General features: G+C 48.9%; 61 protein-coding genes, 3 tRNA genes and 1 pseudogene (1 of these 65 running past the window's edge). 21 read left to right on the top strand and 44 right to left on the bottom strand.

Features of this window, described 5'->3' with window-relative positions:
- The 16 genes from rpsK to NH568_RS22230 form a co-directional block, all read right to left on the bottom strand.
- Positions 1-373: the 5' portion of a 30S ribosomal protein S11 gene (rpsK, locus tag NH568_RS22305; protein WP_010386935.1), read on the bottom strand. The gene continues 14 nt to the left of window position 1, outside the view; 373 of the gene's 387 nt are visible here — the first part of the coding sequence; the start codon lies at positions 371-373; the stop codon falls past the left edge of the window.
- Between the two features lie 13 nt (positions 374-386).
- Complete coding sequence (rpsM, locus tag NH568_RS22300; protein WP_010386936.1) at positions 387-743, bottom strand: 30S ribosomal protein S13; 357 nt, start codon at positions 741-743, stop codon at positions 387-389.
- Between the two features lie 129 nt (positions 744-872).
- A complete protein-coding gene (gene rpmJ, locus NH568_RS22295) occupies positions 873-986 on the bottom strand; it encodes a 50S ribosomal protein L36 (protein ID WP_002959476.1) in 114 nt (37 codons plus the stop codon).
- A 22-nt stretch (positions 987-1,008) separates the two neighbouring features.
- Positions 1,009-2,337, bottom strand: a complete 1,329-nt coding sequence (gene secY / locus NH568_RS22290; RefSeq protein WP_046006901.1) for a preprotein translocase subunit SecY — start codon at positions 2,335-2,337, stop codon at positions 1,009-1,011.
- A gap of 11 nt (positions 2,338-2,348) precedes the next feature.
- Positions 2,349-2,783 (bottom strand): 50S ribosomal protein L15, encoded by a 435-nt coding sequence (gene rplO / locus NH568_RS22285; RefSeq protein WP_054017612.1) that lies wholly within the window; start codon positions 2,781-2,783, stop codon positions 2,349-2,351.
- 4 nt (positions 2,784-2,787) lie between these two features.
- On the bottom strand, positions 2,788-2,967 hold the full coding sequence (gene rpmD, locus NH568_RS22280) for a 50S ribosomal protein L30 (protein WP_010378276.1): 180 nt from the start codon (positions 2,965-2,967) through the stop codon (positions 2,788-2,790).
- 6 nt (positions 2,968-2,973) lie between these two features.
- Positions 2,974-3,480 (bottom strand): 30S ribosomal protein S5, encoded by a 507-nt coding sequence (rpsE, locus tag NH568_RS22275; RefSeq protein ID WP_046006903.1) that lies wholly within the window; start codon positions 3,478-3,480, stop codon positions 2,974-2,976.
- 9 nt (positions 3,481-3,489) lie between these two features.
- Positions 3,490-3,840: a 50S ribosomal protein L18 gene (gene rplR, locus NH568_RS22270; RefSeq protein ID WP_054017614.1), complete on the bottom strand. Its 351-nt coding sequence runs from the start codon at positions 3,838-3,840 to the stop codon at positions 3,490-3,492.
- A gap of 9 nt (positions 3,841-3,849) precedes the next feature.
- A complete protein-coding gene (gene rplF, locus NH568_RS22265) occupies positions 3,850-4,380 on the bottom strand; it encodes a 50S ribosomal protein L6 (protein WP_253110413.1) in 531 nt (176 codons plus the stop codon).
- A gap of 13 nt (positions 4,381-4,393) precedes the next feature.
- Complete coding sequence (gene rpsH / locus NH568_RS22260) at positions 4,394-4,786, bottom strand: 30S ribosomal protein S8 (protein WP_046006906.1); 393 nt, start codon at positions 4,784-4,786, stop codon at positions 4,394-4,396.
- A 20-nt stretch (positions 4,787-4,806) separates the two neighbouring features.
- Positions 4,807-5,112 (bottom strand): 30S ribosomal protein S14, encoded by a 306-nt coding sequence (gene rpsN, locus NH568_RS22255; protein WP_010386944.1) that lies wholly within the window; start codon positions 5,110-5,112, stop codon positions 4,807-4,809.
- A 10-nt stretch (positions 5,113-5,122) separates the two neighbouring features.
- A complete protein-coding gene (gene rplE, locus NH568_RS22250; protein WP_010386945.1) occupies positions 5,123-5,662 on the bottom strand; it encodes a 50S ribosomal protein L5 in 540 nt (179 codons plus the stop codon).
- A 15-nt stretch (positions 5,663-5,677) separates the two neighbouring features.
- Positions 5,678-5,992: a 50S ribosomal protein L24 gene (gene rplX, locus NH568_RS22245; RefSeq protein ID WP_054017615.1), complete on the bottom strand. Its 315-nt coding sequence runs from the start codon at positions 5,990-5,992 to the stop codon at positions 5,678-5,680.
- A 10-nt stretch (positions 5,993-6,002) separates the two neighbouring features.
- Complete coding sequence (rplN, locus tag NH568_RS22240) at positions 6,003-6,371, bottom strand: 50S ribosomal protein L14 (protein WP_010386947.1); 369 nt, start codon at positions 6,369-6,371, stop codon at positions 6,003-6,005.
- Positions 6,372-6,680: 309 nt separating this feature from the next.
- Positions 6,681-7,514, bottom strand: a complete 834-nt coding sequence (locus NH568_RS22235; RefSeq protein ID WP_253110410.1) for a polysaccharide deacetylase family protein — start codon at positions 7,512-7,514, stop codon at positions 6,681-6,683.
- Positions 7,515-7,693: 179 nt separating this feature from the next.
- On the bottom strand, positions 7,694-9,643 hold the full coding sequence (locus tag NH568_RS22230; RefSeq protein ID WP_253110408.1) for an AsmA family protein: 1,950 nt from the start codon (positions 9,641-9,643) through the stop codon (positions 7,694-7,696).
- Positions 9,644-9,854: 211 nt separating this feature from the next.
- Here NH568_RS22230 and NH568_RS22225 point away from each other — a divergent pair, with 211 nt between their 5' ends.
- Positions 9,855-11,021 carry a hypothetical protein gene (locus NH568_RS22225; RefSeq protein ID WP_253110405.1) on the top strand — a complete coding sequence of 389 codons (1,167 nt, stop codon included), beginning with the start codon at positions 9,855-9,857 and terminating at the stop codon, positions 11,019-11,021.
- Positions 11,022-11,265: 244 nt separating this feature from the next.
- Entirely contained in the window at positions 11,266-11,952 is a 687-nt protein-coding gene (locus NH568_RS22220; RefSeq protein WP_290444420.1) for a TorF family putative porin, read from the top strand.
- 18 nt (positions 11,953-11,970) lie between these two features.
- Here the strand turns inward: NH568_RS22220 and NH568_RS22215 are convergent, their stop codons facing one another.
- The 3 genes from NH568_RS22215 to NH568_RS22205 form a co-directional block, all read right to left on the bottom strand.
- Positions 11,971-12,858, bottom strand: coding sequence for an aldo/keto reductase (locus tag NH568_RS22215; protein ID WP_253110402.1), 888 nt, complete (start codon positions 12,856-12,858; stop codon positions 11,971-11,973).
- Positions 12,855-14,042 carry a formate-dependent phosphoribosylglycinamide formyltransferase gene (purT, locus tag NH568_RS22210; protein ID WP_253110399.1) on the bottom strand — a complete coding sequence of 396 codons (1,188 nt, stop codon included), beginning with the start codon at positions 14,040-14,042 and terminating at the stop codon, positions 12,855-12,857. Before purT ends, NH568_RS22215 begins: the two co-directional genes overlap by 4 nt.
- 88 nt (positions 14,043-14,130) lie before the next feature.
- Entirely contained in the window at positions 14,131-14,793 is a 663-nt protein-coding gene (locus NH568_RS22205) for a fumarylacetoacetate hydrolase family protein (protein ID WP_253110396.1), read from the bottom strand.
- A 252-nt stretch (positions 14,794-15,045) separates the two neighbouring features.
- Between NH568_RS22205 and NH568_RS22200 the strand changes: the two genes are divergently transcribed.
- A complete protein-coding gene (locus NH568_RS22200) occupies positions 15,046-15,723 on the top strand; it encodes a nitroreductase family protein (protein ID WP_253110394.1) in 678 nt (225 codons plus the stop codon).
- Here NH568_RS22200 and NH568_RS22195 read toward each other — a convergent pair.
- The 3 genes from NH568_RS22195 to NH568_RS22185 are packed head-to-tail and all read right to left on the bottom strand — an operon-like array spanning position 15,686 to position 20,410.
- A complete protein-coding gene (locus NH568_RS22195) occupies positions 15,686-16,786 on the bottom strand; it encodes an efflux RND transporter periplasmic adaptor subunit (RefSeq protein WP_253110391.1) in 1,101 nt (366 codons plus the stop codon). The genes NH568_RS22200 and NH568_RS22195 overlap by 38 nt on opposite strands.
- A complete protein-coding gene (locus tag NH568_RS22190; RefSeq protein ID WP_253110389.1) occupies positions 16,779-20,105 on the bottom strand; it encodes an efflux RND transporter permease subunit in 3,327 nt (1,108 codons plus the stop codon). Before NH568_RS22190 ends, NH568_RS22195 begins: the two co-directional genes overlap by 8 nt.
- A complete protein-coding gene (locus NH568_RS22185; protein ID WP_253110386.1) occupies positions 20,102-20,410 on the bottom strand; it encodes a metalloregulator ArsR/SmtB family transcription factor in 309 nt (102 codons plus the stop codon). Before NH568_RS22185 ends, NH568_RS22190 begins: the two co-directional genes overlap by 4 nt.
- Positions 20,411-20,525: 115 nt before the next feature.
- On the opposite strand from NH568_RS22185, the gene NH568_RS22180 reads away from it, so the two are divergent.
- Both NH568_RS22180 and NH568_RS22175 read left to right on the top strand, forming a co-directional pair.
- Entirely contained in the window at positions 20,526-20,714 is a 189-nt protein-coding gene (locus tag NH568_RS22180) for a DUF2892 domain-containing protein (protein WP_054017626.1), read from the top strand.
- A 3-nt stretch (positions 20,715-20,717) separates the two neighbouring features.
- Positions 20,718-21,065 (top strand): rhodanese-like domain-containing protein, encoded by a 348-nt coding sequence (locus tag NH568_RS22175; protein ID WP_138549631.1) that lies wholly within the window; start codon positions 20,718-20,720, stop codon positions 21,063-21,065.
- On the opposite strand, the gene NH568_RS22170 is transcribed toward NH568_RS22175, so the two are convergent.
- Entirely contained in the window at positions 21,050-21,556 is a 507-nt protein-coding gene (locus NH568_RS22170; RefSeq protein WP_253110383.1) for a DUF6653 family protein, read from the bottom strand. The genes NH568_RS22175 and NH568_RS22170 overlap by 16 nt on opposite strands.
- A 193-nt stretch (positions 21,557-21,749) precedes the next feature.
- Here NH568_RS22170 and NH568_RS22165 point away from each other — a divergent pair, with 193 nt between their 5' ends.
- The gene (locus tag NH568_RS22165; RefSeq protein ID WP_253110382.1) at positions 21,750-24,335 is read left to right on the top strand and encodes a serine hydrolase; all 2,586 of its coding nucleotides are present in this window, start codon (positions 21,750-21,752) and stop codon (positions 24,333-24,335) included.
- On the opposite strand, the gene NH568_RS22160 is transcribed toward NH568_RS22165, so the two are convergent.
- The 5 genes from NH568_RS22160 to speA form a co-directional block, all read right to left on the bottom strand.
- Entirely contained in the window at positions 24,332-25,150 is an 819-nt protein-coding gene (locus NH568_RS22160; RefSeq protein ID WP_253110379.1) for a transporter substrate-binding domain-containing protein, read from the bottom strand. The genes NH568_RS22165 and NH568_RS22160 overlap by 4 nt on opposite strands.
- A 109-nt stretch (positions 25,151-25,259) precedes the next feature.
- Positions 25,260-26,465, bottom strand: a complete 1,206-nt coding sequence (locus NH568_RS22155) for a mechanosensitive ion channel family protein (protein ID WP_253110376.1) — start codon at positions 26,463-26,465, stop codon at positions 25,260-25,262.
- A complete protein-coding gene (locus NH568_RS22150; protein ID WP_253110373.1) occupies positions 26,462-27,382 on the bottom strand; it encodes an acetyltransferase in 921 nt (306 codons plus the stop codon). Before NH568_RS22150 ends, NH568_RS22155 begins: the two co-directional genes overlap by 4 nt.
- 23 nt (positions 27,383-27,405) lie before the next feature.
- Positions 27,406-28,329, bottom strand: a complete 924-nt coding sequence (locus NH568_RS22145) for an acyltransferase (protein WP_253110370.1) — start codon at positions 28,327-28,329, stop codon at positions 27,406-27,408.
- A gap of 154 nt (positions 28,330-28,483) precedes the next feature.
- Positions 28,484-30,364: a biosynthetic arginine decarboxylase gene (gene speA / locus NH568_RS22140; protein ID WP_253110368.1), complete on the bottom strand. Its 1,881-nt coding sequence runs from the start codon at positions 30,362-30,364 to the stop codon at positions 28,484-28,486.
- A gap of 241 nt (positions 30,365-30,605) precedes the next feature.
- Here speA and speE point away from each other — a divergent pair, with 241 nt between their 5' ends.
- The gene (gene speE, locus NH568_RS22135; protein WP_253110364.1) at positions 30,606-31,472 is read left to right on the top strand and encodes a polyamine aminopropyltransferase; all 867 of its coding nucleotides are present in this window, start codon (positions 30,606-30,608) and stop codon (positions 31,470-31,472) included.
- 76 nt (positions 31,473-31,548) lie between these two features.
- Here the strand turns inward: speE and hemE are convergent, their stop codons facing one another.
- Positions 31,549-32,616, bottom strand: a complete 1,068-nt coding sequence (gene hemE, locus NH568_RS22130) for a uroporphyrinogen decarboxylase (RefSeq protein ID WP_046006930.1) — start codon at positions 32,614-32,616, stop codon at positions 31,549-31,551.
- Between the two features lie 642 nt (positions 32,617-33,258).
- Here hemE and rsd point away from each other — a divergent pair.
- A complete protein-coding gene (gene rsd, locus NH568_RS22125) occupies positions 33,259-33,732 on the top strand; it encodes a sigma D regulator (protein WP_138546565.1) in 474 nt (157 codons plus the stop codon).
- 119 nt (positions 33,733-33,851) lie between these two features.
- Here rsd and fkpA read toward each other — a convergent pair whose 3' ends face one another.
- Entirely contained in the window at positions 33,852-34,622 is a 771-nt protein-coding gene (fkpA, locus tag NH568_RS22120) for an FKBP-type peptidyl-prolyl cis-trans isomerase (protein ID WP_253110361.1), read from the bottom strand.
- A gap of 269 nt (positions 34,623-34,891) precedes the next feature.
- Between fkpA and NH568_RS22115 the strand changes: the two genes are divergently transcribed.
- Both NH568_RS22115 and NH568_RS22110 read left to right on the top strand, forming a co-directional pair.
- Complete coding sequence (locus tag NH568_RS22115) at positions 34,892-35,884, top strand: hypothetical protein (RefSeq protein WP_253110358.1); 993 nt, start codon at positions 34,892-34,894, stop codon at positions 35,882-35,884.
- A 2-nt stretch (positions 35,885-35,886) separates the two neighbouring features.
- Positions 35,887-36,099: a SlyX family protein gene (locus NH568_RS22110; protein WP_253110355.1), complete on the top strand. Its 213-nt coding sequence runs from the start codon at positions 35,887-35,889 to the stop codon at positions 36,097-36,099.
- A 28-nt stretch (positions 36,100-36,127) separates the two neighbouring features.
- On the opposite strand, the gene NH568_RS22105 is transcribed toward NH568_RS22110, so the two are convergent.
- Entirely contained in the window at positions 36,128-36,328 is a 201-nt protein-coding gene (locus NH568_RS22105) for a YheV family putative zinc ribbon protein (protein WP_010386993.1), read from the bottom strand.
- Between the two features lie 160 nt (positions 36,329-36,488).
- Between NH568_RS22105 and NH568_RS22100 the strand changes: the two genes are divergently transcribed.
- The 7 genes from NH568_RS22100 to NH568_RS24125 all read left to right on the top strand — a co-directional run bounded on the left by NH568_RS22100 (position 36,489) and on the right by NH568_RS24125 (position 42,378).
- A complete protein-coding gene (locus tag NH568_RS22100) occupies positions 36,489-38,411 on the top strand; it encodes an ATP-binding cassette domain-containing protein (protein WP_253110352.1) in 1,923 nt (640 codons plus the stop codon).
- Positions 38,405-38,848 (top strand): TIGR02444 family protein, encoded by a 444-nt coding sequence (locus NH568_RS22095; protein ID WP_253110349.1) that lies wholly within the window; start codon positions 38,405-38,407, stop codon positions 38,846-38,848. The genes NH568_RS22100 and NH568_RS22095 overlap by 7 nt, the downstream gene beginning before the upstream one ends.
- 118 nt (positions 38,849-38,966) lie before the next feature.
- Positions 38,967-39,107 (top strand): DUF3149 domain-containing protein, encoded by a 141-nt coding sequence (locus NH568_RS22090; protein WP_010386996.1) that lies wholly within the window; start codon positions 38,967-38,969, stop codon positions 39,105-39,107.
- A 320-nt stretch (positions 39,108-39,427) separates the two neighbouring features.
- Positions 39,428-40,417, top strand: coding sequence for a hydrolase (locus NH568_RS22085; protein ID WP_253110419.1), 990 nt, complete (start codon positions 39,428-39,430; stop codon positions 40,415-40,417).
- An 8-nt stretch (positions 40,418-40,425) separates the two neighbouring features.
- Positions 40,426-40,671, top strand: a complete 246-nt coding sequence (locus tag NH568_RS22080; protein WP_253110346.1) for a YheU family protein — start codon at positions 40,426-40,428, stop codon at positions 40,669-40,671.
- 98 nt (positions 40,672-40,769) lie between these two features.
- Positions 40,770-41,954 (top strand): dipeptidase, encoded by a 1,185-nt coding sequence (locus tag NH568_RS22075; RefSeq protein WP_253110343.1) that lies wholly within the window; start codon positions 40,770-40,772, stop codon positions 41,952-41,954.
- A gap of 292 nt (positions 41,955-42,246) precedes the next feature.
- Positions 42,247-42,378: a hypothetical protein gene (locus tag NH568_RS24125; protein ID WP_290444418.1), complete on the top strand. Its 132-nt coding sequence runs from the start codon at positions 42,247-42,249 to the stop codon at positions 42,376-42,378.
- A 459-nt stretch (positions 42,379-42,837) separates the two neighbouring features.
- Here NH568_RS24125 and NH568_RS22070 read toward each other — a convergent pair.
- The 5 genes from NH568_RS22070 to nudE form a co-directional block, all read right to left on the bottom strand.
- A tRNA-Met gene (locus tag NH568_RS22070) sits at positions 42,838-42,914 on the bottom strand.
- Between the two features lie 168 nt (positions 42,915-43,082).
- Positions 43,083-43,159, bottom strand: a tRNA-Met gene (locus NH568_RS22065).
- 102 nt (positions 43,160-43,261) lie between these two features.
- Positions 43,262-43,338: transfer RNA gene (locus NH568_RS22060), tRNA-Met, on the bottom strand.
- A 350-nt stretch (positions 43,339-43,688) separates the two neighbouring features.
- Positions 43,689-44,486, bottom strand: coding sequence for a 3'(2'),5'-bisphosphate nucleotidase CysQ (cysQ, locus tag NH568_RS22055; RefSeq protein WP_253110339.1), 798 nt, complete (start codon positions 44,484-44,486; stop codon positions 43,689-43,691).
- Positions 44,486-45,049, bottom strand: a complete 564-nt coding sequence (gene nudE, locus NH568_RS22050) for an ADP compounds hydrolase NudE (RefSeq protein WP_054017716.1) — start codon at positions 45,047-45,049, stop codon at positions 44,486-44,488. The genes cysQ and nudE overlap by 1 nt, the downstream gene beginning before the upstream one ends.
- Before the next feature lie 61 nt (positions 45,050-45,110).
- On the opposite strand from nudE, the gene yrfG reads away from it, so the two are divergent.
- Entirely contained in the window at positions 45,111-45,767 is a 657-nt protein-coding gene (yrfG, locus tag NH568_RS22045; RefSeq protein WP_253110336.1) for a GMP/IMP nucleotidase, read from the top strand.
- On the opposite strand, the gene NH568_RS22040 is transcribed toward yrfG, so the two are convergent.
- On the bottom strand, positions 45,768-46,388 hold the full coding sequence (locus NH568_RS22040; RefSeq protein WP_253110323.1) for a dUTP diphosphatase: 621 nt from the start codon (positions 46,386-46,388) through the stop codon (positions 45,768-45,770).
- Between the two features lie 141 nt (positions 46,389-46,529).
- Between NH568_RS22040 and NH568_RS22035 the strand changes: the two genes are divergently transcribed.
- On the top strand, positions 46,530-47,171 hold the full coding sequence (locus NH568_RS22035) for a peroxiredoxin-like family protein (RefSeq protein ID WP_253110320.1): 642 nt from the start codon (positions 46,530-46,532) through the stop codon (positions 47,169-47,171).
- A 34-nt stretch (positions 47,172-47,205) separates the two neighbouring features.
- Here NH568_RS22035 and NH568_RS22030 read toward each other — a convergent pair whose 3' ends face one another.
- From NH568_RS22030 to NH568_RS22020, 3 genes are all read right to left on the bottom strand, one after another.
- Positions 47,206-49,542 carry a fatty acid cis/trans isomerase gene (locus tag NH568_RS22030; RefSeq protein WP_253110315.1) on the bottom strand — a complete coding sequence of 779 codons (2,337 nt, stop codon included), beginning with the start codon at positions 49,540-49,542 and terminating at the stop codon, positions 47,206-47,208.
- Positions 49,542-49,922 (bottom strand): hypothetical protein, encoded by a 381-nt coding sequence (locus tag NH568_RS22025; RefSeq protein WP_253110312.1) that lies wholly within the window; start codon positions 49,920-49,922, stop codon positions 49,542-49,544. The genes NH568_RS22030 and NH568_RS22025 overlap by 1 nt, the downstream gene beginning before the upstream one ends.
- Positions 49,923-49,992: 70 nt before the next feature.
- Positions 49,993-50,658, bottom strand: coding sequence for an SDR family oxidoreductase (locus NH568_RS22020; protein ID WP_253110309.1), 666 nt, complete (start codon positions 50,656-50,658; stop codon positions 49,993-49,995).
- A gap of 127 nt (positions 50,659-50,785) precedes the next feature.
- On the opposite strand from NH568_RS22020, the gene NH568_RS22015 reads away from it, so the two are divergent.
- A complete protein-coding gene (locus NH568_RS22015; RefSeq protein WP_253110290.1) occupies positions 50,786-51,511 on the top strand; it encodes a hypothetical protein in 726 nt (241 codons plus the stop codon).
- Between the two features lie 35 nt (positions 51,512-51,546).
- Here the strand turns inward: NH568_RS22015 and NH568_RS22010 are convergent, their stop codons facing one another.
- The 3 genes from NH568_RS22010 to NH568_RS22000 form a co-directional block, all read right to left on the bottom strand.
- Complete coding sequence (locus NH568_RS22010; protein ID WP_253110287.1) at positions 51,547-52,350, bottom strand: VOC family protein; 804 nt, start codon at positions 52,348-52,350, stop codon at positions 51,547-51,549.
- Positions 52,351-52,435: 85 nt separating this feature from the next.
- Positions 52,436-54,217 carry a DUF4105 domain-containing protein gene (locus NH568_RS22005; RefSeq protein ID WP_253110284.1) on the bottom strand — a complete coding sequence of 594 codons (1,782 nt, stop codon included), beginning with the start codon at positions 54,215-54,217 and terminating at the stop codon, positions 52,436-52,438.
- 14 nt (positions 54,218-54,231) lie between these two features.
- A complete protein-coding gene (locus NH568_RS22000) occupies positions 54,232-54,591 on the bottom strand; it encodes an adenosine deaminase (RefSeq protein ID WP_253110281.1) in 360 nt (119 codons plus the stop codon).
- Between the two features lie 356 nt (positions 54,592-54,947).
- Between NH568_RS22000 and NH568_RS21995 the strand changes: the two genes are divergently transcribed.
- Positions 54,948-55,118 (top strand): hypothetical protein, encoded by a 171-nt coding sequence (locus NH568_RS21995; protein ID WP_253110278.1) that lies wholly within the window; start codon positions 54,948-54,950, stop codon positions 55,116-55,118.
- Positions 55,119-55,741: 623 nt separating this feature from the next.
- Here the strand turns inward: NH568_RS21995 and NH568_RS21990 are convergent.
- A pseudogene (locus tag NH568_RS21990) lies at positions 55,742-55,835 on the bottom strand (elongation factor Tu); the annotation flags it as partial.

The raw sequence follows: 55,835 nt of genomic DNA, 5'->3' as shown, positions 1-55,835 counted from the left end.
TCTTCGGTGGACGACAACCATTATGTGGGATTGGCGTCACGTCAGTGATGTTTGTGATACGGAAACCAGCAGCATTCAATGCACGAACAGCAGACTCACGGCCTGGACCTGGACCTTTGATGAATACTTCTAGGTTCTTAAGACCGTACTCTTGAGCAGCAGTACCTGCACGCTCCGCAGCAACCTGTGCAGCGAAAGGAGTAGACTTACGAGAACCACGGAAACCTGAACCACCTGCAGTCGCCCAAGAAAGAGCATTGCCTTGACGGTCAGTGATGGTCACAATCGTGTTGTTGAAAGATGCATGAACGTGAGCCATGCCGTCAACAACCTGCTTTTTGACCTTTTTACGACGAATTGGTGCTTTTGCCATAACTTACCCCACCTTATTTCTTGATAGGCTTGCGAGGACCCTTACGAGTACGCGCGTTAGTCTTAGTACGCTGACCACGTAGTGGAAGCGAACGACGGTGACGTAAGCCACGGAAACAACCAAGGTCCATAAGACGCTTGATGTTTAGTGTAACTTCACGACGAAGATCACCTTCAACAGTGTACTTGCCAACTTCTTCACGAAGGATGTCAAGAGTTTCGTCGTTTAAATCGCCGATTTTAGTAGTTTCAGCGATACCTGTCGCAGCTAAGATAGCCTTAGCGCGAGTTTTACCTACACCATAGATGCTTGTTAAACCGATAACAGCATGCTTATGATCAGGAACGTTAATGCCTGCGATACGGGCCACTAACATATCTCCTATAAATAAACCTGATTATCATCTTGCTGGAAAGCCCGTATAGGATACCCAACCGACATTCAGGTTTTACCAATGAAACAGGCTAAGTAGATTACTTAGCCTGCACGACTAGATTTCTTAGCCTTGCCTTTGCTTGTGCTTAGGCTCACTGCAGATCACGCGTACCACACCGGCACGTTTGATAACTTTACAGTTACGGCAGATTTTCTTAACGGAAGCACGTACTTTCATTACTCAACTCCGTAAACAGACCTTAGCGGCCGTAGCCTTTAAGGTTCGCTTTTTTCAGCACAGAATCATACTGATGAGACATCAGATGGGTCTGTACTTGTGCCATAAAGTCCATGATAACCACAACGATAATCAAGATTGATGTACCGCCGAAGTAGAACGGCGTTTGCCACGCCATGGTCATAAACTCGGGCACCAGACAGATAAAGGTAATATACAACGCACCAGCCAAAGTCAGGCGTGTCATTACTTTATCAATGTATTTAGATGTCTGCTCACCTGGGCGAATGCCTGGAATAAATGCGCCAGATTTCTTCAGGTTGTCTGCTGTCTCACGCGGGTTAAATACCAACGCAGTGTAGAAGAAGCAGAAGAAGATAATCGCTGCTGCAAGTACCATCGCATACAGAGGCTGACCAGGAGTCAACACTGCAGAGACGGCTTGTAAGAAGTCAGCAACTGGACCTTCACCTTGACCGAACCAGCTTGCAATTGTACCAGGGAACAAAATGATGCTGCTAGCAAAGATTGGTGGAATAACACCCGCCATGTTTACTTTCAATGGTAAATGCGTGCTCTGCGCTGCGAAGACCTGACGGCCTTGCTGACGTTTTGCGTAGTTCACAACGATACGACGTTGACCACGCTCAAAGAACACTACCAAATAAGTTACAGCGAATACGATTACCGCAATCACAACCAAAGCTAATACGTTCAGATCACCTTGACGCGCCATTTCTGCTGTCGAACCGATTGCAGACGGCAGGTTAGCTACAATACCAACAAAAATCAGAACCGAGATACCGTTACCAATACCGCGCTCTGTGATTTGTTCGCCCAACCACATCAGGAACATAGTACCGGTTACTAAGCTCACCACAGCGGTGAAGTAGAAACCGAAACCAGGATTTACAACTAACCCATCCATCATATTAGGAAGGTTAGTGGCAATACCGATAGACTGGAATGTAGCAAGCACAAGCGTACCATAACGCGTGTACTGACTGATCTTCTTACGACCTTGCTCACCTTCTTTCTTAAGCTCTATCATCGCAGGATGTATGTGCGTTAATAGCTGCATAATAATTGAAGCTGAGATATAGGGCATAATACCCAGCGCGAGTACCGAGGCACGCTCAAGCGCACCACCGCTGAACATGTTGAACATTTCAACAATGGTGCCCTTTTGTTGCTCGAAGAATTCGGCAAGTACGGCGGCATCAATCCCAGGGATCGGCACGAACGAACCTAAACGGTAAATAATGATAGCACCCAATACAAACAGTAGTCGGCGCTTCAGTTCCGCTAGCCCACTCTGTGCGCTTTGCATATCTTGACCTGGTTTAGCCATAGTGTACTTCCTTAGTCTTCTACCTTGCCTCCGGCAGCTTCGATAGCTTCGCGAGCACCTTTAGACACTTTAATGCCCTTAACGGTAACTGCGCGTGAAACTTCGCCAGATTTAACAACTTTTACGAACTGGATGTTCTTTTTAACGATACCAGCTGCTTGTAACGCGTTTACGTCTACCACATCGCCTTCAACTTTAGCGATTTCGTATAGGTTAACTTCAGCAGATACTAGAGATTTGCGAGAAGTGAAACCGAACTTAGGCAGACGACGTTGCATAGGCATTTGACCGCCTTCGAAACCAACGCGTACTTTACCGCCTGAGCGTGATTTTTGACCTTTGTGACCACGACCACCAGTCTTACCAAGACCAGAACCGATACCACGGCCAACACGCTTACCAGCTGTCTTTGCACCAGCAGCAGGTGAAAGTGTATTCAAATGCATCGAATTAACCCTCTACCTTAACCATGTAAGAAACTTGGTTGATCATACCGCGAACTGCTGGCGTATCTTCTAGCTCAACAGTGTGGTTGATACGACGTAAACCAAGGCCACGTAATGTAGCTTTATGCTTCGGTAAACGACCGATTGAGCTACGTACTTGAGTTACTTTTACTGTGTTTGCCATGGTGTCTTACCCCAAAATTTCGTCAACGCTAAGACCACGTTTAGCAGCAATGCCTTCTGGAGAATTCATGTTCTCTAGAGCGGCAACTGTTGCACGAACGATGTTGATCGGGTTAGTAGAACCGTATGCTTTTGAAAGTACGTTCTGTACACCAGCAACTTCTAGTACTGCACGCATCGCACCACCGGCGATGATACCTGTACCTTCTGATGCAGGCTGCATGTATACTTTAGAACCAGCATGACGACCCTTGATAGGGTGCTGCAAAGTATGACCATTAAGGTCTACTGAGATCATGTTACGGCGTGCTTTTTCCATTGCTTTTTGAATAGCAGCTGGAACTTCACGTGCTTTACCGTAACCGAAACCTACTTTACCTGCGCCGTCACCAACTACAGTCAGTGCTGTGAAGCTAAAGATACGACCACCTTTAACTACTTTAGACACACGGTTTACCGCGATTAGCTTTTCAGCCAATTCAGGCTGTTGTGCTTTTGCTTCTACGTTAGCCATTGTCTACTCCTAGAATTGCAGACCGGCTTCACGCGCTGCATCAGCAAGCGCCTTCACACGGCCGTGATATTTAAAGCCACTGCGATCAAAAGCGATTTTTTCAACGCCTTTGTCAGCTACGCGCTCAGCGATTGCTTTACCAACTGCTTGAGCCGCTTCGATGTTGCCTGTGCCTTTAACTGTTTCAGCAATTGCTTTTTCAACAGTAGAAGCAGCAGCCAGTACATTACCCTCAACGTTAATTACTTGAGCGTAAATGTGACGTGGCGTGCGGTGGATAACAAGGCGAGTTGTGCCCTGTTCGATAATATTTCTACGAGTGCGCTTAGCACGACGTAGACGAGCTGTTTTCTTATCCATCGTCTTACCTTACTTCTTCTTAGCCTCTTTACGACGCACGTATTCGTCAGCATAACGTACACCTTTACCTTTATAAGGCTCTGGCTCACGGTATGAACGAATGTTCGCAGCAGTTTGACCAACCAGCTGCTTGTCTGCGCCCTTAACAACAATTTCAGTTTGGCTTGGAGCTTCGATAGTGATTCCCTCAGGGATCTCGAAGTTCACTGGGTGAGAGAAGCCAAGAGTTAAGTCTAATACTTTACCCTTAACTGCCGCACGGTAACCAACACCTACTAGTTGTAGTTTCTTCTCAAAACCTTCGTTAGCACCTTGGATCATGTTATTGATCAACGCACGTGCAGTACCCGCTTGAGCCCAAGCGTTAGCAACTTCACGTGGAGTTGTAGTGATAACGTTGTCGTTAAGTGAAACTTCAACCGCAGCATTGATAGTGCGCGTTAATTCACCGTTTTTGCCTTTAACTTTGATGTCCTGGCCGTTAACTGTAACTTCAACACCGGCAGGAACAGTAATAGGAGCCTTCGCTATACGAGACATAGTTCCCCTCCGATTAAGCTACAAAGCCAATGATTTCACCACCAACACCAGCGTTACGCGCAGCGCGGTCTGTCATCAGGCCTTTAGAAGTTGATACGATAGCGATACCTAGACCACCCATTACCTTAGGTAATTCGTCACGTTTCTTGTAGATACGTAGACCAGGGCGGCTAACACGCTGGATGTTTTCGATAACAGCTTTGCCTTCGAAGTACTTAAGTTCGATAGTCAATTCTGCTTTAACGTCACCAGATACTGCGAAGTCACCGATGTAACCTTCGTCTTTTAGTACCTTAGCAATAGCTACTTTCAGCTTTGAAGTTGGCATAGTTACAGATACCTTCTTCGCAGTCTGACCGTTACGGATGCGTGTAAACAAATCCGCAATTGGATCTTGCAAGCTCATGTCTTACTCCCGTGATTCTATTACCAACTAGCCTTTTTAAGGCCAGGAATTTCACCGCGCATAGCAGCTTCGCGTACTTTGATACGGCTCATGCCGAACTTGCGAAGGTAACCATGTGGGCGGCCCGTGATGTTACAACGATTACGTTGACGTGAAGGGCTAGAATCGCGTGGTAAAGACTGTAGCTTTAACACTGCATCCCAACGCTCATCATCAGATGCGTTAACATCGCTGATGATAGCTTTTAACGCAGCACGCTTTTCAGCATACTGAGCAACTAATTTAGCACGTTTTACGTCACGTGCTTTCATTGAATTCTTTGCCATAACCCTACCCTTACTTTTTGAATGGGAAGTTGAACGCTTCTAACAACGCACGGCCTTCATCATCTGTTTTCGCAGAAGTAGTGATTGTGATGTCCATACCGCGAACACGGTCGACTTTATCATAATCAATTTCTGGGAAGATGATTTGCTCACGTACGCCCATAGAATAGTTACCGCGACCGTCAAAAGACTTTGCGCTAACACCGCGGAAGTCACGAATACGTGGCATCGCGATAGAGACTAGACGCTCTAGGAAATCCCACATACGCTCGCCGCGTAGGGTTACTTTACAGCCAATTGGGTAACCTTCACGGATCTTAAAGCCAGCAACAGATTTGCGTGCTTTAGTAACCAGAGGCTTCTGACCAGAGATAGCTTCTAGGTCAGCTACTGCATTCTCTAGAATTTTCTTGTCAGCTAGGGCTTCGCCCACACCCATGTTTAGTGTGATCTTTTCGATCTGAGGGACTTGCATGACAGAGCTGTAACCGAACTTTTCAAAAAGTTCTTTTACTACTTTGTCTTTGTACACTTCATGCAGTTTCGCCATCGTCTACTCCAACTATTAGATAGTTTTACCAGTAGACTTGAAGAAACGGACTTTTTTACCGTCTTCAAATCTAAAACCTACACGATCTGCTTTGCCAGTTTCGGCATTGAAGATCGCGACATTAGATACGTCGATAGACGCTTCTTTCTCAACAATGCCGCCAGCTTGCTGTAGTTGTGGTACAGGCTTCTGGTGCTTTTTGATGATATTGATGCCTTCGACAAATACTCGACCAGTATCAGTTACAACTGAAAGCACTTTACCGCGCTTACCTTTGTCTTTACCGGCTAGTACGATTACTTCGTCATCACGACGGATTTTTGCTGCCATGATCGACTCCTTATAGTACTTCTGGTGCTAGTGAAACGATCTTCATGAACTTTTCGTTACGTAGTTCACGAGTCACAGGGCCGAAGATACGAGTTCCGATCGGCTGTAGGCTATCGTTAAGGATAACAGCAGCATTACTGTCGAAACGGATCAAAGAACCGTCTGGACGACGAACGCCTTTTTTGGTGCGCACAACTACTGCGTTTTTAACATCACCTTTCTTCACTTTACCGCGAGGAATTGCTTCTTTAACAGAAACTTTAATGATGTCGCCAACCGCTGCGTAGCGACGGTGCGAACCACCTAAGACTTTAATACACTGCACTTTGCGAGCGCCGCTGTTATCAGCAACGTCCAGCTGAGTTTGCATTTGGATCATCTTGATGAGCTCCGGTGTAATTACAACTCGCCTAGATTTTGTTTAAAACCTAAGCATTTAGATTAATTTCCACTCAAATTACGAACGTGTCGTGTTTCAAGGGCGGGCAATTGTAACAGCAAAGCAGCGCTAAAGATAGTTCAATTTTTAATTAATTTGACTACACCGCTGTGCCGAACTTGCTGTAAAACAGGGATATGGGGACAAACCGCCCGTTCACAAGTCATGCAGTCAAACTAATTATGCAGGTGGGATGAAGCAGCCTCGATTATAACCCACTCTCAGCGCACAAAAAACACTCAGGCGAAGTTAATTACGATGCATTTTTATGTAAGTCCCCACTTTATCAACGGTGTCGATCCAATAGCCATTTTCCGGCGTTTGAAGGTAATGAATTAATTGTGACAACACCTTACTATCCACACTATAAAGTCCGTTTTCACCAACTTCATGGCCTGCCAGGATGATCCATTTGTTGTCTTCGCGCAGTGCTTCGATCATTGTTTTCAACTCCTCAAAGCGCATACCATCCATGCGTATTCCTGTCAGTTGTGCGAAGTCAGTGTAGGTCGGATTGTTAGCAGTTTCATCCAGCCAGGTGCGCCCGGAACTGAAATGCTTGGCAATCAGAGGCACATAGCTTTTCACCAGAGCGCCGCGACCAACAAAGGTATTACCACAGGGGTAGGCAAAACTTTTTGGTTCTACACTGAGCCGGGCTTTCAAAAACTGGTTAGTTTTAAGAATGTCCTGTTCCAGCCAGGCAAGGTCAACCTGCTCCAGCCCTTTATCCTGTGCTCTCAACCAGGCAAAGTTGCCTGTACACAAATGAGAGTGGGTATGATTGCCGAGTTCATGCCCCGTAGCCACAACTTTACGCCAATCGTCTAGGCGCGCTTGTACAGGATCTGGCATCACATAAAAGGTGGCCTTCACGCCATACTTATCAAGAATTGGGACACCCACGTCTAGTTGACTTGCTCTGGCATCATCAAATGTCAGACTCACCGCATATTTTGCCCCCTCAGGATAGCTGAATACATCAGCATGCTGCTTGTCTGTTACCACCGGAGTGTCGGCCTCAGCAACAGACAGGCAGAGCGTGCAGCCTAAAAGAGTCAGTAGTCGTGTCATGCTTGTCATACATCCCTCCACAGGAAAAAGACCAGGTTTAGATTTTACTCAGACTTTTATTCTGACAAAGCTGAGTAAATTAGGTGACTGAAGGTTTTCTGAAGGAAGCTTATGGTGGGATTAAGGCTATGAATTTGTTGTATAACATACCGGGCAACTAAGCCCGGCATGAGAAGATTTGCTGTCTGCTAGCCGCCAAAAAAGCCTTTCAACTTGTCTTTGAGCTTGTCTTTTACCGCGTCTTTGGCTTTGTCTTTAGCCGCGCTACTCAGATCCAGCTTAGTTTCCACCTTGTGGAATGGACCCTTAATTCTGACGGGTACTTTAAAACCTGTGCTGTCGTCCTGGCTCTGCTGACCTTCAATGGTATCGACAATGCCGGTAACCACTCGATAGTTCACATAGGTTTTTGGCAAGTCAACTTCACCTTCTCCGGTAATACGGATCAAAGGACTTGCTAAAATCAGGTCGCGGTTACGGCCAACCCCATTGAGAAATTGAAAGCTGCCAGTCAGTGCCGAGAAGTCTGTTTTCTGGTTTGGGTCAAAGTCCGCATTGATGCCCTCAGAGACAGAAGAGAAGTTGCCTTTAAGCATCTCTTTGCCTTTGCGCACCATTTCGGCCAGGTTTGCGCCTTTCACACCCCCATCTTTAAACTCAAATGCCAGCTCCCCGGCCAGCGCCGAGACAAACTGTTTCTGGCTGACGCCCCGGGTTTCCAGGTCCCAATTCAGGCTACCCTTACCCAGCACCTTGTCAAAACCAATCGCATCGGTCAGAAGCGGCTCGGCATTGATATTATTAAGGGCAAAGTTGGTGGTGATTTGATACGGCTTAGTCGCAGCATTGACATGAACCACCCCTTTACCGTTACCTTCATAAGCTACAAACTTATCCATAGACAGCTTTGCTTTTCCCTTATTCAGTGCAACAGAAAACTGGTTAGCACCTAGCTTAATCTCTCTGGCGCGCAGACCGCTGGAGCGGATCACCACCTTGGCGTCCAGCATATTCAGTGCCGACAAATCAATTTCACTGTCGTCCCAGACAATGGGTTGTGGTTCACCCGGTGCACTATCTGGCTGTTCAGGAGCCTCAACCGGCTCTGGCAAATAAGGATTCAGATCCAGCATACCCAGGTCAACATCGGCCGTCACAGCCAGGCGCTCTCCTAGGTTAACCTCACTACGCCCCTCAATATCGAGCTTATCCAGCTTGGCTTTTAAAGACTGCAATGCGAATACATCATTGGCAAAACGCATTTCTCCGATCACTTCGAACTGATTAAAGGCCTCGGGTTTGGCGTTCAGTTCAACCTTTTGCCACTGCGCAATCTCTTTTACTGAATCGCCGGATAGCTTTAATGCGCCGCTAAAAACCTTGCCTTGCTGCACTATTTGCCCATCAAAGGTCATATTAACCAGGCGCGATTCCAGAGCCTGTGAAAAGCTGAAATCTTTGCTCTCTATCGCCTTTGCAGGGGTGTCAACAGTCATGTTAAGGGCAAACGTTTCTTCCTGAAAGGTCACCTTACCATCCAATTCCAGCGCCTGATAAAGAGAAGGTAAGGTGATAGTCAGAGCTAAATCAGACAACGTATGACGCGCGCCAGATGTTTCATCAGCATAGATCAGCTCACCACCATAAATAGCCACTTCGCCCAGAGCGATATCAAACCCTGCTGGTAATGTCACCGGGCCTGATGAAGCCGGTGTTTGCTCTGTTGGTTGTGCAGGTGTGGTGCCCTTGCCCAGCGCCAATACCCAATTGGCCTGTCCCGCGGCATTCTTTTCCAGCAAAATCTTTGGATTGCGGATCACGAACTGCTCTAGCTTAAACTCTCCGGAAAACAGCGAAACCCAGGGGATATGGACTGCCAGCTGCTCCATCGTCAGCATATCGGGTTGACTGCCCCCGGGCATGTTCTCAAAGCGTACATCGTTGAGGGTAATATTCAGCCGCGGTAAAATACTGAGCTCGCTGTCGCCTGCGATTGCCAGCTTACGGCCGGTATTCGCTTCGACCTGTTGCTCTAACTGCGCAATAATCGCGGAAGTCGGGATTAGCATCGGAGCGACAACAACGGCAACCAACAGCAATAACACCAGAGCGCCTATCAGTTTGAGCACGCGTTTCATATCTCTTCCTTTATAAATCATCAATGACTCATTCTATGATAGCGATTTGGTCGATAAATTCACCTTCACCCGGGAAGATTTTTCAATCTGGACTATCTCGCATTGCACTTGCGAGAGATCTCGGTATGATCCACGCCCTTGTCAGTTTTACCGACCTTTCGCTAAACTGAATAGTCTGTATTTAACCCTCTAGTTGGAGAACCGCTGCGACATGAAGAAGCTGCTCATTTCACCGTCGAACATGGCTTTGGGCGAACAAGAAAGTCAGATTTACCAGAACATCCTGAAACAGGCGACCGAGATCAGTCTCAACCTGATGGCCGTAAAGGTCGAAAATCATCCTGAAGACTTTCTGGGGTGGTGCTATGAACTGCTGGATGTAGCGAAGAACCGCATTAACTTTGAGCTGCTTGACGACCATCAACTGCCTATCGTGAAGAAGCTTCAGGATATGTTGATCAGTGCCATCAGCTTTTTGCAGCTAAAAACTCTGCGTATTGCGCCCTGGCCTGTGATCTGCGAATTCATTCGTCAACGTGAGACGGTGTTGGCACTGGACGAGCAGCTAAAACTGATCGATTACCTTGCACCACTACGTACAACCCCCTTACAAGGCATGATTAGCGAAGATCGCCTGGCATTCAGTGGCAAACACGCAGCCAGCCTGGATACCAGTGTGTATCAGTTTGATGTTGAGTGGTTTGCGTCAACGAAAAGTGCCAAAGGGTTCCATCAGTTACTGGCCGATTTGCCCGGCGAGTTTGATACTGCGCTGGCCCATATCCCACTGGAAGGCGAAGTGACGGAGCAGCATTACCAGGAGTTTGTACTGGCTTACCTGATGGCATTTGGTCACAGCGATGAAAAGCCGACTCTGGCACCGGCTACTCGCCTTTTGGCAATGCGCCGCCCGGATGTGTTCACGCCGCTGGTCAACAGTAAGCTGGATGCCCTGTGTCAGGCGTTGGGCATTGCGAAACTGACCAACCGGGATTTCGAACGTTACTGGCAGGATGTGGTTGTTTCCATCAATAGGATGCCCTGGTTTGCAACGGGTACTGCCGCAGACGACTCCGAAGCCCGCCTGCTTGCTATTAAGGCTTTACTGCCGTGCTTGTTCTATTATGCAGACGAAGATACGCCGCAGAGCTCAAACTATTACAAACTGCTGAATAAGCCTAAGCGGACAACAAGCAGTGGTGGGACCAAAACGACTCGTCGTACGAAAGAGTCAGCAGAAACGCTGGTTGACCGTGCTTTAAGTGATGATAGTATTCCGGAACATATCCGAGCCAAACGCGACTCCATTATTGCCGAAGTAGAAAAAGGCCGCAGCGTCGATGAAACCATCTCACTGATGCGTACCATTTTCGGATAATTGAACCATTCGCTCAGATAATCAGGCAGTAGACAAGCTGCCTGATTATTGTGCAACATCGAGCATATCTGCACCAGCTGCGTGCATACTCAGCCCCGCTCCGCTCTACAAAAACCCACTCCAAGCTCAAACTATATTTATAAAAATCAAAACTATAAAACCAATAAAGCATAATTTATTCAAGACTGGCTTAGCCATTGCACCCTCACGCACGACAACTACTTTGTGCTCCAGAGGACTCTACATGAATAAAAAACACTCATTGATCTGTGCAATTTCACTGCTGCTCACCCATTCAATGGCTTTCGCAGAATCTGCCGGTACAGTCAGCGCCAATGTGGCCGCCAGCTCAAACTATTTCTGGCGCGGCATTACCCAGTCAGATGATGGTGCCGCAGTCTCCGGCGGGCTGGATTACGACAGCGGCAAGGGATTCTACCTTGGCGCCTGGGCATCCAACGTAGATTTTGGCGATGCGGCCAGCACCAGCTACGAGTTAGATCTCTATGCGGGATTCAGTGGCGAGTTCAATCAAGTGAGCTATGACGTGGGCTATATTCACTATGCCTACCCGGACGCAGCAGGAGATATCGACTTTGGTGAACTCTATGCCTCTCTGGGCTGGGAATTTATCACCATCAAACTGAGTCACTTGACTACCGCCCAGGATGACTCCACCACAGAAGAAGACATGTTATATCTGGAACTGAACGCAGCATTTTCGGTATTTGCAGAGTCTGAACTGGGTCTGCATATTGGACGCTCCAGTGGTGATACCGTCATGGAATGGACGGGTGAGGATGATAGCTATATGGATTATGGCGTCAGTTTAAGCACCGGAGGGTTTACACTGGGATTAGTGAAAACAGACCTTGATGCCGATGATGACATCAAGGCTTATGTAAGTTATGCACTGGACTTTACGCTCTGAGTCCAGTCCCTCACAGGTTTAAGGCACGCTATGACCGGTCGATGCCTGCCAGATACGATACCACTGCTCACGGGATAAAGTCAGCGTACGTGCTGCCACGGCCGTACGTACCCGCTCAATGTTACCGGTGCCCAGCACCACGGACGGCTTACTTGGGTGCATTAACAACCAGGCATAAATCACTGCATCTATGTCACTGGCACCTACTTCTTCAGCCACTTCACTGAGACAAGCACGCAAACGCACCGCCTTGTCATCTTGTGATGCAAATAGACGTCCCCCGGCCAAAGGCGACCACAGCATAGGGGGAATACTCAACTGCTGACACTGATCTAAGGTACCGTCATCCAGTGCCTTCATCTCATAGGGCGAAAACTCGACCTGGTTAGTCACCAGCTTAAAGTCAAGACGAGACTGCAGCAGACTCAGTTGCGAAGGAGTGAAATTAGACACCCCAAAGTGCAGTACATCACCATTTTGCTTGAGTGTGTTAAAGGCTTCAGCGACTTCATCTGCATCCATCAGATAGTCAGGACGGTGGATCAACAGTGTATCGATGCGATCTGTGCCAAAGTGCTGTAAAGACTGCTGCACTGAGGCAATGATATGGGCTTTACTTGAGTCATAGTGATTGGCTTTGCCCGCAAGCCCCTTACTTGCCAAAGCCGGACGAATGCCGCATTTGGTGATAATACGGATCTGCTCACGGACCGACGGTTCCAATGCCAACGCACGACCGAAAGCCGCTTCGCATTCATACTGGCCATAGATATCGGCGTGATCGGTGTCACGTATACCCAGTTCTGTCAGTTGCTTTACAAAATCTAAAGTCTGAGCCGGGCTGTGCTGCCAGTCCAGTAAACGCCAGAACCCGGCGACCAGATCGCCGATTACCTTGTGTGTCATAAAATCGTGCCTATGGTTGAACTTACTCGTTTTGCTTTCTCTGTGGCCAGTTCACAGCTTTCATCACGCGCCAGTGCAACCCCCATACGGCGCCGGCCTGCCACTTCTGGTTTGCCAAACAAACGTAAATCGGTGTCGGCTTCAGTGAGGGCCTCGGCGACCTGAGTAAAACTCAGCTGCTGTGACGTGCCGTCGACCAGTATAACACTGGATGCCGACGGGCCGTGACACTGAATATTAGGAACAGGCAATCCCAGAATGGCCCGCACATGCAGGGCAAATTCACTCAGGTCCTGAGAGATCAGGGTCACCATACCGGTGTCATGAGGACGCGGAGAGACTTCACTGAAATACACCTCATCATCTTTGATAAAGAGTTCAACCCCGAACAAGCCTCGCCCACCCAGCGCTTCAGTGACCTGTTCAGCCATTGCTTTGGCACGCGCCAAAGCTAACTCCGACATCGCTTGTGGTTGCCAGCTTTGCTGATAGTCGCCGTCCTGTTGCACATGCCCAATTGGCTCACAAAAGCTGGTGCCGTTGATATGGCGGATGGTCAACAGGGTAATTTCATAATCGAAGTCGACAAAGCCTTCAACTATCACTCTGCCCTGACCTGCACGGCCACCCTGTTGCGCATACTCCCAGGCGGATTCAAGATCAGCCTCACTGCGCACCACACTTTGTCCCTTACCAGAAGAGCTCATGATAGGTTTGATTACACAGGGCATGCCTATCTCAGCGACCGCACTGATGAATTCCTGTTGTGTATCAACAAACCGGTAGGGCGACGTTGCCAAACCCAGCTCTTCCGCAGCCAGCCGGCGGATCCCCTCACGGTTCATAGTCAGCTGCGTGGCTTTCGCTGAGGGCACGACGGTATAGCCCCGCTGTTCCAGCGCCACTAAGGTATCGGTTGCAATGGCTTCAATCTCAGGCACAATATAGTCAGGCTGCTCTTGCTCAATGACAGCAGCCAGTTTGTCACCATCGAGCATCGACAGAGTGTAGCTGCGATCAGCAACTTGCATCGCTGGCGCATGGTCATAGCGATCCAGTACCACCACCTCTGCACCAAGTCGTTTAAATTCAATCACCACTTCTTTACCCAGCTCGCCACCACCACACAATAATACTTTGCATGACGTCGCACTAAATGGTGTCCCAAGAGGTTTTACTTTCATGACTTGATCCTTAATAACGTTCAACAGATTGGCACAAACAGTAGCACACTTTGCACTGACAACATCGCAAACCAGATAAACGAACCGCTTAGCTAATGTCCACCGTCGCAGAATAAGCAGGACCATCGAGCAGACTCAAAGTCAGCTCATCTTTGGATTGTAAAGCCCCTACTCCTTTGGGTGTGCCGGTCATAACGATATCACCTGGTACCAAGGTGAAATATTGAGCACAGGCCTTTAGCAGGGTATGCAGGTTAAAAATCATCAAGCTGCTGTCTCCACGCTGCTTTAACTGGCCATTTTGCCAAAATGCATAGTGCAACACGCTGCTTTCATCCAGTCCATCAACCGGTCTGAATGGTGTAAGGCTACAGCTGTTATCATACGCTTTCGCACATTCCCAGGGATGTCCCTGTTGCTTCAATTCAGACTGTAAATCCCTTAACGTTAAATCCAGCCCCGTGGCGATACCACTGATGTGCTCTAATGGCACACTTGTCGTGTGGTCTATCTTGCTGCCCACCAGGAGTACCAACTCCGCTTCGTAGTGATGCTCACCCAGTGCGCTATTAAGTCTCAGTGGTGATTGAAAATGGCAGAACGCCGACGCGGGTTTGATAAAAAGTAGTGGGCTATCCGGAATCGGGTTATTGAGTTCTTCGGCGTGTGCAACATAGTTACGACCCACACACACCGCTTTGCCAACGGGCAATGCAATCGACTCACCTGATTCCCATACATGCTGATACATAGTGACCTCCGTTCAGAATTGAGCGGCTATAGTAGCAGATCCCAATATAGTGACAGAGTGCTGGTCGCGAATGTTCAATATAACCAATAGGAATAACTGGCACATTTTTACTCTAGCCAGCAAAGGTAAAGTAAAATTGCCGTCGGACCATCGCCAGCTTTACATTGCAACAGCGCGCTTAATGTCGGTCGGTTGCAAGGGAAACGCAGTCAGGATATAACAAATTATAAACAAAAAAGATAAAGGTAAATCATGAAACAACATGCGAACGTGCCCCTCAACGACTTTATTGAATATCCACAGGATGAAATGCTCAGCCGTGCGACTGCATTTCTGGATGAAGCCAAGCGTCGTCATACCATCCGCAGTTTTAGCGACCGACCAGTACCCAAAGAGATTATTGAAGCCTGCATTAAAACCGCGGGCTCAGCGCCCAGCGGCGCCAACCACCAGCCATGGCATTTTGTTGCTATCCACAGCCAGGACGTGAAGAAACAGATCCGCGCCGCCGCTGAACAACAGGAGCAGGCTTTTTATGAGGGTCGTGCAGGTGAAGAGTGGCTCGATGCCTTAAAACCGCTGGGGACCGATGCAGACAAACCTTATCTGGAACATGCTCCCTGGTTAATCGCTATCTTCAGCCAGAAAAAAGGCGGTATCCACACGGAAGATAAAAATACCAACTACTACGTGCATGAGTCCGTTGGCATTGCCACCGGTTTTCTGATCCAGGCCTTACACCATGCGGGTCTGGCAACACTGACACACACCCCTAAGCCCATGAGCTTTCTGACTGAAATCTGCCAACGGGATAAGGAAAATGAACGTCCATATATGCTGTTAATTGCCGGTTATCCTGCTGAAGACGCCACTGTGCCGGAACATGCTCTGGTTAAAAAGCCGCTTGAGGAGATTGCGACTTTTCTGTAGCCACAGGTAATGCCGTCGGTGAACCCGTTACCAGGTGCTCACCGGCGAGCAAGCCACTGACCACTTCAACCTCATCGCCATATTCATTGCCCAGACGAATAAACCGGCTCTGAACCTGCCCGTTATACAACACCTCCACTTTGCTAAGCTGCCCATACTGCTGGACTAAAGATTTGGGGATCAACACAGCCGGGCGCGGGGCTACCGGAAGTTTCAGCATTGCATACATTCCCGGGATCACTCCCTGCATCCACTGCATATCCAGCTTAACCGTAAAACTTCTCGCCCCGCTATCAGCTACAGGCACCAGCTCACTGATGGTGGCGTACTGAGTTGCCTCTGCAGCCGGAATACTGATTTGGTGACGAGCGCCCACAGTCAGCTCCGTGAGCAAGCGCTCCCTGACCGACACTTCAACCTGCAGTTGTGTCGGGTTATAGATTGAGACTAACGGTGACCCGGGATTGAGCATGGCACCGGGTTCTTGCAACCGCGCCACCAGCGTACCCGAGATTGGTGCCCTGACCTGAGTATAACTCAATGCCACTTCTGCGCCTTTGTACTGTTGCTGCAGCACCGACTCCCTGGCTGTCAGCTCATTGACCTGAGTTTGCCACTCATCGACCTGGTTATGCGCAACCAAGCCGTTGCGCTGTAAAGTCTGGGCACGCGCCAGCTGTTTTTGTGCCTGCGTCAGTTGTGCTAAATTGGCCTGCTGCTGCGCCTTGACCGCTCGCAGCTGTGCACGCAGATCGGCATCATCCAGAGTCGCAATCAATTGCCCCGCCTGAATTGTGTCTCCGGAGCGCACGGTCAAACTCTTGAGCTGGGCCAGTACCCGACTTGCAACCACCGTATTGTGTTTTGCGATCACACTGCCCGGGATTTCCTCAACATCGTGAACCAGCCGCTGCTCAGCAACATGGGTAGCTAACTGAGATGCAGGTGTCAGCGGCTTTTCTCCCGGCAGTGTGGTGCTATTAAACAGTCCGGCCATCCAGGCTACTGCGAGTAACAATAGCAGTATGGCCGCAATCGGGCGCAACAGGCGAATCTTAAACATGAGTAGTCTCCAAACTGTCAGAAATCGAGGTCGGGGCCGCAGTATCATCCGATGTTCTAAACACCAAATAATAAACGACAGGCACAACCAACAAAGAGAATAAGGTCGATGCGACAATGCCAAACATAATTGCCAGTGCCAGACCGCTGAATACCGGATCCAGAATGATCACCAGATTACCCAATAAAGTCGTTCCCGCAGTCAGCAATACCGGTCGCATGCGTACACTGCCCGCGCGGATCAGCGCCGCCATGATTGGCATACCTGCTTGTCTTGCCTGAGTGATAAACTCCACCAGGATCAGAGAGTTTCTGACCACGATTCCAGCCAATGCAATCATGCCAATCATAGCGGTAGCTGTGAACAGCACGGGATCCGGCGCACCTGCAATAGTGCGCTCACCAAATTGATTCAGTGCCCAGAAGCCCGGCATAATCCCTATCATGGTCAATGGGATGGCTGACATAATGATCAGTGCCACTGCATTAGAAGCGGTCTGCCAACGAAGGATCACAAAAATAGCCGCGAGCGCAAAAGCAAAAGCAATCCCCATATCACGGAAAACCCGCACGGTGATCCGCCACTCTCCCTCCCCACTGAAGCGATAACTGGTCCCCTCTGGCAGCTGCCATGGTAGTACACCGCCATTACTGAGAAATGTTCTTTGCTGCCAGGGAATTGCCTGCGTGTCACTCTTTACGGACATGCCAGCTTGCTGCTCATCGGCCACCACATCGGCAATCACCTCGGCTGGTGTACGGCCGTTCAACTCAGCAAAAACATAAATCACAGGTGCCAGGTCTTTTCGATAAATCGCAGGTTCAACCGCCAGAGTGTGGACTTCCCCTAATTCAGACAAAGCCACCATAGGCCGAGCCGCACGACTCAGACCAAAGCCTTGCTGCTCCTGGGTCACATCACCGGAGCCACGGATTTGGGTTGCGAGTAAGGCGGACCAGCGCTGACGGTCCGCATAAGCCAGCTGCAAATTAATCGGTACTGGTTGAGCCTCTCCCGGCTGATACAACAATCCAGCCTGCATGCCTTTGCTGCTCAGTGCCAGCGTTTGATTAATTTCAACGCTGCTCACACCGGAGAGCGCTGCTTTTTGCTTGTCTGTGACAAACCGTTGTAGTGTGGCCGGCGCCGACAAAGACGTATCAACTTCCACAACATGTGCTTCCTGGCGCAAACGTGTCATCAATTGCAGCGCCGCTTCACGGTGCGTATCTTCTGAGACAAAAGGTTCAGCATACACTTCTGCTGTCAGGGTACTCATCACAGGCGGACCCGGCGGCACCTCAACCACTTTCACCACCGTGCCATCACGATTAAACTCAGCCAATGCGTCGCGCAGCCTCAGCACCACAGCATGGGACTGATGCACACGCTCGCTTTTGTCCAGCAATAACACCCTCAGCTCTGCCAGATTGTCACTATGGCGACGATAATACCCGCGTACCATACCATTGAAGTCCATACTCGAAGGCTGGCCCACATAGGCAGCAATGGCGTTCACCTCATTGATCTGCCAAACTCGTTGCTGCACCGCACGTGTCAGGCGCGCAGTGGCTTCCAGACCCCTTCCCTCTGGTAAGTCGATCAGCACCTGCACTTCGTTTTTGTTGTCGTAAGGTAATAGCTTAAGGGGCACAGCCCGAAACACTGGCAGACTGGCACTCAGTACAAATAACGCCAGTACTGCCCATAACATCCCTTTAGCTCTGCGCGGCGAACGTAACAGTGGTGTAAGTAAGGCCGCATACCAATGATTGTCCTGGCTCGGCACAGCCGATGACTTAGTTGTCAGTAAGCGGCTGGCAAGCCAGGGCGTGATAAAAAACGCCACAATCGTTGATATCATGACACTCAGTGGCACGTTAAACGCCATCGGTGCCATATACGGCCCCATCATGCCGGTAATATAGGCCAGTGGCAGAAATGCCATCATGATAGTCAGCGTCGACATCAATAAGGCTGTGCGGATCTCCGTCATTGCCGTCATAATTTGCTGCTTTCGAGACTTGCCCGGCAGCAAAAGGCGGCTGATATTATCAATACCAGTAATAGGATCATCCACCAGCAGACCCAGTGAGAGGATCAACGCAAACAGCGTCACCCGATTGATGGTATAACCAAACGCCCAGTCCAGAGCCAGGGTGATCCCATAACACACAGGGATCGCCAGACCCACCACAATTGCGGGTCGCCAGCCGAGAAAAACGCCGACAAAGATGACCACGGTCAGCACCGCAAAAACCAGACTGGCCATCAGGTCATTCACCTTTTCATCCGCTGTCTGTCCATAGTCGCGTAGTACCTTGACCGCTACCTCAGGTGGCAGCAACTGAGCCTGTAAACGGCGCATCAGCCGGTGAACCTGTTCAGCTACTGCTACCGCATTACTACCCTTTTGCTTGGCGACACTAATGGTGACAAGAGGCAATGACTGGTGCTCATCATTGAGCGCAAGCCACTGATAATGCTCAGGCTCGCCCGGACCGTCCTCAATACGAGCCACATCTTTCAGTTTAACAGCGCGCCCATTCACCACAGTGATCACTAATTCGCGTAAGGCGTCAGAGGTACGCAGTACATCGCCAGCTTCCAGGACAATCTTTTTATTTCCGGCAACACGTTTACCGACTTGCTGTAGTTGATTACTGCTTTGAATGGCGTGTAACACATCCAAAGGCGTACTCTGGTGCGCCGCCAGGGCGGTTGCATCCAGCCATACGTTTAACGTCCGTTGCCGCCCTGCAACCACTTTGACTTCGCTGGTATCGGGCAGCTGCTGTAACTGCGTTGATATTTCCTGTGCAAAACGGGTTAAGTCATAATCATCGTATTGCTCGGGTTTTTCACTGTACAAGCCCAACATCACAATCGGCACATCGTCCACCTCAACCGGCCGGATCTGCCAATCACTGACAACGGCTGCCATCTGATGCTCATTGGCATAAAGTTTTGTATAGGTATTCAGGATGGCCTGCTCTCGGCTTTCACCGACATGAAATCGTAATGTCACAACCGTATTGCCGCTGTTGGTCGTAGAATAAACATGCTCGACCCCGGGAATTTGCATTAACAGCTTCTCCAGCGGCGTGGTCACCAGGCGCACGACTTCAGGTGCTGCAATATTGGGCGCCGTCACGTGAATATCGAGCATCGGCACGACAATCTGAGGCTCTTCCTCCCGCGGCATGAATTGCAGCGCCAGTGCACCCAGTACTATGGCAAAAAAGAATAACAGGGCGGGCAAGTTACCTGACAAACTTTGCTTCAGTATGCGCTCCGTCAAGCTGGCCTTGGTGCTCATGACAGGTCCTTCTCTGCACAAAACAACTGGTAAAGCTGCGCCAGCAGCGCGAGAACTTTGTCATCCGCAATGCGATAATAGACGGTCGCTCCTTCTCGCCGCGATGCAACGACGCCGGCTTTTCTCATCGCAGCCAGGTGCTGAGACAAGGCGGACTGAGCCAGCGGGACCTGAGCATTTAGCTCACCCACACTGAGCTCTGTACTTTGCAAACTACATAAAATCATCAGGCGATTCCGATTGGCGAGCATTTTAAGTAAAGCCTCAGCCTGTGCAGCGCTGTCGGCCATAGCGTGTAGATCCATACTTCCTCCCACAATGAGTCTGGGATCAGTATAAAACAAAACATTAGAAGTTACTAATATTAGATCTTGCTAATATCCCATCTTGCAATATACTTGAATTCAGGAGGTAAAGAATATGAGACTTGAGGCCACCATCAGACTGATCGCCGGCAGTATGCTGATCCTGTCATTTTTACTGACCTGGTTTATGGACCCACGCTGGGTGTGGTTTAGTGTGTTTATTGCATTGAACCTGATCCAATCCGCCTTTACAGGCTGGTGCCCTATGATGACATTACTTAAAAAACTTGGAATGGAGAATTAATCTATGCTGACATCCCCGCAGGACATATTAAAAACCGTTCGGCCTAACCAACGCTGTATCACAGCCGAGCAGGCCAAAGCAGAAATGGCGACCAACCAGGGTCTGCTGATTGACGTACGTGAACCTCAGGAACATCAGGAAAAAGCCGCCTCAGGTGCGCTGAATATTCCCCGAGGCGTACTGGAATTTCAATTACCAGCGCTGGAAAAAGACCCCAGCAGGCCACTGTATCTGCACTGTGCTGCTGGCGGCCGGGCTGTGTTTGCCGCCGAACAGCTCACACGCATTGGCTATCAGAATGTCAGTGTGATCACTTGTAAAGCCGATGAGGTATGTCAGGTCTTCGCCTGACGTGCGGCGATATCGGCATCTGAGCGGGTGACGCTTTGATACAGCCAGACCATGCGGTCAAGAAACCAGGTTTTGCTCATAATCACACCCAAAGCCCCAACACTGGTGCTGATGGCTTCATGAAACCACAAGCCCACGGCACACACCAGTGTGCTCAGCGTCAGCAGCACCATAATCACTTTGATCACCTGATAATGCACTAAAGGTACCCGCTCGAGCTGATAGATCAGGATTTGCTCACCCAGGACAGCTTGTGACGCCCAGTTGTGCGTATCCCTGGGTTTGCTGAAACATCTGGGATTCAGCCAAATCCAAAGCAGCAATGCCACCAGTACAGGCCAAAAAGCGATGCCAAGCCAGTCTCGCCACCACAGACAGGCAATCATCAAAGGCAAACAGGAATAGCGACTCCAAACACTCCAGGGGTTAGCATGGCGTGCCCATACTTCTTCGCTCATGGCGAAATATTTGGCGGCAGTTCGTTGCATCATATCGACCTCTAAGATCAGTTTACTTATCAGCCAGTGTAGCCAGAGTCGGCGTTACCCTCTGTTTAAAAATGTCAACGACCGAGTACATTTTCTGACCCTTTGGCGCAACTCGCTAACAGCGTAAGCTCCCGCCTGACCTTACACTGAGCGCACAACAGCAGCGCATTTGGGTTATTCAGTTAAGGAAACAATCATGTTTAAAGGCTTTTCTCTTCTCACCTTAGGATTACTTATCTCTGCCATAATCAGTGGCTGTGGCGACACCAAAGATCATCGTGGCATAGTACAAAAGCACCCGGGAGCCTGGCAAAAAACCGCCTACGGCGAAGCGCTCGATATCACGGCACAGAGCCTAAGCCGCTATGAGTTTAATACCTATGCATGCATCAAAGTCGCGCAGTATTCACTGCCACTCAGTGATGAGTTTGAGGTAGCCCAAGTACGGTTACGCAACAAAGAACAGCTACAACTGACCTATACAGGTGAAGTCTACCCGCATATCTATGATCGTCAGGCATCGCTCCCCGAGGTTTGCCAGTCACCGTTATCCGTCAGTACGGACGCCAGCCCGGTACAAGTTTTTGAGTACTTCTGGCACGCATTTAACGATTATTATGCCTTCTTTGCCCTGCGCGATATGGACTGGCAGGCACAATACGCCCATTATCGTCCTCAGGTCCAGAACGAGATGTCTGACGACGCCCTGTTTGACGTACTGACGCAAATGATTGACCCCCTTGCCGATGGTCATGTCTCGGTTGCCAGAACGCCGGGACATCCGTATTTTGTGATGAAAGACGCCCCTATTTTGCGCGCAGCCCGCGGCACGGCCAGCTACTATCTGCGCTATGACATGCAACTAAGCGACGAGCAGGTCTTCTCTGAGCTGGTTCTGGACTCACTGAACGTCAGCCAACAATACCTGCTCGCTGACAGCATCGGGAGTTTTCCTGCCGAGCTGCAGGAAAAAACCTTACTCTGGGGCAGAACCAAGGACAATGTTGGCGTACTGGTGATCAACAATCTGTCGCAATACAGCAGTGACTCGGATGCTGATGAGACTGAGCATCTCGACGCTGCCACAGTACTGATAGACAACATTATGACCGAGCTGGCCGATACCGATGGGCTGATCCTCGACATTCGCAACAACATAGGTGGCGACGATGCCATTGCCCTGGCCATAGCCTCTCGGTTCAACTCATCTAGTCGCTTGGCATTTAACAAGCAAGCACTCAATCGCGCAGGCCAGGGCGTATTACTCAGTCAATCTCTGAACGCACACCCCAAAGCCTATACCCAACCTGTTTACTTACTCACCAGTCAGCTGACGATCAGTGCCGGGGAAGTTTTTGCAATGGCCATGATGCACCTGCCACACGTCACGTTACTCGGGGAAGAAACCTCGGGGGCGTTGTCGGATATGCGCTTTTTCACCTTGCCCAATGGATGGGAAATTTCACTTTCCAATGAAGTTTACCGGGATGCTCAGGGCATGTTATATGAACAAAAAGGGATCCAACCAGATATTTCCGTGCCTGCCTTTTCCATGCATGCACTGGAAAGTGGCCGCTTTGAAAGCTACGACCTGGCGTTGAATTTGCTCGGCAAAAACACCACTGCATCCTTGTCCGTCAATGAGTTTGAACGTCAGATAACCGCATTGCAGCAACAGGGAAATATACCGGCGGTCGCCGTCAATATTATTCATCATGGTCAGTCAGTCTACAAAAAAGGATTTGGTCAGGCAGATACTCAGGGCACAGCGGTTGATGCACACAGCCGTTTTTATCTGGGTTCTGTCAGTAAAACGCTATTGGGGGCCACCTTAGCGCATGCCGTTGAACAGCAGCAAGTACACCTCGATATCCCCATTGTGCACTATCTGAATTTCTCTATCGATTTTCCGACCCCTCTTGCTCAGGCCATTACCTTACGTCAGCTGATCACCCACACCAGCGGTATCATGGACTTTGAGGACGTATATCGTTGTAACTATTATATTCGAGAGGACGGAGGCAGCTTATATAATCGAGTCAGTCAAAATCCCGTTTGTGCTGAGCCAGTTGATACCCACCCTGGGAAGTTTTTCTCAGCCTACCTGACACAATCAGGTAGCAACTACCATACCCAGAACTTTGTCAGTCGCTTTGGTCTGACGAACAATCAAGCCGCTATCTACACGAACATAGGCTCTGCCCTGGCCGGCTATGTCACTGAACTTGCCAGTGGCAAAACACTGCCTGAATTAACCCAGCATTTTGTCTTTACACCGCTGGCTATGGCACGCAGTGAATGGGCTATTGCAGCCCCTCGCGATGCTGTAGTGCAGCGCTATATTCACCACCCGGAAAGTCAGCAGTTGGTCCCTTTACCTGCTTATGGCAACATCACCTACAGTGAAGGAAGCGCGATCTCTACTGCGCATGACCTGGGGAACTTTCTGATAGCTGCGATGCAGCAGGGTCAATTCAATGGCCAGCAGAGCCTGTCTGCCAACGCGGTTAGCGCAATGCTCAGCCCGCAAACACCTGTCCCAAGTATCACGGTTGAGCGAGGGTATTTCTGGGGAATCGATGGCGATAAGATCTATCATAGTGGCGATGATCCAGGCGTGCTCACTCAGATCTACGGTGATTTACGTCACCAAAGTGGTTTTGTATTGCTTACCAATGGGGATTCAGGCAACGAAGCCAGCGCACAGGCTTACGACGATATAGAGCAACTGGTTCTGCTATTTAGCAACAGCTTCAGCGCGCACACCAGAGCCACACCTTAGAATGTATTAGTGTGCATGCGCCCCGTCTCTTCTGATAACAGCTGAGGCGGGATAGCAGGTAACTGATACGGTGCGACCAGTTTATCCAGGATTTTGTTTTCCGCCATCTGACGCATGTGATTACTGAATTCACGACCAACATGGCTTTGTGCAAATTCACGGCTCATTGCCATATGACCATAAATCACCTGAGTATGACGGTAGGCCATCTTTCTCAGCTGATGGGCTGGCTGCGACAGCACATTCATTGCCAAATCGGCAGTGTCTTCCACGGCAATCACCAGATCAACCCGCCCTTTGAGCAGCAGATCAATGGCAACGCGCTCAGATGGTACTTCGACTTTATCAAGCCGTGTATCTTTATCAAAACGTGGGAAGAAGGCGGCCCCGCGCATTATTGCGATCCGTTTGCCAATCAGGTCTTCGTAACGCTCAACTTTTACCTGGCCATGCTGGTGCCCGTAAAAAACATAGGAGGAAGACAGCGCCATGTAGGGCGGTGTCACAAACGACATCTGGCTCTCACGAGCAGGTGTTCTGACCAGGCCACCCATTACATCAACCTCTCCCTGGGCCAGCATGCGAATACAACGGGAGAAAGGACAGGGCACGGCCTTGACGGTTATGTCTTCGTCACTGTGGTGCTTAATATAATTGAGGATGTCGAGGATCAGGCCTTTTGCATTCCCCTTTTCATCTAATGCGCTGTATGGCGGTGCGTGATCGACCGCTACCAGAATTTGCTCATGGTCAGCAAAGGCCTGTTTTGTTGAATACAAGCTCAATACCAGCATGATTGCTAAAAAAAACTTCATTGCACTACCTACCTCTTGGGCAACTCAGCAACCTAACTCGTCTCCATGTCACAAATATGTCATAAAAAGATAAAATCTTAATCGTAAAGATAACACAAGGTCTCGCGGCTTACTCTGGTTTTTTGTGATTTATTTCGTTTTGATGACTCGAAATAACCTGGTAAGGTCGCAACGAAAAATAGGGCATCACCGTCAGCACATGATCAAGCAAGTCGGCTTGCAAATGTTCATATGGTACCCAGCGTTTATCCTGACTAAAGCAGTATAACTCTACAGGCAAACCATACTGCGTGGGGGCCAACTCTCGCACCATACACAAACATTCCGGATTCACTTGTGGATGCGTTTTTAGATAAGCTTCGGCATAGCGGCGAAACAAAGACACATTACTCCAGCGCTGCTCAGTACTATGCTGCACAATCTCTGCCACCTCAGGCAACTCCTGGCCCAGCGCGCTCAGCTCATCCGGACTCAGTAAGTGGATAGAATCAAAATCAATATATATAGCTCGCTTTATCCGGCGTCCGTTGGACTCCTGCATGGCCCGCCAGTTTTTAAATGAGTCAGAAATGATTTTATAGGTAGGAATGGTGGTTACTGTGTTATCCCAGTTGCGCACGCGCACGGTATTGAGACCGACTTCGATCACCTCCCCGTCGGCACCAAATGCATCAACCTGGATCCAGTCTCCGGTTGCCAGCAGGCGGTTAGCCGCAATCTGAATACTGGCCACTAACCCCAAAATGGTATCTTTAAACACCAATAAGGTCACGGCGGCGATGGCACCAAACCCGGACAAGATATAGGTTGGCGACTTATCTATCGCCAGGCTGATCACTAAAATGGCACAGACAATAAAGATCAACAGTTTGCTGACCTGCACTAAGCTCTGAATAGGGACACTTTTGGCAAATGGCTGCTGGTTGTATATCGCGTTCACTATATTAACTAAGCTGCTCAGCAAGAAGCCTATACTGATCACCAGCAAAACCTGAGAGACCACGCCCAGCACGTTAAATAACCACAGCGGCGCAATAAACAGCGCTTCTTTGAACGCGATAAACATCAGCGTACACATCATCAACGAGAAACGTCCGCTGAATTTACTCAGATAGGGGGCAAGAAAACCGATTTTAGAGGTTGAGTACTCACTTAAAAAGTGCTGAATACGCGGCAGTAGCCACTGACGGATCAACCAAAAGACCAACAGCAAGATCACCAGCGCAAGCACATTGGTGCCCAATATCAGCAAACCTGAATAGGAGGTTGAGCCGACCCAGGGAGCCAGCACTTCACTGAGGTGCGTTACCTTCATGCTTGCTTCACCTCATCGACACACACCGTGCCCCGACCCTGTTGTTGCTCCCAATAAGCAGTCAGTTGCGCATCTTTGTCGAGCCACAGCTGATTCAGGTAAGCCTGAAATGCCACCCGATATTGCTTGTCTGTCTGGTAGTTGCCCAGTGGCACACTGGCCATCGATAATAGTCGGATACGCACATCGATACGCTGTAATTTGCCACACATAAAGCTGCGGCAGATATGCTGATCCGGGCTCTGATAAATCACCGTAGCATCAAGCATGCCGTCGAGTTGCTGTGCTAATACTTCTAACGCGAAAGCCACTCCACCCGCTTTGGGCTTGAGCAAATTGTGAAACTCTCCCCCCTGACGCTGGTGCTTTTGTGCGGTAAAACGAGTCCCTTCAACAAAATTAATCACCGTCGTAGGGTGCTGTCGAAAATGACGACAACTGTGCCGCGTACGCTCGACATCCATCCCTTTAAGCTTTGGGTTTTTAGCGATTTTCGCCTTGCTTGCACGCTTCATAAAGGGCATGCCCAGCGCCCACGCACCGGTGCCGATCAGCGGCACGTATTTGAGTTCATCTTTAAGAAAAAATTTAGGTGCCGGTAATCGCTCTAGTGCGCTAAGCACCACAATGTCTAACCAGCTGATATGATTGGCCACCAGCATATACCAGGCCTGCTCACTCATTTGTTCAGGCAAGTCCAGCACGACCTCTGCACAACCAAGCTGAAGGCCCAGACGATTGCCCCGGCACCAGCCTTTATATGCCCAGTGCAGTATGTCTGACACACCGCGCAGTGGCAAAATACACTTTACCAATCCCAATGCAAATACGACAACGCCCCACAGCAGGGTGTTGACCAGGAGTATCATAGTAGCCAGCGATCCTGCTAGCCAGGCTGGTAAAAACCTTTTCAACATACCACCTCCATCACCTCAACAACTCAGGACTGTTGCGACTTTTCATGCTGTTCGGCAGACACAATATCCCGGCTGTGATCCGCTGCCAACACCTCTAGTTGCTGATCTTTTTGCCCCCACAGACGGTTTAGCTCGCTTTGAAAGCGCACCCTGAATTCATTGTCATTACTGTAGTCGCCAATCAAATCCTGACTGACTGGCATCAACTCTATCTGCACGCTAACCTCGTCAACACGGCCAGCTACAAAGTCCATAAAACTGGGAATACCACCAGGATAGTGGATGGTCACATTCACCACCTGATTGATCTGCTCTCCCATTGCCTGCATCACAAATGCGATACCACCTGCTTTTGGTTTGAGCAGGTGCTTAAAAGGGCTATTCTGGCGCTGATGCTTTTGCTCTGTGAAACGCGTCCCTTCGACGAAGTTGACGATACTCACCGGCATAGTTTTGAACTTTTCACATGCCTTACGCGTGGTTTCAACGTCTTTACCACGGAGCTTAGGGTTTTTCTTCAGCTGACTTTTGCTGGTCCGTTTCATAAACGGAAAATCAAGCGCCCACCAGGCAAGCCCAAGTACAGGCACGTAAAGCAGCTCTTTTTTCAGAAAAAAGTTCAGAAAAGGAATTTTACGGTGCAATACCCGCTGTAAGATCAATATGTCTACCCAGCTCTGATGGTTGGCAATAACCAGGTACCAGTCCTTCGCTTTCACGGTCTCTGGCATTGACACATTGAGTTGAAATGGCGAAACAACCGATTGGTTGAGATTATTACCTGCAACCCACAAACTGGCACACCCTTTGGCAATGCGACTGGCGACTTTTTGCAAAGGCGCAATTGGTAAGAGTTTGATCACCCCCAATAAAAAAATAGGAATAAACCAGACCAATGTATTAATAGCGTATAACAGTAACCCCAGCACCTGACGGATTAACGACATGCAATGTTCCTTTACTACGACTGACGATGGTGTGAGTGATTGCACACTCAGACCATATATTTAGACAAACAAGCTGGCCCTATTACATCATACCGGGGCCTCGGCTGCCAAGGTTCGTGGGGCAGCCGGTACTTACTTACGAATGGACGGGAACTTAGTCTTCAAAATAGGTATAACCACTGAGTCCGGCATGTAGCTGCGCCAGATAGTCGGCTTTAGTCGCCTCATCAACCGCCAGTGCAGAGATTTGCGTGGTAAAATTCTCTGCCAGTGCGGCTTTGTCATAGTGTACAAATCTCAGTACATCTTCAACGCTGTCGCCTTTGATGGCATTGCTCAGCTCGTAGCCTGACTGAGTGAGTTCCACATGAACCGAATCGGTATCGCCAAACAGGTTGTGCAAATCGCCGAGGATTTCCTGATATGCCCCCACCATAAACATTGCAATATGGTACTGCTCACCCGGCTGATAAGGCGGAATAGGCAAGCTGGATTCAATCCCCGCCCCTTCTACGTACTCCCGGATCTGGCCGTCTGAATCACAAGTGATATCCTGAATCACCGCACGTTGTGTCAGAGGTTGGTCCAGCGCCGCTATAGGCATTACCGGGAACAGCTGCTGGATCCCCCAGACATCCGGTAACGACTGGAACAACGAGAAGTTCACAAACAGCTTATCCGCCAGCTTTTCATTGAGCTCGTCCAGCACTTCGCGGTGCGAGCGCGAATGAATATTCAGGCTTTCTTTGACTCTTTGTAAGATAGTGAAATACAGCTGCTCAATTTGTGCCCATTGCTGCATGCCAATCAGGCCATGAACATATTGATCATGACCATCACCAAACAGGTGCATGGCATCATGGTATGTTTCTATCGCCAGTCTGGGAGTCAGCCTTTGCAATGATAACCACAGCTCCTGCTGGATATGGTGTGCTGATTGCGTTGGCGCACTGGGGTTGGCCTGATAAGGCGCTTTTTCCACGTCAATCACATCGGTGATTAGCACTGCATGGTGTGCCGTCAGTGCCCGGCCGGATTCGGTAATGATATCCGGATGACGCAGCCCGTGCTGCTCCGCCACTTCAGCAAAAGCACCCACTACATTGCGGGCATATTCAGCCACGGTGTAGTTCATTGAGCAGGCACTGCGAGACCCGGACCCTTCGTAATCCACACCCAGACCGCCACCCACATCGACTGTTTTTAATGGCACACCCAGCTGAGACAGCTCGGCATAATGGCGGGCACACTCACGTAGTGCGCGCTGAATATCGCGGATATTGGCTATCTGCGAGCCAATATGAAAGTGCACCAGTTGCATTAAGTGCAGTTTGCCTTGCGCTTTGAGCTTGTCCACCGCACTGAGTACCTGACTGGCCGTCAGACCAAACTTCCCTTTTTCTCCGCCTGTGTTCTGCCATTTTCCTTTGCCAATGGAATTGAGACGAATACGAATGCCAATGGCCGGCTCAATGCCCAGAGTCGAGATCTCCTTGAGCAAAGTATCCAGCTCAGAGAGCTTTTCAATCACGATCTGCACTTTATGGCCCATCGCCTGGCCGATTATCGCCAGGCGCAGGAACTCGCTGTCTTTGTAACCATTGCAAACAATGGTGATAGGATCTTTGGCAATGCCCAGTATCGCCATGAGTTCGGGTTTAGACCCGGCTTCAAGACCAACCAGGCCGCTCGGATGTGCCAGTAACTTACTGACTACGGAGCGTTGCTGATTTACCTTGATAGGATAAACACAAGTGTATTGCCCCTGATAAGATTTGGCTGCAGTTGCCTGTGAAAAAGCCTGTGTCATGGTCTCGACGCGGCTATTGAGAATATCGGTAAATCGTACCAGCACGGGCAAAGTCAGGCCTTGCTCCTTGAAGCGCTCGGTTAACTCAACCAGTGAAATTGCCGGTTTTGCGCGATCGCCATCGGGATAGGCAACCAGCTCCCCCTGCTCATTGATGTCAAAATATCCTTCACTCCAGTGAGTGACGTTATAAGTAGCACGCGCGGTTTGCAAACCCCAGGTCATGGCAATCTCTATTAACTAGCTTTACAGACTGCGTATTTTAATACTTAAGGCCAAGATGTGACAATCTTTTGCCAGACCAAGCAACAAAACAGGCCCGTCATTTTGGCGAGCTTTCCGGGCCGAACGACTTTTTCGCCTTGCTTTGTTCCTAACCGAGTCGTCGTTTATGCGCTAAAATAGATTGAGCTGGGGCGAAAGCGCTGGCAAAATCTCTGAAAATTACATCTGCATGAAGGCAACAATGTCAAATTTAGAAGCAAACCGCTGGTTTACTGAGATCAGCGACCGTGATGGCAGCGCGTTCTCATTGCGCGTCAACCGTAAACTGGACGAGATCCAGTCGCCATTTCAGAATGTTGAAATGTACGAGACTACAGATTTTGGTAATCTGATGATCATCGACGGCTGTACTATGGTCAGTACCCGGGAAAACTTTTTCTATCATGAGATGATAAGCCACCCGGCTTTATTTTCTCATCCGGCACCCAAGAATGTAGTGATCATCGGTGGTGGTGACTGCGGTACGCTACGTGAAGTACTCAAGCACCCGGACGTAGAAACCGTGACTCAAATCGACATTGACGAAGTCGTTACGCAAATGTCATTAAAGTATTTTCCTGAACTGTGTGCCTCTAACGATGACCCACGTGCCACCGTGATGTTTGATGATGGCATCAAATATATGCACAACGCAGCGCCAGAATCCGTTGATGTGGTTATTGTCGATGGTACCGATCCGGTCGGACCTGGTGAAGGCCTGTTTAACCATGCATTTTATACCAGCTGCCTGAAAGCACTGCGCCCGGGCGGTATTTTGGTTCAGCAAAGCGAATCTCCACTGATGCATATGACCTTGCTAAAAGAAATGCGCCAGGCCATGCTGGATGTCGGCTTTGTTGATCTGCAAACGCTGCCATTCCCGCAACCTATCTACCCAAGTGGTCTGTGGTCAGCAACGCTGGCACGTAAAGGCGAGATGTTTAACGGCTTCCGCGAAAAGGACGCCGAACAAGCTGGCTTTGACACCGAATATTACAATACCGGAATACACAAAGGCGCCCTGGCAACCCCTGGATTTATGCGCCGTGCTTTTGAAAGCAAAGATTAATGCCTGCTCACTGGCAGCATTTGTCCAGACATAAAAAACCCGGCATCTGCCGGGTTGTTTGTTTTTTGCCTGTCAGTTATTCCTGATGGTACTGACGGCTGAATTCATGTACGGCGTTAATAAACACGCCTGCATTCTCAGGGTCCACATCTGGAGTAATACCATGACCCAGATTGAACACATGTCCTGATCCCTGGCCATAGCCAGACAGGATATGCTGTACTTCTTCACGAATACGCTCTGGTGTACCGTGCAACATAGACGGGTCCATGTTGCCTTGCAGTGCGACTTTGTCACCCACGCGGCGTCTGGCATCGGCGATGTCGATTGTCCAGTCCAGGCCAACCGCATCACAGCCCGTTGCCGCAATGGCTTCAATCCACTGGCCGCCATTTTTGGTGAACAAAGTGACCGGTACTTTACGACCATCGTTTTCACGGATCAGACCATCTACGATCTTATGCATGTATTGTAGCGAGAATTCTTTGTAGTCGCGTGGGCTTAGTACCCCACCCCATGAGTCAAAGATCATCAGAGACTGAGCACCAGCTTTGACCTGTGCATTCAGGTAGTCAATGACGGAATCCGCGACTTTATCGAGTAGCAGGTGCAAGGTCTTAGGCTCGGCAAACGCCATTTTCTTGATCTTGCCAAAGGTCTTGCTGCTGCCGCCCTCAATCATATAGGTCGCCAGTGTCCACGGCGAGCCTGAGAACCCGATTAACGGCACTTCGCCTTTGAGTTCACGACGGATAGTGCTCACGGCGTTCATCACGTAACCCAGTTCATCGGTTGGATCCAGCTTAGGCAGCTTTTGCACATCGCTCAGCGAGCTGATTGGACGTTCGAATTTAGGACCTTCCCCTGTTTCAAAGTACAGACCCAGTCCCATCGCATCCGGAATAGTCAGGATATCGCTGAATAAGATCGCCGCATCAAGCGGGTAACGACGCAATGGCTGCAGGGTAACTTCACACGCCAGTTCCGCGTTTTTACACAGACTCATAAAGTCTCCGGCTTGCGCACGGGTCGCTCGGTATTCAGGAAGATAGCGACCAGCCTGACGCATCATCCAAACGGGCGTAACATCTACGGGTTGCTTCATCAACGCACGCAGGTAACGATCATTTTTCAACTCGCTCATAGCGTAATTTCATTCCAATGCTGTAAAAATTGCTCAGATTGTATCATTAACTTGAATACGTCACTATTGAAACAGCATGCAAATTCCCGTCAGTATGATCTGGATTAACAGAACCAAGAGAAAGTGATTGCTTTTTATCCAATTAGAACAAAATTAAAACCCTTTTACTTCAACAAATTACAAACCAGACTTAAAACACTCGATTAAACTGTTTGCAACAAGGGTAAAAGCTTGCTATAAATTTGCTGCGCTAAGAAGAATAAAAACGCCTTTAAAACCAATAATAATAAAGCTCTATTGCTAAACTGCATTGATAGCCGCTCAGGAATACCGCCTGAGGCGGCTTTTTTGTTTAACTTTTTTAAACATATCGTCAGTCACCCTACCTAATACTTAACTGTTTGACCTGTAAACAAGAGTTATTACCGAACCTACATCAGAAACACTTCCTGTAAATTGCTCACTTGGTAAAAAAATAGGTTGACCTTTGCATCAGTTTTCCTTTTTATAGAGGTCAGATAAACAATTTCGGCATAACCGGTTTTCGGTGTTTACTATCAAGTTTTGACCCCATTTTGGGTCAATCTGTGCCGATGTTTTTGGCAAGCCACGGGCAGATAATGACCCGCTAAGGAGATAACTATGCTGTCACGCTTAGAACAAGCCCAACAAAGGTGGGGAGGTAGCCATAGCGTTATCGACAACTGGTTAGCTGAGCGACAGGAGCTTTTGCTGCTGTATTGTAAAGTCGCAGGACTGTCACCTTTCGAACAGGATGACCACGCCCTGCCTGACCAGCTACAGATCCAGACTTTTTGTCAGATCCTGATGGATTACCTGTCAGCCGGGCACTTCGAAATTTATGATAACCTGGTAGCAGCCTGCAAAGAGAAAGGCCCGCAAAGCCTGAAGCTGGCGCAGTCGCTGTACCCCAGGATCACAGATACCACCGATCTGGCACTGGACTTCAATGACAAGTATGCAGAAATGCAGCCAGACAATCTGATGTCAGACTTTGATAAGGATCTCTCAGAACTGGGAGAAGCTCTGGAATTGCGCTTTGCACTCGAAGATGAACTGATTGATAACCTGTATGCGAATCACAGCGAAGACTGATCACACTGAGTGATTCTGTAAAGTAGAAAAGCAGACAATAAAAAAGGACCGCGTTGGTCCTTTTTTATTGGGTCTTTATTAAAGCCCCATCGACTGATGAGGCTTAGGCTAAGACTAAATTACTCTGAGTCGTGTGCGTGACCGTGGTCTTTCTCTTCCTGGATTTCAAGTAGCTCTACTTCGAATACCAGTGTTGAGTTAGCAGGGATTTTACCCAGGTTACGTTCGCCGTAGCCCAGCTCTGAAGGGATAGTGAACTTATACTTAGAACCAACTGCCATTAGCTGCAGACCTTCAGTCCAGCCAGCGATAACCTGGTTCAGAGGGAAAGTTGCAGGCTGGTTGCGTGAGTAAGAGCTGTCAAATTCAGAACCGTCCAGCAAAGTACCTTTGTAGTGTACTTTAACGATGTCAGTGGCGACTGGTTTTTTACCTTCACCTTCGCTCAGTACTTCATACTGAAGACCTGACTCGGTTACAGTCACACCGTCTTTCTTAGCGTTTGCGGCCAGGTACTCAGCGCCTTCCGCTTTGTTCTTCTCAGCATCTGCTTGTGCTTTTGCAGTTTGCTTTTCACGTACAGATGAATCCAATGCAGTCAGCACTTCACGAATTTTCGCTTCGTCCAGCTTTGCATTGCCATCCAGCGCATCTTTGAAACCACGCATGATCAGAGCCCGGTCTAACTCAATACCCAGCTCTTTTTTGTCTGCCATGTCTTTTTGCAGGAAGTTACCAACCGATGCACCGATACCATAAGCCTGTTGCTGAACTTCTGTTTCCAGCTTCACTTCTTCAACTTTGGCAGTTTTTTCTTCTGCTTTTTGATTACAAGCGGTCAGTGCCAAAACCGCGGCAGCCACTAAAGATAACTTAATTGTGTGTTTCATGTTTTCTCTCCGACAAACCCAGGCTCAGAGTGCGACAATCACTATCCTGGTTGGGTGTCTTTGTTAAAATTATATTAATCTTAAAAAGGGTGGATGCCACATTAACATCCGAAGCGCATAAAGCCAAATTTCTCTAATTTGACATAAAATTCATTTCGTGATCGGCGACATTCATGTACCGATAGGCTAATATCAGTTGAGCGGCCTCTGCAAATTACCCACTAGTCTACTCGGTGCAAATCATGGAGTTAAGAGGAAATACCGAATTTATGCCCAAAATTTTACGGCACAATGCAAAAACTGCCTTATTACTCATCATTTCATCACTATCTGGCTGCTCAGGGGACAGCTCTGACGCCCTGTTAACCGTCGAGCATGCCGCCCGAGGCGCATTCGCCGCCGCTATTTCACACGACGGGCGTTACAGTTTAGTGTCATCCATCGAACATGGGGTGGTTTTATGGGACAACACCACACATGGACTAAAATATCAGTGGTCCCAGTCCCAACAGGCCGATGAACTGGTTCACTCACTGGCCATTGCCCACGATAATTCCAGCGCCGTCACAGCAGCCAATGATCGCTTTGCCATCTGGCGTTTATCTGACGGCCAGAATATTGGCTATTACCAGATAGAACAAGGCACCATCAGAGACATCGCAATCAGCAACGAAGGTCGCTATGTCCTATACGGACGCAGCGACAACGTCGTCGTACATCTCGACTTAGATAGCGGCAGGCGCATAGAGTTCCTTGGTCACCAAGAAAAAATTAATAGTATTGCGTTGTCACCCAATGGCCACTTCGCATTAAGCGGCGCCAACGATTACAGTGCTTACTTTTGGGACACTCGTACTGGGCAGGTGATCCACCGTTTTAACCACCCCAGCCGGGTCACTAAGGTCGCGCTGGATCCCGAGGGGCGCTATGCGTTTACTGCGGACAGTATGAAAAAGGCCAGTATCTGGCAGCTCACTTCAGGTGAAATCAAAGCACAATTACAGTATATTGCGCGGCAAAAGATATTCAGTGCCGTTCGCTTTAATCAGGACGGGCGGTTAATTGCAACAGGTTCACCAAACCGACAACTCACCCTGTGGCAGGTTGAAGACGGTGAAAAACTTGCCACCTGGCGTGTAAAACCACGACAGGGGAGCCGCCCCAAGTCTGCCGTTGTCTTTGATGTCGCATTTACAGGAGACGATGCGACCCTGCTGACAGAAAGTTCCAGCGGCCTGTTAGAACAATTTGCAAGAGAGTAACCATGACAGAACTCGAAGATCGCGTTAATGAACTGGAAGCCAAAGTGGCGTTTCAGGACGACACTATAGAGACTTTAAACAATGAACTGAGTGCGCATCAGGTACGCCTTGCCAAAATGCAACGTCAGATTGAATTACTGGCAGAAAAAATTAAAGAAGGTAAAGACCCGGGTATGATGCCGCAGCATCAGGAGCCGCCTCCGCCACACTATTGATAATGTTACGGAGTCGCTCTGGCTCCGATTATTCAGGTCTGAACACACCAATAACCTGCTCGAACTGGCGCGTTGAAGCCTGAACAGCCTCTTTCGGTTGCGTCATGATATGACCACATTTCACACATTCAACCTTCTCCACGTCATGCTCTTTGTACAACATCATGACGTCAGCCTCATGACACTCAGGACAGGAAGCTCCCGCAATAAAGCGCTTTTTCTTTCTCACCTTTAGTTACCTCAGGTTTGTGGTTCAGTTTACAACTCACAGCATGGGCATTGCGCCCTTTCGGTGTATTTTATCCTATATTACTCACTGTTGATACGCTTGGAGTGTCTTCGGGGATCCGTGTTATGATGAGCGCATTATCAAACAGTGATGTAACGGTATGATCCAGCTTTCGACTATTGAACTTATGCGCGGTGGTAAAACACTGCTGAAAAATGCCAGTGCCACCTTATTCCCACAGCACAAAGTGGGTTTAGTCGGGGCCAATGGCTGTGGCAAATCCTCCTTATTTGCTTTGCTCAAATCAGAATTACACCTCGATGCAGGCGAGTTGCAAATTCCGAAAGACTGGTCCATTGCATCTGTCAAACAGGAAACCCCGGCACTGGCTGTCAGTGCACTGGAATACGTGCTGCAGGGTCATCCGGAATACTATGCCCTACGCAGTGCGCTGCACAGTGCCGAAGCCTCCGGCGATGGTGCCGAACAGGCGCGTCTGCATCAGCAGATAGAAGTGGTCGGCGGCTATGGTATTGAAGCCAAAGCGGGAGAGCTATTGCATGGTTTAGGGTTTAGCAATGCACAACTCAGCGATGCCGTGAGCGCTTTTTCCGGGGGCTGGCGAATGCGTCTGAACCTCGCTCAGGCACTGATCCGCGATGCCGACCTGTTACTGCTGGATGAGCCAACCAACCACCTTGATCTCGATGCTGTATACTGGCTGGAACGTTTCTTAAAAGCCTACCAGGGCACGTTAGTGCTGATCTCACACGACCGCGAGTTCCTCGATGCGGTGGTCGATCAGATCTGGCATGTCGACCAGCAACAGCTCAATGTGTATAAAGGCCACTACTCGCAGTTTGAGCGCCAAAAGGCCGAGCGTATGGCGCAGCAACAGGCGTTATACGAAAAACAACAAGCCACCATTGCTCACCTGGAGCAGTTTATTACCCGCTTTAAAGCCAAAGCCAGTAAAGCCAAACAAGCACAAAGCCGGGTTAAAGCGCTGGAGAGGATGGAAAAACTGGCTCCCGCTCATGCCGACTCGCCGTTCAGTTTTGAGTTTAGCAACCCGGACAATATGCCTAACCCACTGATGACACTGGATCAGGCTCAGGCCGGATATGGCGATGTGACTATCTTACACAAGATCAAACTCAACCTGGTGCCAGGCAGCCGCATTGCCCTGCTGGGCCGTAACGGCGCCGGTAAGTCAACGCTGATAAAATTGCTTGCAGGTGAGCTGTTACCACAGGCGGGCGAAGTCTTTCAGCATCAGGGACTGAAAATTGGCTACTTCGCTCAGCACCAGCTGGAGTCGTTGGATCTTTCTGCCAGTGCGGTAACCCACTTACAACGTCTTGATCCTCAGGCCAGCGAGCAATCATTGCGCGATTTTCTGGGGGGATTTGCGTTTAATGGCGACAAAGCGCTGGAGCCAGTCAAACCGTTTTCCGGTGGTGAAAAAGCGCGTCTGGTGCTGGCCATGCTGGTCTATCAAAAGCCTAACCTGTTATTGCTGGATGAGCCAACCAACCACCTGGATCTGGAGATGCGCCATGCGCTGGTAATGGCACTGCAAGGCTTTGAGGGTGCAATGGTCACCGTCTCGCACGACCGCCACATGCTTAAACACACCGCGGACGAATATTACCTGGTTGACCAGGGCGAAGTACGTGCATTTGGCTATGACCTGGATGCCTATTACCAATGGCTGCTCAACGCCAATAAAGAAGCGGTGCGCAAAGACAGCAGTGAAGACAAAGCCCACTCGAGTGTGAACCGTAAAGAGCAGAAACGCCAGGAAGCCGAGTTCCGCAAGGCAGTTCAACCGCTGAAGAAATCGATAGATAAGCTCGAAAAAGAGCTGGATAAGCTCAGCGCTGCCCTTAGCGAAGTGGAAACGGCACTGGCAGACAACGAAATGTACTCAGAGCAAAATAAAGGCAAACTCAGTGAGCTGCTGGCTCAACAGGCCAAGCTGACACCTCAGCTGAATGACACCGAGGAAGCCCTGTTACTGGCGCTTGAAGAGCTGGAAGAGAAACAGGCTCACTTCGAGCAAAGTGGCGAAATATGCTAGATGCCGAAGAGTTCTGGACCTATGCCTGCACACACTATGCCCGTGCAGGTATGCAAAACGCACTACTCACGCTACAAGAGGCCGAACACAAAAATGTGAACCTGATTTTGTTGCTAATGTATCTCGACGAACTCGGTATCACGCTCACAGCTGAGCAGTTTGCAGAACTGTGCACGGAGTGCGAAGCATTTGACCGCTGTGTTTTGCACCCCCAACGTAAAGTACGCGCCATATTGAAGCAACAGCATAAGCACTACCAGGCTTATGCTGAACTGCGTCAGCACATGCTCAAAGCGGAGCTGGCCCAGGAGAAACTGCAACAGACTCTGCTTATCGACTATCTCAATCAACGCCCTCTGCAACAAAACCCGTCACCGGACAATCTAGATCACTACCTGACACCCGCGCAACAAGCCTGCATCCCCGCAAAAACATGATCGGGATCAAGCAATTTACCAAGTCCCGCATAGGCACTGGTGAAACTTGATCTTGATCATATCTGCCTTGTGAGTGCTCGACTAAGATTACCTCATCGACAAATCAGGAGGCACAGACATGAACGTATTCTTCAGAGACTTTTTTACTGACCCAGTGTTATTTCTCTCTTTCGGCATCTTGGGCGTGGTAATCGTACTGTGTTGTTTCTACGTCTACTACTTCATCAAGAAAGTGCAAGAAGCAGAAGTACCTGAGTAACAGTCGACACTCTTTTATGTTATTCGAAACATGTTGTTAAAACGTTAAGCAATTAGTTCCCGTTCTAGAATTAAGCACGACGCACAAAGCACCTTATCAGCCCTGCTGGTCGGGTGCTTTTTATTATACCAATTTCACTTAATACCTGCTTCGAACATTCTTTGGGTTATTTCCCGCAGTTTGATACACTGATCCCATTTCAGGCTCATCATACCAGTCTCGCCAATGTCGCGGACAACACAGGAACAAACCACAATGCTACTCAGGGTATGCGTATGAGCTTCGCCGTTGCAGAGGTATTTACAGGAAATACGAACCACATGTTAAAGCCGTCAGAGTTATCCTTTCAACCCGCCTGGTGGATGCGCAACCGTCACCTGCAAACCATTTTGCCCCGTATGTTCAGGCCAACCCTGAAAGCCGATGTGCGCTATGAGCATCTCGACACACCCGATGATGACTTTTTAGAACTGGCCTGGGCCAATAAAGGGGATCAACAAGCCCCACTGGTTGTCGTGCTACATGGACTGGAAGGCAATATCAATAGTTTCTATGCCAAGGGGCTGCTCCGCGCCCTGACCGCCACCGGGCTGGATGCCGTGTTGATGCATTTTCGCAATTGCTCGCGTCAGGTGAACCGCCAGCCCAGAGCCTATCACAGTGGCGAAACGGGCGACCTAGACTTTTTGCTCCGCACTTTGAGGCAACGTTTTGCAGAGCGCCCAATATACGCCGTGGGATTCTCACTCGGTGGTAATGTACTGGCCAAATATTTGGGTGAACAAGGTCGCAATAGCCTGCTCGATGGTGCTGCCGTGATCTCTGCGCCCTATCATTTGTCTTCTTCCTGTCAGGTGATCCGCAAAAGCTGTTTTAAGCTGTATCAAAAATACTTGCTGGATCGCATGAAGCGCTCGTTCGCCCGCAAGTTTGATCAGATAGAGCACGCCTTACAGATCGGCCGGGATGAGATAAAACAGATCCGCGATCTGTGGCAATTTGATGAGCGGATCACGGCGCCATTACACGGTTTTAAAGGTGCTGAAGATTACTATGCCAAGGCCAGTGCTCAACCCTATCTAAAACAGATAGCCACACCAACCTTGCTGATCCATGCGCAAGATGATCCCATGCTGTCGAGCCGTGCGGTGCCCACTCAGGATCAGATCAGTGATCAGGTTACCCTGGCAGTCTCTCAGCGTGGTGGTCATGTCGGCTTTATTGCTGGCCGTAATCCTTTCAAGCCGGTTTTCTGGCTTGAACAGATTGTACCGGCCTATTTGCATTCATTACTCACTCATCGAGTTTAAAAGAAACTATGATCATTCCATACCAACAACTGGACCCAACCACACTAAGCAACCTGATTGAACATTATGTGCTGCGTGAAGGCACCGATTATGGCGACAGTGAAGTCAGCACCGAGCGCAAGGTCGAACAGGTGCACGCTCAACTCAAATCGGGTGAAGCCTTACTGGTTTATTCAGAGCTACACGAGTCAGTGAATATTGTTTCAAAAGCTCAGTACCACGCCATGCAGACACAGGAATACGACTACGAATAAATGCGGTCAGCCAGCCTGGCTGACCGACAGAATGAATTGTAGATAAGCGCCAACTTGCTACAATCGACACACACTACAAAGAATAATAAGGTCAATCCATGAAGTTACCCGCTACACTCTGCGCACTGGCTTTAAGCCTGTCAAACGCCTATGCCAACGATATTCAGGCGTCTGAACGCGCCAGACACATCGCGAAGCAAAATATTCTGATCGATACTCACATCGACGTGCCCTATCGTATTCTGGAGCACTGGGAAGATGTAACTAAAGCTACCAAAAGCGGCGACTTCGACTACCCTCGCGCTGTGCAAGGCGGCCTGAATGCGCCATTTATGTCGATTTATATTCCCGCTAACCTTGAATTTGAAGGTAAAGGCAAGAGTTACCAGCTGGCAAACCAGCTGATCGACGGGATGGAAGCGCTGGCACAACGTGCTCCAGACAAGTTTGCCATGGCCTACAATACCAAAGACATCTTTCGCCACTTCCGTGAAAAGAAAATCTCTGTCGCTATGGGCATGGAGAACGGCTCGCCTATCGAAGGCGATATGGCCAACCTGAAGCATTTCTTCGACCGGGGTGTGCGCTATATCACACTGGCCCACTCGCAAAGCAACCATATTTCCGACTCATCATACGATATTCGCCGCAAGTGGAAAGGCTTGAGCCCGTTTGGTAAAGAGCTGGTCGCAGAAATGAATAAGATTGGCATGCTGATCGACGTTTCCCATATCTCAGATGCTGCGTTTTATCAGGTAATGGAGTTGTCTAAAGTGCCTGTGATTGCCTCGCACTCATCCTTGCGTAAATACACCCCTGGTTTTGAGCGCAATATGGATGACAGGATGCTTAAAGCACTGAAAAAGAATGGTGGTGTGATTCAGATTAACTTTGGTTCCAGCTTTGTGACCAACAGCTCACGCGCTTGGTACGACCAACGTAATGAGGCAGAAGCGCAGGCCACCAGTCAGGGCAAGAGTAAAACCGATTTCAGAGCGGCTTATCGGGCGAAAAACCCGTTTCCTTTCGCCACCCTAGAACAAGTACTCGATCACATTGACCACGTGGTTAAGCTGATCGGCATCGACCATGTAGGCATTGGTTCGGACTATGACGGTGTTGGTGATTCATTACCTATCGGGCTAAAAGATGTTTCGACGTACCCGAACCTGGTTCAGGGACTGCTAGATCGTAACTACACCGAAGGTCAGATCAAGAAAATCCTCGGCGGTAACACCCTGCGTGTATGGCGACAGGCTGAAGAGTACGCCAAACAGTTTTAACACTGTCTCTACTTTCCTATTTCGGAGGCTGCCCGGCAGCTTCCCGAATTAAACTCTCTCAGTTCAGACTCCACGATATGCGCCCTCAAATTTATACAGAATAACAACAATCAAAAAAACAATTGTTTACAACTGTGCAATTAAAGTGCTAACTTCAATTCGCTAGAAAGGAATTTTTTAACTCTAGTTAAATAAAATCAAATAATAATTTAGTTGTTTAGGGAAATAAAAATGAAACTATCACTACACAAGAAAAGCTTGAAAAAATTGAACGCATCTCAGGATCTTAATCGTGATGCAACACCGAATGTGGCTGGCGGCGATTATAACAACACGCTTACCTGTAGAACGCTATACCCTGGAGGTACTTGCCGTGATACTGTGGATTGTCCATCTGGTGGATGTAACCACTCGGATCTTATGAGCTGCAACAGAACAGATTACAGCTGTCTGTGTTAATGCAGGTCACAGATTCTGACGCGTGTGTGTAAACACACGCATTTAAATACTCACCACACCGAACTAATGCCAAGCCGGGGGCATGGAAAGACATTAACTGCCCAACCCACCACAGATTAGACATAAAATTATGCTGAATGTTACAAAGCTGGATTAATGAAGACAGGTCTTTGAAAACTGATTCGTGAAGAGTAAAGCGACTACCTTTGGCGTTACCACTAAAAAGTGATTTCGGGAGCCTTTGATTTATGAAGAGTGAACCGACGATATTCGACGTTACCACATAAGGAAGTGGTTGCGGGAGCCCTTGATTTATGAAGAGTGAACCGATGACCTTCGGTGTTACCACATAAGGAAGTGGTTGCGGGAGCCCTTGATTTATGAAGAGTGAACCGATGACCTTCGGCGTTACCACATAAGGAAGTGGTTGCGGGAGCCGGATTTGAACCGACGACCTTCGGGTTATGAGCCCGACGAGCTACCAGGCTGCTCCATCCCGCGCCTGTATGTTCAACATTTTACTTCTGTTGAGAGAAGTGATTTCGGGAGCCCTTGGTTTATGAAGAGCGAACCGACGACCTTAGGTCGTTACCACTCATAAAGTGAGTTGCGGGAGCCCTTAATTTATGAAGAGCGAACCGACGACCTTCGGCGTTACCACTCAGAAAGTGGTTGCGGGAGCCGGATTTGAACCGACGACCTTCGGGTTATGAGCCCGACGAGCTACCAGGCTGCTCCATCCCGCGCCTGTATGTACAACGTTTTACTTCTGTTGAGAGAAGTGATTTCTTGAGCCCTTGGTTTATGAAGAGCGAACCGACGACCTTCGGCGTTACCACATAAGGAAGTGGTTGCGGGAGCCGGATTTGAACCGACGACCTTCGGGTTATGAGCCCGACGAGCTACCAGGCTGCTCCATCCCGCGCCTGTATTTTCAGTGTTTTACTTCTACTGAAAGAAGCTGGTAGTCAGATTTGAACCGACGACCTTCGGCGATTTTGGAATTAACGAGCCCTACGAATGATTTATCATTCTGCTCCATCCCGCGCCTGTATATTCAACATTTTACTTCTGTTGAGAGAAGTACCTAAAAAGTCTTTAATGAGGCTTAATTTGCCCTAACTCTTTAAGAGGTCGCTATAATATAGAATTGATTTGATATTGCAAGGTCTTAATCAAGAAAAGGGTGCTAATCGCTCGAAAAGCAATCAAACCATGCTATTTTAACGCTCTAATATGACATTTATTCTCTTTGCGGCCAAAATGACCGCCAGACTATTGCTCTCTTTGATGTGGGTTAATCAGTTTCTGAAATTGCCAGTCGGGATGGCCCATCACAATAAAGTCGGGATTTTCTGTGCTTTCTCTTTGATTGTAGGTCAGTGGATTAAATTCCGCATCGGTAATACAGCCACCCGCTTCTTCTACAATGACCTGAGATGCCCCCGTATCCCACTCACCTGTTGGTCCGACACGTAAAAAACAGTCAGCTTTTCCTTCCGCCACAATACATGCCTTGAGCGAACAGGAACCCAGGGCCACAGTGTCAAAGTGACTATTGAGATACTGGCTCACCGCTTCAATTTTTTGTCTGCGACTGACGGCCAGAGTAAGAGTCCCCTTAGGTGCTACCGAGATGGCTTCATCTCGCCCTTCCATACGCTTGAATGCACCGCCCTTGTGGGTAGCAAAATAGGTCACGCCTTTGGCTGGCCAGTGGATCACGCCAAGTACTGGCTGGTTGTTTTCAATCAGGGCAATATTTACCGCAAAGTCACCACTTTCCAGAATGAACTCACCGGTGCCATCCATCGGATCCAGCAACCAATAGCGCTGCCAGTGTTGACGGCATTCAAGCGGTGGAATGGGGGTTTCTTCGGACATAATCGGCACATCCGGGGCCAGCGCTTGCAACCCCGCTGTCAGCACTTCGTTGGCAGCCAGATCCGCGGCGGTCACCGGTGTATGATCAGATTTTTCCCGTGCACCTATGTCGTCTTGCTGATAGATGGCCATAATCGCCTGCCCGGCCTGCTCAGCCAGGGTGATACAGGGCTCTAAATATGACTGCATTAAGCCTCCGTTGTCAGGTACTGTTGTAGTAATAACAGCGCGGCGACACTACGGGCTTCGGTAAAGTCGGGCTGACTCAGTAACGCTTGCCACTGTGCCAGGGGCCATTTCACTACCACCAGCGGCTCAGGTTCATCACCGGCCAGTTGCTCCGGATATAAATCCTGCGCCACCAAAATGTGCATTCTGGCGTTAAAATAGCTGGGTGCTAGTGATAAGGTTTTCAAATCACAAAACTGCCGAGCGCCAAAGCCAACTTCTTCTTTTAACTCACGGTTTCCCGCTTCGATCGGGGTTTCGCCCGGATCAATCAGCCCTTTTGGAAAACCAAGCTGATAATCATGCGTCCCCGCGCAATATTCTCTAACTAATAGTAGCTCATTTTCAGCCGATATGGGCACTATCATCACTGCCCCCCGGCCGCCGCCACGAACCCGTTCATACTCACGGCGCTCACCATTGGAAAACGATAACGACAGAGATTCAACTGTAAAGAGCTTACTTTTTGCGACAACCTCAGAGGCTAATATCTCAGGGGGAATTGGGTGCTTTTTCTGTGACATAGAGATTATTTTGCTATCATGGCCATTAACCTCATCATAAAGCCTTTACAGGTAAATGCCTATGTTAAATTGGTCAAAGATCGATACTGTGCTGCTGGATATGGATGGCACCTTACTCGACCTGCATTTTGATAATCACTTTTGGCTGGACGTGATCCCCAAAGCCCATGCCATTAAGCAAGGCCTGACATTGGAGCAAGCCCGCGCCGATATCCTTGCACGCTACGAAGCCGTTATAGGACAGATAGAATGGTATTGCCTGGATTACTGGCAACAACAGCTGCAGTTACCCATCATGGAGCTCAAGCGCGAGATCCAACACTTAATTTCGATCCGAGAAGACGTACCGGCATTTTTGCAGGCACTGAAAGACGCTGGGAAAGAGCTGATTTTATTAACCAATGCGCACCCAGACAGTTTGAGCCTCAAAATCGAGCGCACGCAGTTTGACCAGTATCTGGACAAACTCATCTCCACGCATAGCTATGGTGTTAGTAAGGAAAGCCAGCAACTGTGGCAACAGGTTCAGGCGGATCTGGGGTTTGATAAAAATCGGACTTTATTCGTTGATGACAGCCTGGCGGTATTGGCTGCCGCCAAAGAGTATGGCATTGGGCATTTACTGGCCATCGCGAATCCGGATAGTCAGCAACCCCATAAAGAGATCACTGACTATCCAGCCATTTGTGACTATCGCACGTTACTGCCAATCAGCTGATCAGCCCGGATAGCGTGCCTGCAAGCCCTTATAAACAAGCTTTGCAAAGTCTGGATGTTCGGTATCCAGGCTTTTCACCACATCAACCAGATGCTCATTGTCTTCTTTACCTTGCCACTGTTTAATGTAGCTGCCATCTTTATAGCCATGGTCCTGACGGAAGAAGTTCAGCGTATTTTTACCCACGTAACCCCGATATAAATCATCCAGGGTCATGCCAATCTGCTGCATACATCCGGCAAAGGCGGCCGCATTGAAGGTTTTGTCGCCCACCGCTGAAGCAGCAAGCACTTCCAGTGTTGCCTTAAAATCTTCAGCGTATAAAGGTTGTGCCAGCTCGTTCTCCAGCTGTGCCGCCAACGCCTCATAGGCTGTTTCACCATCGATGCGCAAAGACAGGCCAAAGTGGAAAATATCAACCAGCTCAAGGATCACCTGCTCGGTGTCCGGTGTCTGTTTTTTCCACCATTTCCAGCCATAGTGATCCAGCATTTCTGCACACTCAACCCAGATGGCGCGATACCATTCAAACCCCTGGCTGAACCATTGCTCATGCACTTTGGTATTCATGGCGTTTTGCATTTCCAGCATCACAACCAGCTTCGCACTATTCGCAGACATATTTGCGCTCTCACTCTCACTATTCAGTCAAAGCGCTATGATACCCACACAGTGGCATAATTACCACGATGAGCCACAATGAAAGCTTTTCTGCGCTGTCCCGTTCTATTAGGGTTCATACATCTATTTTTGAGGTTTTACATGCGATCCTTACTTGTTGCGTTCACACTGACTGTTACTCAGTTGCTGTCCTTTTCTGCGTCTGCTGCGCAAGCCACTAACATTAGTGAGCACCCGGAGCAGGTTGCGCCTATACTGCCAGGCCTGACGGCGCCGACTTTAACCCTGCAGGACAACAACGCCAAAGCTGTTGATTTAGGAGAACTGTATCAAGACAAAACTACGGTATTGGTGGTTTATCGCGGTGGCTGGTGCCCCTACTGCTCACGTCAGCTGGCTGGATTGCAGAAAATTGAAAAGCAGATTGTTGAACTGGGCGCACAGATAGTGGCGGTTTCACCCGACAGCCCAGAGGCACTCAGTAAAAGTAACATCAGCTCCCCCAGCTATCGATTGCTCTCTGACGATCAACTGGCGTTAACACAGGCACTTGGACTGGCTTATTTCCTGGATGACAAAACGGCTAAAGCCTACCGCGACCGCATGGGCGTGCAGTTTGTGGATCTGGATGGCAAAAACAGAGTAGCACTGCCTGTGCCCGCTGTGTTTGTGATTGATAAGGCAGGCCTGGTACAGTTCCAGTACGCCAACCCCAATTACAAAGTACGTTTGGAAGAAAGTGTATTACTGGCCGCGGTCCGTGCCGCCAGTAATCTAAAATAATACCCAGCGGGCGAGCATACGCGCCCGCCGTGGACTACCTATTTTCCAGTCGGTTGTAATCGAACAACCCATACTCCACTCCCCGGGTTTCGCGGGCAATACGATGCAGTAAATCACTGTATTGCCAGAACTGCGGATGCGTTCTGCGGATCCCGAAGGTGGCTTTCAGCGTTCGATAATCGGACTCAGTGCGCACATCACTGAGTTGCTGCACAAAGGCATCTATGTGTGCCTGATTCGGCAGGTGCCAGATGGCCTCCGGATAGTCACCGATAAACCCGGGGACTAAGGTCGCGGTATCTTCCTGATAGGCGCGCTGCCCCTCTTCGTTTAACAAGCTGGAAATATTAAAGTGTGCATTATGATGGATCAGTGTATAGGGCTGATGGGCACCTTTGGCATCGACAGCCAGAATAAAAGACACCTGCGGCAACTGATTGATCGCCCCCACTGGCAATTCATTGAGGGGCTGCAGCGCAGTTGGCACAGCAGTGTAGTCATAGGCTTCATTCAACACTGGTTTCAGGTGTGCTTTTAACATGTCATACAGCTCAGCCTGCGGATCGTCGCTTTGGTAGCGGATCCCAGAAGGGGCACCCAGTAATGACTTGCGATTGATAAATTCACTGAGGCTCAGATGTGACTGGCGATACCAGTGCTGCTTAATGCGCTGACGATGGCTCAGCGGTAGCAAGTTCAGAAAGTTCTGCTCTCCTTCAAGGCGCAGAAAATCCATGTATAGCCGGGTCACCAGCTGATGGCCAATATTGCCATATACGTCAAACCCTGCAACCAGCAAATAATGGATCCGCTCAAACAGGGCATAGTCCAGCACCCAGGTGGTTTTAGGTGCCTGACCGATAAACCCTTTCACCACTGTGGCACTGTCAAAATGGCGGAAAATGGTCAGTGCTGCATTCTGATTGTGCCCATCCCCTTGCCAGATCAGATCCATATTAAGTCGCTTGCCATCAGCAAACACCTGATTGGCTAAGGCTGTTTTGGCTTCAAGATAGTCATGCTGACGCTTGGCATATTTAGCCCAACTTGACAAAGGCAGCACATTGCTTTGCTCAGCGGCGGGCAAGATAAGGTCGTCGTCATGTCGGGTCAACAACTGCTCGACGGCCGGCGAGGCATTTTTCTCGGGGTCTACAAAGGCCACCCAGAAATGGTCATTGATCACATTCAGGGCTATCTGGCCGCGACACACCGGGCCCTTAATAAAGCCTTTAACGATCAGCTCAGCCTCATCGAGCATAAACTGATAACGCGATTTAACCGGGATCGCCGCAAACACCTTAAAAGGGTTGGCAGCCAGCTTAGGCGCATAACCTGGTAACTGTGCCACCTCATATTCACTACGGATAAACTGGGCCTGCAAACGCGCCAGTTTATCGTCATCCAGTGCCAGTGGCATATGGGTTTTAGATAAAATGGAGCTGCGCACCTGCATCAACCTATAGTAGACCCGAGAGACTTTAGGGTCATCGAATGGTCTGACCGTTGCAATCAGCTCAATGGGTTCCCCAGGGGGCGTCTTTGAACGCACCAGAGTAAAAAACGAAGGCGCTTCCAGACGATTAAAGTAGATGTGTGCCAGATACCAGTGTTCGTAAATATAGCGGGCAGCAAGACGGGTTTTATTGTCATCCTGATTTAAGAAGCTTTCCCACTTCGCAACGTGCTTTAGCTCTGCGTCACTGGGTGGCACAATTTGGCTCATAGGCGAACCTTGTTTGATCCACTCAGAAAGCTGGGCAAATTCGCTGTTAGTCAGCGCAGGCAAGCCATATGGCATGCCTGCATGGGGTTGCTCCTGAGCGTACTCAGGGTATTCGTCCATGGTCGGGCAGGTTTGTGCCCTGTCCAATGAAAAATCGTAGTGATCCGGCAATAACCCTTGCTGGGCAAACGGCTGCGTTTGCTTGAGTAACAAACTGTTGTACAGCACGCTGCCGTTGAGGTTGGCATACTCAGTTTGCACTCGCTCATTGAGAATGGGCGTGAAGCCCTTGTCACGCCATTGTGCCGTGGTTTGCGCATCAAACAGCAAACGGGTTGGCGACTCGGCCAGCAGACGAGTACCGTCGTATACACGGGTTTTACTTACTCCCCGATCAATGCCCTCAGGTGAACTCAGCTTGAGCTGACAGGGAGCATCGTAGCAACCATGGCAAACCACACATCGCGTATCCAGGATTGGTTTTATGTCACTCAGATAACTGGCACCCTGTTGCGCTGATTGGGGTTGCATGCGCTGCTGTGTTTGCTGCGGCCCAAACAGGTCGTCGTAGTGGTTAACACCTAATGCCACACAGCCACTTAATAAGGTGACTATGCCAACCAATATCCAGCCGGATCTACGCATTATGCGCCCTCTTCGTCATCTTCATCATCCAGCCCCAGGTCAAACGTGGGCATCATTTCCATGGGCGGAGAGACAAACATCGCCTGACTTTCGCAACTTAACACGGCGCTCAGTACTGGGCCATGGTTGAGCAGCAACTGCGCCTGATGGCCCTGGCTCAGAACTTCAGCCACTTGCTGCTCAATATTGCTGATCTGATACCCCTCAAGTGGAATGCTAACACTTTGCTCAGGCGCTGGATTCTGGCACAAGTTCGCCAGCAGGTTGGCATCCAGAATGACTTCTAATGTCAGATCTGGCTGCCCCATATCCCGCTCGGCCAGATTATCGTCCAGTTTAAACAAAGGCAGGTTCAGTGGGGTGTTTTCTTGAAGTTCCATGAAAGTTAGCTCATTTATGCAAATACCTGCCGCAAGTTTAGCACAACTTTGCTAGTCAAAGGTGTCCCGCTTACCAGGGCAGGCGATCACCATTGGAGTGCCAGAACCCACCACTGGTCTCAAGCGTCAGCTCATCGATGCGCTTAACCAAGCGTTGGGCCGCTTCAGAAGGCGAGATATCACCGGCATAGTTGACCATTTCAGTTTGTACAAACCCGGGGTGAAGCAGCGCCACCGATACTCCACGCGGTTTTAGCTCATGTGCCAGGCTAACACCCGCCGCATTTAAGGCCGCTTTAGACATCCGGTAGCCAATATAGGCACCCGAACCATTATCTGCAATAGAGCCCATACGACTGGTGATCATTGCCACCTTACTTCCTTCAGGCAGATTGCCCTGTAACGCATGCGTTACCCGTACCGGTGCAACGGCATTGACCATGAGCTGCTTCTCCAGCGTTGCAAAATCCATTTGGGCAAGTGACTCGTTACGGAAAATACCGGCATTATTAATCAGAATATCTATCTTCTGATTTGTAAGCGCAGTTGATAAAGTCTCGATATCTTCTGGCACGCTAACATCAATGCCCTCAATAACAGTAACATCCAAAGACTTTAATGCTTCGGAGCGACGACGTACCACCGCCGTGACCTGATCACCGGCAGCTAAGTATTGTCGGCATAATTCCAGGCCAATCCCGCGATTTGCGCCGGTGATCACCACATGTTTTGACATATCTTCCTCCTCATTTGAGCACCTTCGCTCATATTGGCATGACGACCATTCTATAGATTACGGCGATTACTTTCAGCCCTGGCAGGTTCTGCTACTTTTATAGAGTGTCAGTTTAGGGAGTACAGTCTTGCCAAACTACCTGCTCGTGCTTGCTTTGCTATGGCTGCCTGTAGTTCAGGCAAACACCTATCGTGTTAATGTCAGTGAGGCCCTGTCATACAGCCTGGGACAACAACAAATCACCGCAATGTTCACTGCGATATACGCCCCCGTGGGCATTCGCCCTGAGTTTGAATTCCTGCCCAGTGAACGAGGCCTGCAGTTGGTGAATGATGGGGAGCTGGATGCGGAAGCCGGGCGTGTCGGGTTAGTTGGTGCGCGTTATCCAAATTTAATTGCTGTGCCAGCGCCTCTGAGTGAACTCAGGCTCATGCTGTTATGTACGGCGCCGAAGCACTGTGAATTGTCCAATGAAACAGACTTAGCGATTATCGCCGGCAACTTAATTGCCGTATGGTATTGTGAGCAACACCAGCTCAACTGCAATCCGGTGCAAAACAATATTTCGGCCTATCAGGCTCTGAGCCGTGGTCGTATAAGTCGCATCCTGGTTACCGACAAATATGCTCTGGGTTCGTTGTGTGAGTCTGGCTTGTCGACTCTGTATAGTAAAGTTGCCGACGAAAGTACTTTTACCGTGTACCACTATGTCCATAAGAAACACCGTGCTTTGGTGCCAAAACTCAGTGCTCGCATTAAAGCCATCAGAAAAAATGGTGAACTCAAACACTATGTCTCACGGCTGCAAAATGCCTTTGCTCGCTGCCAGGGGCAACTTATCTCTCTGGACTAATGCCCGGATAGCAAAGGCGTTCTGGTGACGTCTGATTAGGGCTCAATCTCATGCATAACAGACTGAATAACGGAAAAAACCGCCCCCTGAGGGTCAGTGATCACAGCAAAGCGACCAACCTGAGGAATATCTGTTGGTGGTACACACACCTGACCACCGAGCTCTTTGGCTTTCGCTGCCATTGCATCACAATCTAGCACCGCAAAATAAGTCATCCAGTGCGCCGGGATCTCATCTCCCCACTCCTCGGTCATCTGCAGCATGCCTGCAACCACCGTATCGCGTGCGCTAAACAACACATAATCCATACCTTCCATGGGTTTATCTTGCGCCTGCCACCCTAACAATGCGCTGTAAAACGCCCTGCTTTTTTGACTATTACGTGTTGCCAACTCATGCCAATAGGGCACATTGGCTTCCAGTTCACGCTTACAGCCAATGTGCTCTTTAGCCTGCCACAGCGCAAAATGCGCGCCTTCTGCGGGCTCCCGCAACATGACCATCCTGCCAGCTGACGGCACATCATGTGGGCCGGCAATAATCTCTGCGCCGAGTGCAACGGCTCGCTCTGCCATTTCATCCACATTGTCCACTGCGATGTAGCTAAGCCACTGACTTTGCGCTCCCGCTTCTTTTTGTTGCGGCATCATCTGATACATAGCAGCAATATCATCATTGTGCTTTTGCAGCATAGTATAGTAGGCGCCCTCGCCAATCGACTGATCCTCAAAGCCCCAATTAAATAACTGTGTATAAAAAGCTTTCGCTTCCTGCCAGTTACTTGAACACAATTCAGTCCAGCAAAAAGTGCCAGCCCTGTTATTGGAAATTAATGCCATAAATACACCCATCAATAAAAATGTCAGTTACCGATTAAGTGAAGCACTGGATACACAATAGGGCAATAATTAAGTCACCTTACGATTAGTAGTGCTGAACAAACTGTATGCCCACTTCGTGGTTTTCGAAGGTACTATTGCGCTCTAGCTTATAAGACAGGTTGAGCATGCTGTCCTGCGTCTTAAACCAGCTAAAGGAAGCATTTAGATAGTTGCTGCGACTTGCCTGAGAGACGGCGCCACTGGTTGTACCTAGCTCCAGCGTAAACTTACTGTCAACCAATAAATCCGCAGTCAAGCCTGCAATGGCTTTGATATACCCTCGGGTATGACGCACATCTGATGTCAAACCGCCACCCAGCATCCAATAACCTAATACATCCCGATGTAACTGATACGATTTGCCGGCAAGACCTGAGAGTTCCAGCAACGGTTTTTCGTCTAGCTGATGAGTTTTATGCGGCCGATAACCAAAGTAAACTTCCGATGATAATTGTGAAAAGGCAGGCAAAGAAGCAGCCAGAGAACGCGCTTTGTACAAGGTTAACTCGTCCAGACTAACACTTTGTGCATCGACATCATAAGCCAGTACGGTATAACCCATTTGCAACTCGGATTCAGACAGGTACTGACGGGTATCACTCTGCAAAAAGTGACCTGCTGGCAACCAGCCTAATTTTACGACATCATGACCGTTTCTTTGTCTGGCATACCGCAGATCGAAAGATGAATCTTGGGGCGCTTTAGTCGGCATCTTATGATGCATAAGGTTCAGCTGATGTTGATCGACTTCATCAAGAAGCTGTTCATAAGCCCTCCCACTAAGTTCAGGCCCAGAAATATACTTGAAGGATTTCGTCAGGTACTCTTTTTCAAGGGGGGAGAGTGAGATTTGGGCCATCTCCGCGGGATTGTTTTCTAATAACCTATTCAACCTGGCAAGGTTAGAAGCCGGTAACTCATCTGAAATGGCATGCACAAGCCATAAGTCGGATGCGTCGACATAGATAGTATCCACTTGCTGGTGCTTTTTAGCCGCTTTGACAACATCCAGCGGTGACACAATGCCGCCTTTTTCAGCCAGGATATCCGTGTTCAGCAGTGCCAGCAGTTCAAGTGTCATAGTGGCGCAATTGTAAGACTGGAAATAGTATACCAGCTCTTTGCCCTTAAGCTCCCACAAATGCAGCTGGAGTAGAGATAACTTTTCTGGTTGTGCCTTTAGTTTATACTGCCATAAACTGCGTTGTTCAACATCACGGTATTTAACCAAATCTTTAGCAAAAGGACGTACGGAGAAGAAACCGGGCATACCAGTATAAGTACTCTCAACCAGCAGTTTAAATGGGTTGAACGTGGTAATTTCTGTGAAATAAGCCAAAGAGTGGGCTACATCTGTCCCTTTGTGGTTTTTACCTTCAGCTTTGAAAAAGATGTGCCCCATCATACTGGATGCAGACGTCACAACTTCAGAAGCAAAAACCAGGGTTAATGAATCGAAGGGCACATAATCCAGAAACTGCTTTAACTCTGGGCAATGTTGCACAACATCAGCAGGGAGTACTCGACCAGTCGCTTGCGCTATTAAAGTCACCCGCGCAGGAAACTGGCAGTAAGCCCGGTTGATGTCTTCGTCCATCAGCAGCCGTGTTTTATCTAATTCTGCTTTTGCTGAAAAGCGGCCAGATTGAGTGGATAGAATGAAATGAGGGTCTGTGATCTGAGGCGCGCCATTACCGTCAAGATGTAATAACAGATGCCAGTGTTTTGATTGCGCAAGGCGCTCCAGTGACTCCGTGGTACTCGCGGTAACCTGAACAGAGAATAAAAAAAAAGCTGTTATAAAACAGCTTATTATTTGTTTCATACTTGAACTACAGCTTAGTTATCACACTGGATTTCTACGCTATCCGCATAGTCCCACATTTTACCAGTAGAGGCATCTGTGGTTGAACCTAGCAGACCACCAAGAATGACATTACCGAAGAATGCAGGTGCTACTTTTTTCTGTACTGGTGTTTCCGCAGCACAGCCCGCAGCGGTTGTTCTGATCACTTTGTCCTGACCGTTTCTCAGTACCTGAATGCTACCAGGAGTATCAGATTTATTGCCATCAGCACTCACTTCAACAGTTTTACCTGTGTTGGTAGTTACCTGAATAGTTTGTACATCAGAGGTCACAATACTTGCACAGCCAGATAACATAACTAGTGCGGCAGCAGGGATAATTGAGTATTTCATTTCCATTTATCTTTATATTAAAAAACCTACTAAAATTATACATATAGGTACAATTATGTCAATTTAAATGTTCATTATACATTCAGGAAAAGCAAATAACCGAACGATTTTCCACCAAGAAATTCAACACTCAAATACCAATCACTTTCACACTCGCAACATTCACAATCAATGTTTAATGATTGTAAATATAAAAATCAAAAATGATTTTAAAATCAATAATATTAATCATAGCACTTTGCAGTCACATTAAAAAATATCTAACTAACTATTAATATTTACCTGCGTGATTCTTCATTGCTCACAAAGATATTTATCTCTTTGCATTGGCCATGCTCTCGTGCAAAAGGCGAACAATGAACGACAAAAGTATCTGGCATATTTTTGAACAGCTGTGCTGGCTCGCAGAGCGCAAGGCTAGAGCAATTATCGAGATGCGCGATGGACGCCGCTACATGGATGTACTTCCAAACAGAACTATCCATTCTCATATTTCAGGTATTAAAAAAGGCCACACTCTTAATTAGAGAACGGCCTTTTTTACAATGCTTATTGCATCACTACTGTTGATTACACAACGATTGTAGCTACAAGCACCTACATTACCCTGTGGAAGGCGCTACCTATCGTGCAAAGGGTAATGACACAGTGCTTGCACTGGCATTTCCTTTGCGCAAGGGCGACGAATGAACGACAAAAATATCTGGAATATTTTTGAACAGCTACGCTGGCTCGAAGAGCGTAAGGCAGGAAGCCTGGAGTCACCACCGCTTCTCAGCACGAGGAGGTGAGCGCACGGATGCGCGATGGGCGTCGCTACATAGATGTACTTCCACACCGCATTTTCCATCGCCATACTTCAGGCATTAAAAAAGGCCACCGAAGTGACCTTTTTTTATAATGCTTATTGCATTAACTAAAGTCGATATTACTCAACGATAGTTGCAACTAGCACCAACATTACCCTGTAGAGAGAGCCACCTATAGTGCAAAGGATAATGACACAGTGCTTGCACTGGCATTTCCTTTGCGCAAGGTGAAGTGAGCCAGTTTAACTGAACTCGCTACTTTTCTCATACTTCAGGCATTAAAAAAGGCCGCACCTTTTACAAGGAAACGACCTTTTCACAGTGTTACTGCAATCTGTAGATTATTCTACGATTGTAGCTACAACACCAGCACCAACTGTACGGCCACCTTCACGGATCGCGAAACGTAGACCTTCGTCCATCGCGATTGGAACG

This window comes from Pseudoalteromonas sp. XMcav2-N (assembly GCF_024124545.1).
In the GTDB taxonomy this organism is placed as follows: Bacteria; Pseudomonadota; Gammaproteobacteria; order Enterobacterales; family Alteromonadaceae; genus Pseudoalteromonas.
This window is presented reverse-complemented; position numbering and strand designations above follow the sequence as displayed.

Excerpts from the sequence above, each read along its gene's own strand:
- rpmJ (WP_002959476.1), bottom strand. The coding sequence starts at position 986 with ATGAAAGTACGTGCTTCCGTTAAGAAAATCTGCCGTAACTGTAAAGTT.
- secY (WP_046006901.1), bottom strand. The coding sequence starts at position 2,337 with ATGGCTAAACCAGGTCAAGATATGCAAAGCGCACAGAGTGGGCTAGCG.
- rplO (WP_054017612.1), bottom strand. The coding sequence starts at position 2,783 with ATGCATTTGAATACACTTTCACCTGCTGCTGGTGCAAAGACAGCTGGT.
- rpmD (WP_010378276.1), bottom strand. The coding sequence starts at position 2,967 with ATGGCAAACACAGTAAAAGTAACTCAAGTACGTAGCTCAATCGGTCGT.
- rpsE (WP_046006903.1), bottom strand. The coding sequence starts at position 3,480 with ATGGCTAACGTAGAAGCAAAAGCACAACAGCCTGAATTGGCTGAAAAG.
- rplR (WP_054017614.1), bottom strand. The coding sequence starts at position 3,840 with ATGGATAAGAAAACAGCTCGTCTACGTCGTGCTAAGCGCACTCGTAGA.
- rplF (WP_253110413.1), bottom strand. The coding sequence starts at position 4,380 with ATGTCTCGTATAGCGAAGGCTCCTATTACTGTTCCTGCCGGTGTTGAA.
- rpsH (WP_046006906.1), bottom strand. The coding sequence starts at position 4,786 with ATGAGCTTGCAAGATCCAATTGCGGATTTGTTTACACGCATCCGTAAC.
- rpsN (WP_010386944.1), bottom strand. The coding sequence starts at position 5,112 with ATGGCAAAGAATTCAATGAAAGCACGTGACGTAAAACGTGCTAAATTA.
- rplE (WP_010386945.1), bottom strand. The coding sequence starts at position 5,662 with ATGGCGAAACTGCATGAAGTGTACAAAGACAAAGTAGTAAAAGAACTT.
- rplX (WP_054017615.1), bottom strand. The coding sequence starts at position 5,992 with ATGGCAGCAAAAATCCGTCGTGATGACGAAGTAATCGTACTAGCCGGT.
- rplN (WP_010386947.1), bottom strand. The coding sequence starts at position 6,371 with ATGATCCAAATGCAAACTCAGCTGGACGTTGCTGATAACAGCGGCGCT.
- NH568_RS22235 (WP_253110410.1), bottom strand. The coding sequence starts at position 7,514 with ATGACAAGCATGACACGACTACTGACTCTTTTAGGCTGCACGCTCTGC.
- NH568_RS22230 (WP_253110408.1), bottom strand. The coding sequence starts at position 9,643 with ATGAAACGCGTGCTCAAACTGATAGGCGCTCTGGTGTTATTGCTGTTG.
- NH568_RS22225 (WP_253110405.1), top strand. The coding sequence starts at position 9,855 with ATGAAGAAGCTGCTCATTTCACCGTCGAACATGGCTTTGGGCGAACAA.
- NH568_RS22220 (WP_290444420.1), top strand. The coding sequence starts at position 11,266 with ATGAATAAAAAACACTCATTGATCTGTGCAATTTCACTGCTGCTCACC.
- NH568_RS22215 (WP_253110402.1), bottom strand. The coding sequence starts at position 12,858 with ATGACACACAAGGTAATCGGCGATCTGGTCGCCGGGTTCTGGCGTTTA.
- purT (WP_253110399.1), bottom strand. The coding sequence starts at position 14,042 with ATGAAAGTAAAACCTCTTGGGACACCATTTAGTGCGACGTCATGCAAA.
- NH568_RS22205 (WP_253110396.1), bottom strand. The coding sequence starts at position 14,793 with ATGTATCAGCATGTATGGGAATCAGGTGAGTCGATTGCATTGCCCGTT.
- NH568_RS22200 (WP_253110394.1), top strand. The coding sequence starts at position 15,046 with ATGAAACAACATGCGAACGTGCCCCTCAACGACTTTATTGAATATCCA.
- NH568_RS22195 (WP_253110391.1), bottom strand. The coding sequence starts at position 16,786 with ATGTTTAAGATTCGCCTGTTGCGCCCGATTGCGGCCATACTGCTATTG.
- NH568_RS22190 (WP_253110389.1), bottom strand. The coding sequence starts at position 20,105 with ATGAGCACCAAGGCCAGCTTGACGGAGCGCATACTGAAGCAAAGTTTG.
- NH568_RS22185 (WP_253110386.1), bottom strand. The coding sequence starts at position 20,410 with ATGGATCTACACGCTATGGCCGACAGCGCTGCACAGGCTGAGGCTTTA.
- NH568_RS22180 (WP_054017626.1), top strand. The coding sequence starts at position 20,526 with ATGAGACTTGAGGCCACCATCAGACTGATCGCCGGCAGTATGCTGATC.
- NH568_RS22175 (WP_138549631.1), top strand. The coding sequence starts at position 20,718 with ATGCTGACATCCCCGCAGGACATATTAAAAACCGTTCGGCCTAACCAA.
- NH568_RS22170 (WP_253110383.1), bottom strand. The coding sequence starts at position 21,556 with ATGATGCAACGAACTGCCGCCAAATATTTCGCCATGAGCGAAGAAGTA.
- NH568_RS22165 (WP_253110382.1), top strand. The coding sequence starts at position 21,750 with ATGTTTAAAGGCTTTTCTCTTCTCACCTTAGGATTACTTATCTCTGCC.
- NH568_RS22160 (WP_253110379.1), bottom strand. The coding sequence starts at position 25,150 with ATGAAGTTTTTTTTAGCAATCATGCTGGTATTGAGCTTGTATTCAACA.
- NH568_RS22155 (WP_253110376.1), bottom strand. The coding sequence starts at position 26,465 with ATGAAGGTAACGCACCTCAGTGAAGTGCTGGCTCCCTGGGTCGGCTCA.
- NH568_RS22150 (WP_253110373.1), bottom strand. The coding sequence starts at position 27,382 with ATGTTGAAAAGGTTTTTACCAGCCTGGCTAGCAGGATCGCTGGCTACT.
- NH568_RS22145 (WP_253110370.1), bottom strand. The coding sequence starts at position 28,329 with ATGTCGTTAATCCGTCAGGTGCTGGGGTTACTGTTATACGCTATTAAT.
- speA (WP_253110368.1), bottom strand. The coding sequence starts at position 30,364 with ATGACCTGGGGTTTGCAAACCGCGCGTGCTACTTATAACGTCACTCAC.
- speE (WP_253110364.1), top strand. The coding sequence starts at position 30,606 with ATGTCAAATTTAGAAGCAAACCGCTGGTTTACTGAGATCAGCGACCGT.
- hemE (WP_046006930.1), bottom strand. The coding sequence starts at position 32,616 with ATGAGCGAGTTGAAAAATGATCGTTACCTGCGTGCGTTGATGAAGCAA.
- rsd (WP_138546565.1), top strand. The coding sequence starts at position 33,259 with ATGCTGTCACGCTTAGAACAAGCCCAACAAAGGTGGGGAGGTAGCCAT.
- fkpA (WP_253110361.1), bottom strand. The coding sequence starts at position 34,622 with ATGAAACACACAATTAAGTTATCTTTAGTGGCTGCCGCGGTTTTGGCA.
- NH568_RS22115 (WP_253110358.1), top strand. The coding sequence starts at position 34,892 with ATGCCCAAAATTTTACGGCACAATGCAAAAACTGCCTTATTACTCATC.
- NH568_RS22110 (WP_253110355.1), top strand. The coding sequence starts at position 35,887 with ATGACAGAACTCGAAGATCGCGTTAATGAACTGGAAGCCAAAGTGGCG.
- NH568_RS22100 (WP_253110352.1), top strand. The coding sequence starts at position 36,489 with ATGATCCAGCTTTCGACTATTGAACTTATGCGCGGTGGTAAAACACTG.
- NH568_RS22095 (WP_253110349.1), top strand. The coding sequence starts at position 38,405 with ATGCTAGATGCCGAAGAGTTCTGGACCTATGCCTGCACACACTATGCC.
- NH568_RS22090 (WP_010386996.1), top strand. The coding sequence starts at position 38,967 with ATGAACGTATTCTTCAGAGACTTTTTTACTGACCCAGTGTTATTTCTC.
- NH568_RS22085 (WP_253110419.1), top strand. The coding sequence starts at position 39,428 with ATGTTAAAGCCGTCAGAGTTATCCTTTCAACCCGCCTGGTGGATGCGC.
- NH568_RS22080 (WP_253110346.1), top strand. The coding sequence starts at position 40,426 with ATGATCATTCCATACCAACAACTGGACCCAACCACACTAAGCAACCTG.
- NH568_RS22075 (WP_253110343.1), top strand. The coding sequence starts at position 40,770 with ATGAAGTTACCCGCTACACTCTGCGCACTGGCTTTAAGCCTGTCAAAC.
- cysQ (WP_253110339.1), bottom strand. The coding sequence starts at position 44,486 with ATGCAGTCATATTTAGAGCCCTGTATCACCCTGGCTGAGCAGGCCGGG.
- nudE (WP_054017716.1), bottom strand. The coding sequence starts at position 45,049 with ATGTCACAGAAAAAGCACCCAATTCCCCCTGAGATATTAGCCTCTGAG.
- yrfG (WP_253110336.1), top strand. The coding sequence starts at position 45,111 with ATGTTAAATTGGTCAAAGATCGATACTGTGCTGCTGGATATGGATGGC.
- NH568_RS22040 (WP_253110323.1), bottom strand. The coding sequence starts at position 46,388 with ATGTCTGCGAATAGTGCGAAGCTGGTTGTGATGCTGGAAATGCAAAAC.
- NH568_RS22035 (WP_253110320.1), top strand. The coding sequence starts at position 46,530 with ATGCGATCCTTACTTGTTGCGTTCACACTGACTGTTACTCAGTTGCTG.
- NH568_RS22030 (WP_253110315.1), bottom strand. The coding sequence starts at position 49,542 with ATGCGTAGATCCGGCTGGATATTGGTTGGCATAGTCACCTTATTAAGT.
- NH568_RS22025 (WP_253110312.1), bottom strand. The coding sequence starts at position 49,922 with ATGGAACTTCAAGAAAACACCCCACTGAACCTGCCTTTGTTTAAACTG.
- NH568_RS22020 (WP_253110309.1), bottom strand. The coding sequence starts at position 50,658 with ATGTCAAAACATGTGGTGATCACCGGCGCAAATCGCGGGATTGGCCTG.
- NH568_RS22010 (WP_253110287.1), bottom strand. The coding sequence starts at position 52,350 with ATGGCATTAATTTCCAATAACAGGGCTGGCACTTTTTGCTGGACTGAA.
- NH568_RS22005 (WP_253110284.1), bottom strand. The coding sequence starts at position 54,217 with ATGAAACAAATAATAAGCTGTTTTATAACAGCTTTTTTTTTATTCTCT.
- NH568_RS22000 (WP_253110281.1), bottom strand. The coding sequence starts at position 54,591 with ATGAAATACTCAATTATCCCTGCTGCCGCACTAGTTATGTTATCTGGC.
- NH568_RS21995 (WP_253110278.1), top strand. The coding sequence starts at position 54,948 with ATGAACGACAAAAGTATCTGGCATATTTTTGAACAGCTGTGCTGGCTC.